This window comes from Dysgonomonas sp. 37-18 (assembly GCF_001899125.1).
Lineage (GTDB): Bacteria > Bacteroidota > Bacteroidia > Bacteroidales > Dysgonomonadaceae > Dysgonomonas.
Map to the genome: position 1 here is coordinate 1 of NZ_MKVC01000033.1, position 57671 is coordinate 57671.

The 57671-nt window shown below is 35.7% G+C and carries 46 protein-coding genes, 2 pseudogenes and 2 riboswitches (1 of these 50 running past the window's edge); of the genes and pseudogenes, 13 read left to right on the forward strand and 35 right to left on the reverse strand.

The annotated features are described in order from the left end of the window. Positions 1–77: 77 nt before the first annotated feature. Positions 78–683, reverse strand: a complete 606-nt coding sequence (locus BGO84_RS13060; RefSeq protein ID WP_291029776.1) for a phage integrase SAM-like domain-containing protein — start codon at positions 681–683, stop codon at positions 78–80. An 806-nt stretch (positions 684–1489) separates the two neighbouring features. After that, positions 1490–1697: riboswitch (cobalamin riboswitch) on the forward strand. A 133-nt stretch (positions 1698–1830) separates the two neighbouring features. Here BGO84_RS13060 and BGO84_RS13065 point away from each other — a divergent pair. The 5 genes from BGO84_RS13065 (at position 1831) to BGO84_RS13085 (ending at position 11116) form a co-directional block, all read left to right on the forward strand. After that, on the forward strand, positions 1831–3873 hold the full coding sequence (locus tag BGO84_RS13065; RefSeq protein ID WP_291029778.1) for a TonB-dependent receptor plug domain-containing protein: 2043 nt from the start codon (positions 1831–1833) through the stop codon (positions 3871–3873). Positions 3874–3880: 7 nt separating this feature from the next. Next, a complete protein-coding gene (locus BGO84_RS13070; protein ID WP_291029780.1) occupies positions 3881–5074 on the forward strand; it encodes a DUF5074 domain-containing protein in 1194 nt (397 codons plus the stop codon). Positions 5075–5085: 11 nt separating this feature from the next. Then, entirely contained in the window at positions 5086–6777 is a 1692-nt protein-coding gene (locus BGO84_RS13075; protein WP_291029781.1) for a PKD-like domain-containing protein, read from the forward strand. Between the two features lie 15 nt (positions 6778–6792). Beyond that, on the forward strand, positions 6793–8916 hold the full coding sequence (locus BGO84_RS13080) for a hypothetical protein (RefSeq protein WP_291029783.1): 2124 nt from the start codon (positions 6793–6795) through the stop codon (positions 8914–8916). Between the two features lie 67 nt (positions 8917–8983). Further along, positions 8984–11116: a hypothetical protein gene (locus tag BGO84_RS13085; RefSeq protein ID WP_291029785.1), complete on the forward strand. Its 2133-nt coding sequence runs from the start codon at positions 8984–8986 to the stop codon at positions 11114–11116. A 253-nt stretch (positions 11117–11369) separates the two neighbouring features. Here BGO84_RS13085 and BGO84_RS13090 read toward each other — a convergent pair whose 3' ends face one another. Both BGO84_RS13090 and BGO84_RS13095 read right to left on the reverse strand, forming a co-directional pair. Next, positions 11370–12452 (reverse strand): sirohydrochlorin cobaltochelatase, encoded by a 1083-nt coding sequence (locus BGO84_RS13090; protein ID WP_291029787.1) that lies wholly within the window; start codon positions 12450–12452, stop codon positions 11370–11372. Positions 12453–12472: 20 nt separating this feature from the next. Then, on the reverse strand, positions 12473–14533 hold the full coding sequence (locus BGO84_RS13095; protein ID WP_291029789.1) for a TonB-dependent receptor: 2061 nt from the start codon (positions 14531–14533) through the stop codon (positions 12473–12475). A 116-nt stretch (positions 14534–14649) separates the two neighbouring features. After that, positions 14650–14850: riboswitch (cobalamin riboswitch) on the reverse strand. A gap of 242 nt (positions 14851–15092) precedes the next feature. On the opposite strand from BGO84_RS13095, the gene BGO84_RS13100 reads away from it, so the two are divergent. Further along, positions 15093–16499 carry a PLP-dependent aminotransferase family protein gene (locus BGO84_RS13100; RefSeq protein ID WP_291029791.1) on the forward strand — a complete coding sequence of 469 codons (1407 nt, stop codon included), beginning with the start codon at positions 15093–15095 and terminating at the stop codon, positions 16497–16499. A 51-nt stretch (positions 16500–16550) separates the two neighbouring features. Here the strand turns inward: BGO84_RS13100 and BGO84_RS13105 are convergent, their stop codons facing one another. From BGO84_RS13105 to glyA, 5 genes are read right to left on the reverse strand one after another with little or no spacing between them, the layout of a single operon-like run. Then, positions 16551–17234, reverse strand: a complete 684-nt coding sequence (locus tag BGO84_RS13105; protein WP_291029793.1) for a phosphatidylserine decarboxylase family protein — start codon at positions 17232–17234, stop codon at positions 16551–16553. Between the two features lie 4 nt (positions 17235–17238). Further along, positions 17239–17670 (reverse strand): HAD family phosphatase, encoded by a 432-nt coding sequence (locus BGO84_RS13110; RefSeq protein ID WP_291029795.1) that lies wholly within the window; start codon positions 17668–17670, stop codon positions 17239–17241. A 31-nt stretch (positions 17671–17701) separates the two neighbouring features. Then, a complete protein-coding gene (locus BGO84_RS13115; protein WP_291029797.1) occupies positions 17702–17887 on the reverse strand; it encodes an HAD hydrolase-like protein in 186 nt (61 codons plus the stop codon). Positions 17888–17904: 17 nt separating this feature from the next. Beyond that, positions 17905–18639 (reverse strand): YggS family pyridoxal phosphate-dependent enzyme, encoded by a 735-nt coding sequence (locus tag BGO84_RS13120; protein WP_135107531.1) that lies wholly within the window; start codon positions 18637–18639, stop codon positions 17905–17907. A 3-nt stretch (positions 18640–18642) separates the two neighbouring features. Further along, positions 18643–19923 carry a serine hydroxymethyltransferase gene (gene glyA, locus BGO84_RS13125; protein ID WP_291029799.1) on the reverse strand — a complete coding sequence of 427 codons (1281 nt, stop codon included), beginning with the start codon at positions 19921–19923 and terminating at the stop codon, positions 18643–18645. A 636-nt stretch (positions 19924–20559) separates the two neighbouring features. Here glyA and BGO84_RS13130 point away from each other — a divergent pair. After that, positions 20560–20754, forward strand: a complete 195-nt coding sequence (locus BGO84_RS13130; protein ID WP_135107527.1) for a hypothetical protein — start codon at positions 20560–20562, stop codon at positions 20752–20754. A gap of 120 nt (positions 20755–20874) precedes the next feature. Further along, a pseudogene (locus BGO84_RS13135) lies at positions 20875–21222 on the forward strand (L-serine ammonia-lyase, iron-sulfur-dependent, subunit alpha); the annotation flags it as partial. A 63-nt stretch (positions 21223–21285) separates the two neighbouring features. Here the strand turns inward: BGO84_RS13135 and BGO84_RS13140 are convergent. The 13 genes and pseudogenes from BGO84_RS13140 to BGO84_RS13200 form a co-directional block, all read right to left on the reverse strand. Then, entirely contained in the window at positions 21286–22275 is a 990-nt protein-coding gene (locus tag BGO84_RS13140; protein ID WP_135107430.1) for a metallophosphoesterase, read from the reverse strand. 249 nt (positions 22276–22524) lie between these two features. Then, on the reverse strand, positions 22525–23619 hold the full coding sequence (locus BGO84_RS13145) for a DUF4972 domain-containing protein (RefSeq protein ID WP_135107428.1): 1095 nt from the start codon (positions 23617–23619) through the stop codon (positions 22525–22527). A gap of 44 nt (positions 23620–23663) precedes the next feature. Next, complete coding sequence (locus BGO84_RS13150; RefSeq protein WP_291029801.1) at positions 23664–25580, reverse strand: LamG-like jellyroll fold domain-containing protein; 1917 nt, start codon at positions 25578–25580, stop codon at positions 23664–23666. 41 nt (positions 25581–25621) lie between these two features. Beyond that, positions 25622–26785, reverse strand: a complete 1164-nt coding sequence (locus BGO84_RS13155; protein ID WP_291029803.1) for a glycoside hydrolase family 99 protein — start codon at positions 26783–26785, stop codon at positions 25622–25624. Between the two features lie 111 nt (positions 26786–26896). Next, positions 26897–29149 carry a GH92 family glycosyl hydrolase gene (locus BGO84_RS13160; protein ID WP_291029805.1) on the reverse strand — a complete coding sequence of 751 codons (2253 nt, stop codon included), beginning with the start codon at positions 29147–29149 and terminating at the stop codon, positions 26897–26899. A 31-nt stretch (positions 29150–29180) separates the two neighbouring features. After that, a complete protein-coding gene (locus BGO84_RS13165; RefSeq protein WP_135107422.1) occupies positions 29181–29870 on the reverse strand; it encodes a DUF3823 domain-containing protein in 690 nt (229 codons plus the stop codon). A gap of 25 nt (positions 29871–29895) precedes the next feature. After that, positions 29896–31866, reverse strand: coding sequence for a RagB/SusD family nutrient uptake outer membrane protein (locus BGO84_RS13170; protein ID WP_135107420.1), 1971 nt, complete (start codon positions 31864–31866; stop codon positions 29896–29898). A gap of 11 nt (positions 31867–31877) precedes the next feature. Then, positions 31878–35009: a TonB-dependent receptor gene (locus BGO84_RS13175; RefSeq protein ID WP_135107418.1), complete on the reverse strand. Its 3132-nt coding sequence runs from the start codon at positions 35007–35009 to the stop codon at positions 31878–31880. Positions 35010–35296: 287 nt separating this feature from the next. Beyond that, entirely contained in the window at positions 35297–37900 is a 2604-nt protein-coding gene (locus tag BGO84_RS13180) for a hypothetical protein (RefSeq protein ID WP_291029807.1), read from the reverse strand. Between the two features lie 366 nt (positions 37901–38266). After that, positions 38267–39116, reverse strand: a pseudogene (locus tag BGO84_RS13185) (ATP-binding cassette domain-containing protein); the annotation flags it as partial. A gap of 510 nt (positions 39117–39626) precedes the next feature. Beyond that, a complete protein-coding gene (locus tag BGO84_RS13190) occupies positions 39627–39776 on the reverse strand; it encodes a hypothetical protein (RefSeq protein WP_291029809.1) in 150 nt (49 codons plus the stop codon). 116 nt (positions 39777–39892) lie between these two features. Further along, complete coding sequence (locus BGO84_RS13195) at positions 39893–40567, reverse strand: relaxase/mobilization nuclease domain-containing protein (RefSeq protein ID WP_291029811.1); 675 nt, start codon at positions 40565–40567, stop codon at positions 39893–39895. Continuing rightward, a complete protein-coding gene (locus BGO84_RS13200) occupies positions 40533–40925 on the reverse strand; it encodes a plasmid mobilization relaxosome protein MobC (RefSeq protein ID WP_291029813.1) in 393 nt (130 codons plus the stop codon). The genes BGO84_RS13195 and BGO84_RS13200 overlap by 35 nt, the downstream gene beginning before the upstream one ends. 134 nt (positions 40926–41059) lie before the next feature. Between BGO84_RS13200 and BGO84_RS13205 the strand changes: the two genes are divergently transcribed. After that, the gene (locus BGO84_RS13205; RefSeq protein ID WP_291029814.1) at positions 41060–41578 is read left to right on the forward strand and encodes a carboxypeptidase-like regulatory domain-containing protein; all 519 of its coding nucleotides are present in this window, start codon (positions 41060–41062) and stop codon (positions 41576–41578) included. A gap of 142 nt (positions 41579–41720) precedes the next feature. On the opposite strand, the gene BGO84_RS13210 is transcribed toward BGO84_RS13205, so the two are convergent. Then, complete coding sequence (locus tag BGO84_RS13210) at positions 41721–41963, reverse strand: hypothetical protein (protein ID WP_135107486.1); 243 nt, start codon at positions 41961–41963, stop codon at positions 41721–41723. 137 nt (positions 41964–42100) lie between these two features. Between BGO84_RS13210 and BGO84_RS13215 the strand changes: the two genes are divergently transcribed. From BGO84_RS13215 to BGO84_RS13225, 3 genes are all read left to right on the forward strand, one after another. Next, the gene (locus BGO84_RS13215) at positions 42101–42760 is read left to right on the forward strand and encodes a helix-turn-helix transcriptional regulator (RefSeq protein ID WP_291029816.1); all 660 of its coding nucleotides are present in this window, start codon (positions 42101–42103) and stop codon (positions 42758–42760) included. A 166-nt stretch (positions 42761–42926) separates the two neighbouring features. After that, the gene (locus BGO84_RS13220; RefSeq protein ID WP_291029818.1) at positions 42927–43664 is read left to right on the forward strand and encodes an RHS repeat-associated core domain-containing protein; all 738 of its coding nucleotides are present in this window, start codon (positions 42927–42929) and stop codon (positions 43662–43664) included. Between the two features lie 6 nt (positions 43665–43670). Next, on the forward strand, positions 43671–44129 hold the full coding sequence (locus BGO84_RS13225; RefSeq protein WP_291029820.1) for a hypothetical protein: 459 nt from the start codon (positions 43671–43673) through the stop codon (positions 44127–44129). 496 nt (positions 44130–44625) lie between these two features. On the opposite strand, the gene BGO84_RS13230 is transcribed toward BGO84_RS13225, so the two are convergent. From BGO84_RS13230 to BGO84_RS13245, 4 genes are all read right to left on the reverse strand, one after another. After that, complete coding sequence (locus tag BGO84_RS13230) at positions 44626–44973, reverse strand: LytTR family DNA-binding domain-containing protein (RefSeq protein WP_291029822.1); 348 nt, start codon at positions 44971–44973, stop codon at positions 44626–44628. Positions 44974–45477: 504 nt separating this feature from the next. Next, a complete protein-coding gene (locus tag BGO84_RS13235) occupies positions 45478–46551 on the reverse strand; it encodes a hypothetical protein (RefSeq protein ID WP_291029824.1) in 1074 nt (357 codons plus the stop codon). A 64-nt stretch (positions 46552–46615) separates the two neighbouring features. Then, positions 46616–47908, reverse strand: a complete 1293-nt coding sequence (locus BGO84_RS13240; protein WP_291029826.1) for a M6 family metalloprotease domain-containing protein — start codon at positions 47906–47908, stop codon at positions 46616–46618. A gap of 89 nt (positions 47909–47997) precedes the next feature. Further along, positions 47998–48792: a hypothetical protein gene (locus tag BGO84_RS13245; protein WP_291029828.1), complete on the reverse strand. Its 795-nt coding sequence runs from the start codon at positions 48790–48792 to the stop codon at positions 47998–48000. 492 nt (positions 48793–49284) lie between these two features. On the opposite strand from BGO84_RS13245, the gene BGO84_RS13250 reads away from it, so the two are divergent. Continuing rightward, complete coding sequence (locus BGO84_RS13250) at positions 49285–49941, forward strand: carbonic anhydrase (protein WP_135107174.1); 657 nt, start codon at positions 49285–49287, stop codon at positions 49939–49941. 167 nt (positions 49942–50108) lie between these two features. Here the strand turns inward: BGO84_RS13250 and BGO84_RS13255 are convergent, their stop codons facing one another. From BGO84_RS13255 to BGO84_RS13295, 9 genes are all read right to left on the reverse strand, one after another. Further along, positions 50109–50570: a DUF4293 domain-containing protein gene (locus BGO84_RS13255; protein WP_291029830.1), complete on the reverse strand. Its 462-nt coding sequence runs from the start codon at positions 50568–50570 to the stop codon at positions 50109–50111. Positions 50571–50576: 6 nt separating this feature from the next. Then, positions 50577–50909: a DNA-directed RNA polymerase subunit omega gene (locus BGO84_RS13260; protein ID WP_006844092.1), complete on the reverse strand. Its 333-nt coding sequence runs from the start codon at positions 50907–50909 to the stop codon at positions 50577–50579. Positions 50910–50949: 40 nt separating this feature from the next. Continuing rightward, positions 50950–51804, reverse strand: a complete 855-nt coding sequence (gene bamD, locus BGO84_RS13265) for an outer membrane protein assembly factor BamD (RefSeq protein ID WP_135107178.1) — start codon at positions 51802–51804, stop codon at positions 50950–50952. A gap of 93 nt (positions 51805–51897) precedes the next feature. Beyond that, on the reverse strand, positions 51898–53112 hold the full coding sequence (locus BGO84_RS13270) for a cysteine desulfurase (protein WP_291029832.1): 1215 nt from the start codon (positions 53110–53112) through the stop codon (positions 51898–51900). 70 nt (positions 53113–53182) lie between these two features. Further along, positions 53183–54523 carry a Fe-S cluster assembly protein SufD gene (gene sufD, locus BGO84_RS13275; RefSeq protein WP_291029834.1) on the reverse strand — a complete coding sequence of 447 codons (1341 nt, stop codon included), beginning with the start codon at positions 54521–54523 and terminating at the stop codon, positions 53183–53185. Then, positions 54520–55281: a Fe-S cluster assembly ATPase SufC gene (gene sufC / locus BGO84_RS13280; protein WP_135107189.1), complete on the reverse strand. Its 762-nt coding sequence runs from the start codon at positions 55279–55281 to the stop codon at positions 54520–54522. The genes sufD and sufC overlap by 4 nt, the downstream gene beginning before the upstream one ends. A gap of 241 nt (positions 55282–55522) precedes the next feature. Next, positions 55523–56287, reverse strand: coding sequence for an exodeoxyribonuclease III (locus BGO84_RS13285; protein WP_291029837.1), 765 nt, complete (start codon positions 56285–56287; stop codon positions 55523–55525). Between the two features lie 14 nt (positions 56288–56301). Further along, positions 56302–57075 carry an ATP-binding cassette domain-containing protein gene (locus BGO84_RS13290; protein WP_135107193.1) on the reverse strand — a complete coding sequence of 258 codons (774 nt, stop codon included), beginning with the start codon at positions 57073–57075 and terminating at the stop codon, positions 56302–56304. After that, positions 57072–57671, reverse strand: the 3' portion of a protein-coding gene (locus BGO84_RS13295; RefSeq protein WP_135107195.1) for an ABC transporter permease. 150 nt of this gene lie beyond the right edge of the window; only the last 600 of its 750 coding nucleotides appear in the window; its start codon lies beyond the right edge, outside the window; its stop codon occupies positions 57072–57074. Before BGO84_RS13295 ends, BGO84_RS13290 begins: the two co-directional genes overlap by 4 nt.

Genomic DNA, 57671 nt, shown 5'->3' on the forward strand with positions numbered 1-57671 from the left:
AGCTACGCTCAGAGGAGTAAAGCATATACCCTATTTTTTATTTAGATTAACGAATATTTATGCCTAGTCCACAACTTTTAGGGAAGAGCCGGTACAGTCAGACGAATCGATTGTCCGGTTTTATTTCGGCAATATTCAATTTGCCAGAAATTATTAATCATATCCCACCTGAGGTTATATATGTCATGAAAAACCATACCTCTACAATATAGACTAACTAACAATATATCTAAAGATTCTTTTTGACTAACGGATAAGGATGAATTTAATTCTGGATTTAGCAGTTTAGACAACATTTTTACAGAAAGTGCCCTTTTAGAAGTTGTTCCTTTTTTTACATATACTCCAATAAAGGGGCTTGCTATATTAAGATTTGAATATTCCTTTATTTTCATTGTTGTATTAAATAATGCACGAAGACCTCTAAAATAGAAATCGACAGTTTGAGGTTTATCTGGGTGTTTTTCATGTAGCCATTCAATATATGATTCAACCCACTCCTTGTTTAACTCTTGCAAAGTAAAGGATTCGCTTTGTTCCCCAAGATAAACACTTAATTTATTTACAAAACTTACATAGTTAGCAACCGTATGATATCGACCGCCTTCTTTATTGTTTTCGACGATTTCTCGAAAAACAAATAACACAGACTCCTTTTTTGCAGGAATTTTCTTTTTTTTCATATGAATAATATTTTACAATTTTAAACATACAAAGATTATTAATTATCATATTTTCCAAACAAATATTTGGTTCAAATTATAGAGTAGATCCTATATTTAAGTGATACTCGTTCTTTGTTAAATCAAAAAGAAGGAAGTGATAATATATTTGTGGTAATCTTGGAACAAATAAAACATGCTTATCTATATGAGAAAGTATTATTTTATAATTATAATATGTATATTTTTCTTTTGTACCGTTCCTAAATAATTGGGGGTAATTAATCTTGACAGATTATTACAGTCAAGGAATAACCAAGCATATTGATTTCGCTCGATAACTTTCAGTTCATATCTTCAGTATTAACTCAATATTATAATCAGGTTGGTTGTAAAGTTGGAGGCAGCAGACTAATATAAAAAGACAAAGATTTATCCGACTATAAACAAGGTTTTAAATGACACGTTGAAATATCCTAAAGTGTCTAGTTTCGCAGAATATAATAAGTTAAATCTATAGTATACATTTTTTAAACAATCGATTTTGCCTAATATTTTTTATGTATCGCAATATTTTTCTTTGAACGTTATTTAGCCTAAACTCGATAGAGAAAAACTATTTTGATCATATAATTCATAATAATTATATTTTCATAGGATTAAATAATTGTTATACCCTATCAGAAAAAATAGTCGAAAATAATTACATTTTATGTTCATACAAACTAAAAAGCTGAAACAACCCTCAAAAAGCTAAGAGTGGAACAAAAGCTCTCCTTGTTTTAATAATCTTTATAATAAGTTTTCTTTTTTAAATATTTAAAGATACCTTTGTTTTCGATTTTGGTGTCATAATTCCAATAACTTACGGAAAAGTGATGAAAAGGGAATCAGGTGTAAATCCTGAACAGACCCGCTGCTGTAAGCTCTACTAAAATCTTTGAACAATACTCAAGCCACTGTTCAACAATGAATGGGAAGGACGATTCAAAGATGGAGTAAGTCAGAAGACCTGCCAAGATTATTATAATTTAAGGCTTTCGGGAAATAAAGCTGAAGAAGATGAAAAGCAGAATTCTGACCATCATCATTATGGTTGCTCTTTTTAATTTAATCGTTTATATTTTCCTGTTAAGTTATTTGATAATCCTTTAATCAGGTGGCTTAGATGTCGTCATTACGTGGGTTTAACCGAGTTGGGTTAATGTTTTCTTTTATATACTGTTGTTCCATAACGGGCTTCGCGCAAAGTAAACTAGATAGTATACAACATCTAAATGAGATAGTAGTCTCGGCTCGTAAAACTAGAGTAGATGTTATCCCTGTACAAGTACTATCGGGAGAATTATTACAAAATTTAAGTGCCCATTCTGTAGCTGATGCTTTGCGTTATTTTTCGGGTGTACAATTGAAAGACTATGGTGGTATTGGTGGTCTTAAGACTATAAATGTACGTAGTATGGGTAGCCAGCATGTAGGTGTATTCTATGATGGGATTGAAATAGCGAATCCTCAGAATGGAGTTGTAGACCTTGGACGATATTCACTTGATAATATTCAAGCTATCTCTTTACATAACGGACAAAAAAGCTCCATTTTTCAGCCGGCAAAAGATTACAGTTCTGCAAGTTCTATCTACATAGAAGCTAAAACTCCTCAGTTTGGATGCAACAAAAAATATAATCTGAAATTTACTTTCAAAACAGGAGCATTCGGACTGATTAATCCTTCTTTGTATTGGGAACAAAAGCTATCTGAGAAATTAAATTCATCGTTTAATATTGATTACACTAACTCGACAGGTAAATATAAGTTTCGATACAAAGTTCAAAATACTGTTGACAATAGAGGGGGATACGATACTACCGCTGTTCGAAAGAATGGAGACATTCAGATATTTAGAATTGAGCAAGCCTTCTTCGGAAAGTTAAAAGGAGGTGATTGGAAAAGTCGTATTTATTTCTATACTTCAGAACGGGGATACCCTGGAGCGATTGTGAAAGAAGAACCCGGAAGATTTAAGCACGAAGATAGACAAAAGGATCGGAATTTCTTTGTTCAATCAGCTTTGAATAAGAGATTTTCAGACGTTTATGCAATAAAGATATCAGGGAAATATGCGTACGATTATTTGTATTATGAATCTGATACTTTAATTCAAAAGTTGAAAAATAAATATATGCTCCATGATGTTTATATTTCTTCAGCCAATCTATTTAATATCCTTCCTTCGTGGACAGCCAACATTTCTGCCGACTTTCAGTGGAATAAAATGAATGCCAATTTGGTGGAATTTATCTATCCGCAACGTTATTCTACTTGGGTAGCTGTAGCGACTTCTCTCGATCTAGATAGAGTAAAAATACAGGGTAGTTTACTCGGTACTTTTGTCCATGAATCTACCAAAGAAGATAAAAAAGACATTCAACGTGATTGGGATAAAATCACACCCACCTTGATGGCCTCATGGCAACCATGGAGTAGAGAGAACCTATTTTTAAGAGCCTTTTATAAAAATATATTTCGAATGCCGACCTTCACCGAGATGCATATGGCATATATGGGGACATTGTCTTCTTACCTCAAACCCGAATTTACCAAACAATATAATTTAGGGTTCGTATATTCAAAAAATATAAATTCATCATTTTTTCTAGAAGGACAAGTCGATGCCTATTACAACGAAGTTACAGACAAATTATTAGCTATCCCGGGCGGTGTAAATTTTCGTTGGACAATGAAAAATATTGGTCTTGTAAAGATAAAAGGAGTAGATGTTGCTTTAACATCTACTAACAAGATAGGAAAAGATCTAACTTTAGATACTCGGATAAATTATACTTACCAAAAAGCACAGGACTATACTCCGATGGTAGTAGAGAGTGATACCATTACCTATAAAGGACAAATAGCATATATTCCGACCCACAGTGCATCGGCCATATTAGGCGTCAATTATAAATCATGGAATTTATCATACAGTTTTATTTATACAGCTACTAGGTATACAGGTAGTGCCAATATTCCCCGTAATAGACTTGAGCCTTGGTACACTCACGATATGGCTATCGGTAAGTCTTTTGTGTGGAGGAAAAATAAATACAAAGCTACCATGGAAATTAATAATCTATTTAATCAGGCTTACGATGTAGTCTTGAATTACCCTATGCCAGGAACAAATTTCAAATTTATACTCAATATAACTATTTAAGAAAATTATGAAAAGAAGATTATTCAAATTAGGATTTCTAATTCTAATTGTAGGATTAACTCTTCTCTATTCATGTAGAGGAGATGATGAGGAACTGATTCCTCCCACAATAACACCGGTAGCTCCTGTTGATGAAACAACTGTTGTAGAAGGAGAAGAAGGTAATATAAAAGGATTTTATCTGTTGAATGAAGCCAATATGGGAAGTAATAAATCTTCCATTGATTACTTCGATCGTAAAACCGGTAAATATTGTCAAAATATTTATCCTTATCTAAATCCTAACATTGCCCATGAACTGGGAGATGTAGGTAACGATATCCAGATTTATGGGAATAAACTATATGCCGTAATCAATGTTTCAGGTTATGTGGAGGTGTTGGATGTAAATACTGCATGCCATATAGGTTCTCTCACTATACCCAACTGCCGTTACATCGTTTTCGACAAAGGTTATGCGTATATAAGTTCTTACAATGGACCTGTTAAGATAGAACCGGATACCCCACTAGGTTGTATCGTAAAGATAGACACTACCAACTTTAAGGAAGTTGGACGGGTTTCTGTAGGCTATCAACCCGAAGAAATGGTGATAAGAGATAATAAATTGTATGTCGCTAACTCGGGAGGTTACCGAGTTCCGAATTACGATAATACAGTGTCTGTTATTGATTTAGGTAAGTTCGAAGAAATAAAGAAGATAACAGTAGGGATTAATTTACATCGGTTGGAATTGGATAGTGATAATAATATCTATGTAAGCTCGCGAGGCGATTATAAATCTACGGCATCAAATACATATATCATCGGGAAAAACGATATGGTAAGCAAAACTTTAAACTTACCATGCTCTAATATGACCGCGATGGGCGATTCTATTTATATGTATAGTGTAGAATGGAGTCATATAACTCAAAAAAACACAATTACTTATGCTATTGTAAATACCAAAAGCCAAACAGTTGTATCTCGGAACTTCATTAAAGATGGAACTGAAAAGCAAATCGTAATTCCGTATGGTTTAGCTATTCATCCTGAAACCAAAGACATATATGTGACTGACGCTAAAGATTATATTAGTCCGGGAACGTTGTTCTGCTTTGACAAAATGGGTAACCGAAAATGGTCTGTGGTTACAGGAGAGATTCCGGCTCATATTGTGTTTACAAAACATAGGTTGAAAAGTTTAATTTTAGATTAATAAAAAAGTAAATGATGAAAAATAAAATTTTATTTCTTTTTTTACTATTGAGTGGTTATTACCTCTCATCATGTTCTGGTGATGATGATATAGTTCAAAACGATATAACTATTACATTCTCACAAAATGAGTATAAAGTTAGAAAAGGGAAAACATTAGAGATTGTACCGCAAGTAACCAATGCAACCAACCCTATTTATTCGTGGAAATTGAATGGGAAAATTATTTCGAATGATTTACAGTTAAATTTCAGTGACTATAGCGTTGGCGAATATTTTATCATATTTAGGGTTGACGATGAAATTGGATATAAAGAGTCGCAGATTAAAGTTACTGTAGCAGATAAAATATCACCCGAAATAGAAATGGTCTCCAGCTATATTGCATATGTGGGGCAACCAATAGAGCTGAAAGCAACAGCCAACTATGCAGAAAACGCAGAATATGTATGGAGAAAAAATGGTGAAATAGTATCGGAAGAACAAGTGTACTCTTTTGTAGAAGAAAATTTAGGTTCATTTGCCTTGACTGTTAAAGTAACTACCGAAGAGGGTGTTGACATCAAAGCCCTAACAGTAGTCGTATTACCTGTACCCGAAGCTGAACTTTATTTCGATGATGGTCTATACCGAACCATAACCAATAAAAATAATCTACGCAAGATGACAGTCCCTCTTGGCAGAACTTTGGTGTTAGCTCCTGTTATTTGCCATATAGATAAACCTGCCGGCTTTAAGTGGACTGTTGATGGAGTTGCACAAAGTTCGACTACCGAGTTTTTAAAATTTACACCTACCGAGAAGAAAGCTTATTTGATAGAAGTAACAGAAACAGGAACATCGGTAAAGGCGCAAGTAGAGGTTACTTGTACAGAGCCTGAAAGTACTTATTTCAGAGCAATACAGACAAACAGTAAAGCTGTTGCTACTAAAGCTTTCAATTACATTCCAGCTCCGGGACAGTTTATTGATTTCCAATCTCCATATCAAACAATAACTCAGGTGTTACAAAAATTCCAAACATCCGTAGATGCTAATTCTAATATGTTTCATATAGGGGCTTACGGAGGTTATTTTGTAATAGGATTCGATCATAGTGTGAAAAATGTGGCAAATAAAGCTGACTTGAGCATCAATGGTAATTCTTTTGCAGGTTGGAGTGAACCGGGAGTAGTTTGGGTTATGCAAGATTCGAATGGCAACGGATTACCCGATGATACATGGTACGAACTGAAAGGCAGTGAGTATGGAAAGAAAGACAACATACAACGCTATGCTGTTACTTATTACAAACCTACAGAAAAAAGAACTGATGTAATGTGGACAGACAATTTTGGAAATACAGGTTCGGTAGATATTAATGGATATCACTCTCAAGACTATTTCTTCCCAATGTTTATAAAAGAAAGTGCTTATACCTTGACTGGTACACGTGTGCCACCGACATTCTATATTGCCGAAGGTACAGGTTATGAATCGTCCAGAGACTTAGGATGGGGGTATGTGGACAATCACAATACAGACCCAACGAGACCCATTGGGGAGTTTTGGATAGAAGATGCTATTCATGCTGATGGAAGTCCTGCTAACCTCACTCATATAGATTTTGTAAAAGTACATACGGCTTCTGTAGGTAAAGGCTCTTTAGTTGGTGAAGTATCAACTGAGCCGGGTAATCCTGTTGATCTGAATTTTAATAACTAAAAGACTAATTAGATAATGAAAAGAATATACCATTATATCTGTCTGCTGATATTGTCTGTCATTTTATTACCTGCTTGTAGTGACGACAACAAAGAATTTGAAGGAAAAGACAATTATATAACTTCTTTCTCTCTGAGACTAGAGAATGAAACAGAATTGAATGGATTAATTGAAGGTAATAAGATTACCATTAATGCTTCTTCCAGTCAGTCTCTAGAGCGAGCTAAGGCTACTGTAAAACTCAGTGAGAATGCTAAAATATTTCCTAATCCCGAGGAGATAACCAACTGGGAAGAAGATATAGTATTTGCTGTAACTTCTTACAATGGTACTCGTTCTCAGTATAAATATACTGTAAACAGAACTGAGCAGGAACAAGCCGGTACTATTATACTCGCTACTCAGGCCGATGTAGATGCTTTTGGACAGAAAGGCATTACTTCGATTGCCGGAAATCTGATTCTGGGGCAAATCTCAGGTAAAGATTCCATCAAATCATTAAGTCCGTTGGCTGGTCTTACACAGATAGGCTATTCTCTAATTGTTTATCCTACTGTCGATATGACTAATTTTGAAGGCTTAGAAAATCTGACTAAAGTAGGAGATCTTATTCAAATAGAATCTTCTCCAAGAGTGCAAAGCGTTTTATTCCCTGCTTTAGAAATGGCAGGAGGAGTAGCTTTGAAAAACGATTCATTAATAACCATTAGTTTTCCTAAGCTAAAGAATGTGTCTAAGTCTTTTGTTATTAACTCGGGGATGGGGCAGGTAATTCTTCCTAGTTTGGAAAGAGTGGGAGAAACATTCCGGTTAACAAATACTTTTTCCAATGTAAAAGCATTGATGCCTTCGGTTATATTACCGTATTTGAAAGAAGTAGGAAGCATCGAACTTTCTCGTCTGGAAAATGTAAAAAAAGTGGATTTTTCAGAATTGAAGACCATTGCTGATTTGAATCTTTACCCATTAGAAAAATTGATATATATAAATGCGCCTAAGTTGCAGATTATAACAGGTAAATTAACTACTTCAGCTACTAGTAAACTGAGCGAATTTAGCCTGCCGGAGTTGGAGGAGGTTAACGATATGATTGTAGAAGGAAAACAGATTACGACGGTTAATCTTCCTAAACTAAAGCGAGTAAAAGGAAAACTAAGTCTTAATTATGCCAAAATAAATGGACTGGCTAAAGGTTTTGAATCATTGGAAACGGTTGAAGGAGAACTTTATATGCTAGATCTAGCTATGAAAGACTTAATATTTCCTTCTTCGATAAAAAAGATTAATAGATTATCAATCTACAACTATCTTTCTGCACCTCTTACCAAAATAAACATCAAAGGTATGAATATAAAGGAATTGGCAGTAATGGCTTCGGCTGTTGATGGTGTTGAAATTATCGGAGATGATGTATTTAACGGAACATTAAGTATTCTGCCGGATAATGCTAAATCTTACACTCTTAAATTCCCAAAGCTACAAGGATTTTCCGAAGTAGATTCTCTGAGCCTCGGATCTTATATTTCTAATATAGATGTATTAAATATAAAAGGAATAAAAAAAATAAAGAAAGGACTTACTATTCCTAATAATAATTTACAGGATTTTTCTATATCAGATCTGGAAGAAGTTGGAGGAAACTTCACCATAAATCACCTGAATAATATTGTAGACCCTTCTGTAATTCAGATTAACATATCGGATCTTAAAAATGTTGGAGGAAATTTTAACGTAACCATCGATTCAAGGTCTGTCCGAACATTGAATGTTCCTAAGTTAGAATCAGTAGGAAGAGACTTCACCATTGGCACAGGCTACATGTCTACTTCATCATGGAGTCCTAGCTGCCATCTGAGATATCTGCTATTTCCTAAATTAACTAGTATAGAAGGAAAGATGAGTCTGGTGCCATACAAGGATGATGCTAGTAAGGTAAACGAGGAGCTAACAGATTTGAATGGTTTCTCAGCATTGAAAAAAGTAAGTGGTATAGAAATTAAAGCTCAAGCAGCTTTAGTCTCATATGCTGGCTTGAAGAATGCACTATCTGCACTTACTGCAGGACAATGGATTGTCGAGAGAAATGGCTACAATCCAACATACGACCAACTTAAATCTGGTGCTTGGACAAAACTATAAACTATAAGATGGAATATTTAAGTAAGTGTTCTTTAAACTTAGTTTTAGAATTATAAACAAAAAAACAATGAAAATAAATAATCTAATATTTATATTACTCCTATTCGCTTTGGTGACAGCCGGATGTAGCGACGACAGAGACTTCAATGGAGGTGATAATTATATAACATCTTTTCGGTTGGAAAAAGATGGAATCTCTTTCAATGGGTCAATATCGACTATAAACAATGAAATAGTTGTTACAGTTCCTGAAAATATATTGCTTAATAATGCTACTGTAAATATTACAATTAGTGAAAATGCAACAATTAGTCCCGATCCTTCTTCTATAAAAGATTGGACAGCTGAGCAAACATTCGTCGTTAAAGGATACAACGGAACAGAAAGAAGCTATAAGTATAAATTAGAGCGTGGTGTCGTTTCACGCAACGGCGATATAACATTGCTTACTCAGGAAGATGTGAATGCTTTTGCAGACATGGGGCTGACAGAGATAAATGGTAATATAACTATCGGTGCTGCTAGTGGCTCAGACTCAATACATACATTGGCTCCATTCTCTAAATTAACAAGCATCAAGTTTGGATTAACGATCAATCCGACTTATGCAGGGAAGAATCTGGATGATTTGAAAAATCTAAAAAAACTTGGCTCTCTGAAAGTTGTAGAGTTGAATAATACTTTAGAGGAAATAAATTTACCTCAATTAGAATACATCGTTACGGGGATCAATATTGATTTGCCAAAAAGATTACAAAAAATACTATTACCTGAATTAAAGCATGTGGATAGAGGTATATATATCAGCAAGGCAGAGGTCTTGAAAATGCTTGATTTAGGAAAACTAGAAACTGTCATAGAAGATTTTACTTTAGATGGCGGATGGGGTACAAATGTATTGGATGAGTTTAAAATTGGATCATTGAAGAGTGTGGGTGGTTCTTTTAAGGTATCAAATTGGCAAGAACTAAAATCTTTATCTATGCCTAATTTGGAAAATATTTACAAATTAGAATTGAGTAGCTTAAAAAAAGTAGAAAAAATAGATTTATCATATTTAAAAACTATAAAATCAGACTTTCAGATATCTAATAACGACCTGCTTACCAATCTTAATGTGTCTTCTTTGGCTACTATCGGTGGCGACTTTAATCTCAACTATCTTCCGTCGATTCCATCTTTCGACGGATTTAAATCTCTATCCTCAGTAGATGGTAAATTTACCCTTTCTAATCTGGATAAATTGAAAGATACTAAAGGTTTTAAAAGTTTGAAATCAGTCGGAAAACAATTTGATATATCTTATATGGCTGCTGTAGAAGATAATCTAGATGGTTTTTCTTCTCTAAGCAGTGTGGGAGTAGGAGGAGTTTCTATTAACGATGTATCGTTTAAGACTTTCTCCGGATTTAATCTTAAAAATGTAGAGAGAATTGGTATTTATGCTCAGAATATAACCTCTATACGCGAGATTGATTTAACGAGGCTGAATATAGAAAAATCTATAATTCTGAATAATATAATGTCAGAATACACCTTAAAAGGAGCTAATGTCTTTGATGGAGAATTAAGCTTCGAAGGTTGTGCTCCGAAAGTAGTAGAGGGTTATAGCGAATTGGGGACTCTTAAATTTTCTCTTTCCAGTAATAAATACCCAAATTATTCTTTCCCTACTACAAAAGTAAAAAAAGACCTCAGTATTTCAATGTACAATTTTGAAGGTTTTAAAATGCCTAATTTGATAGAAGCAGGAGGTATAGTCACTATTTTTATTATGTCAGAAACTTTGGCACTTGACTTGCCAAAAATCAAAAGCATGGGTTCTCTTGAAATTGGTTCTCCTGTTATGAGAAAACTTTCTCTACCCGCATTAGAAACTATAAATGGCGACTGTAGAATAATAACAGCCAATTATATGGGCGAGTTTGAAGAATTTAATATTCCTAAGCTAAAAACTATAAATGGGACTCTTGATTTTTCGGGAGAATATTATACAAATAACAAGCTGACTAATCTTGATTTTTTTGCTACATTGAATAGCTTGAAAGCTGTAACTATTAGATACAATAAGGTATTAGTTGATTTCTCTGGCTTAAAAAATGCCTTAAGTTCCATATCAGAAAAAGGATGGATCGTTACTGATAATGCTTACAATCCGACTTATACGGATGCTAAAGCTGGGAAATTGATCAAACCATGATATAGGATTATATCTATTAAAATTTATTCTGATGAATGGAAAAGAAGGTCTCTCAAAATTGAGTTACCTTCTTTTTTGATTGATATTTATAATAATAGACTTAAATATGGAAACCCCTAACGTTAGACACCTAAAACAAAAAACCGATGAATCAAAATTCATCGGTTCATATGATATTCTAGCATAAATCCTGTCAACCTATATTAAGGACGGGACACAATATTATGGATACTGTCAAAATATTCAATAATACTTATTCGCCTAAATGCTCATTCCATGATGTTGCATTTTTGACAGCATGTTTCATATGATCAAGCCAGATTGTACGTATCGCACTATGATCTCCCAAACCAACGACATTGAAATGTTTCGGGTCTATGTTAGTTCCATCGGCACCAATTGTAAATCCAAGTTTTTCTAATTTTAATTTCCAGCTATACTCAGCTTCGTGATCCGGTTCTTCCGGATTAATCTTATCCCAACTCTGACCGTCTTCCAGACCTCCCAACAAGTCATTTTGGGCATGATCCCCGGCAATTGACATCAGGGGAGCCAAGCTAACTGTAATCTTCTTATAGTTTTCTTTGGTTATACCTTTTCTAGTGGCAAAAGCCTCAATTTCAGTACGTATGTATGAAAACATTTTAGATCCCCAATCTACTGTTCCTACAAAGATATTTTTCTCTCCGCTCAAATTTTGCAATGCGGTTTCAAGTTGGGCATACCTCTCATTTGCATGCGTGTATTCAGTATCAGGATTACCATGCCCCATCAAAGCAACAACCTCTCCTGCATCTAATCGGTTTTTATAATATTTGTAAAGGATTTGAGCAACAGCATCGACATCTTCCTCTGTTTCGAGCAAGCAAGAACTTTTAGCTACTTTAACGTTAGGAAAAGGAATCATAAAGTTTTTCTTCACATCCGTATTCATTAGGCTAAGGTATTCTTCTCCTGGAATAATATGTAGTGATTGTATATATACATTTTTATAACCTGCTTTACCGATTGCGCTTAGCCATAGATCGGGTTGAGAATAAGCTTTACCAATCTGCGCATACACACGAGAAATTATAGTACGAGATGTAAATGACATATAGATGTCTGTATTCGGAAAGGCTGCCTGATAATCTTTTATAATTTGATCATAAGTAGCTTGAGGCTGTTCGTAAGTACTACCGAAAGAGCAAAGGAGTAAGGCTGTTTCGTTCTTTTTATTGATTACAACAGCATTTCTATCGTCTTTCTCATCCTCGTTATCATTTGAACAAGCGCTGAAAAATCCTATAGAAAGGATCATGGAAAATGTTAGAAGATTCTTTAAGAATTTGTTCATAATAAATAGTTTTAAAATAATTATTTGTTTTGATTTTGAAATTTTACGATAATAGAAGTGTAGAAATTCCGACCGGGGGACGTTGTCCCTCTATTATGTCCGAAAGGACTCCGATCGACATAATTGAATATGTTATCTACTCCGATATTGATATCCAATTTTATTTTTTTAGAATCAAGAAAAGAATGCGATGTATTGACTCTCCAAATCTGATAGCCCCTTGTATCACCGTCTGTTGTATAATAGCGTTTTGATTGGTAACGTCCATTCAGACTAAGTCCTAATTTATATTTCTGCCACGGTTTAAGCCATAAAATACGAATGTTTGCATTATGCCGTGAAGTGCCGTTTATATATACGTATTTCATATAATCATTTGCTGTTTCATCATCTGTACGTTGCCCTTTAGCATCCAGATAACTATACCCCCCTCCTATTTTTATATTCATTAGCAATTCGGCGTCAAAAGTGAAATCCATACCATAAGTCCGCCCTTTTGCCAGATTAACGTATTTCATGGTTTCCTCCACCAACTGTAGTTTGTCTTCATAAGAAGTTTCTATTGTCTGAAGAGAAATCATATTCCTTATATTATTATGATAGGCGGTTACACTTGCATTAAAACGAGGTAAATGATATTCGATATTTAATGCATAATAATCCGATTTTTGAGCTTTTAGATTGATATTTCCATAATAAGCTTTGTATTTACTCATTATGGTAGCATAATAGTGATAATACAACTCCTTTATAGAGGGAGCCTTAAACCCATTAGAATATGTTCCTCGAAAATTAAAGTTATGGAACTTGTACAAAGCCGAAACTTTAGGTGTGAATGTTTGGCCAAATTCCCGGTGTTGTCCGAATCGGATTCCTGCTGTTATATTAAATCGATCTGTCACATTCCATTCATCCTGAGCATATGCCGATGCAGAGTAAGCTGTAGCTTTATCTCCTTCAAGACGATAAGGTGATATCAGCTGATCCCAAATATATTCGATTCCTGTGTTTAATGTATTTTGTTCATCTAGGTAAAAGACACCTTTCAAATTACCCAATACACGCCGTTGGGATGTTTGAAGGATGCGATCTTCTGCATAGTAAACAATACGGTCTCCGTTCTCATCAAAATAGTCTGTGTATTCACGACTTGTATAGTCATAAAAATAATCGTATTTGTCAAATGATAAGTCAAATGTAAGGTAATCTTTATTTTGCATATTGTATTTTCCTCCTGTACTATAGGACTGATTCCTATAATAAAAGTCATACAACCGCCACTGAGGAATACCCATAGGACGATAAGTCCATTTTTCATAAAAAGAAGCACTCGTATTTAATGTGAGTTTATCAGATACCTGATACGATAAATCTTGTGAAATAGTATAATCGGTAGAGCGATTTACTGTTTTTGTAACACTGTTTTCATAGAGTTTGCCTCTATACCATTCTTGAGTTGTATTCTGCCAACCATCAGTATGACTCAAAGAAAATGAAGTATTCGAACTCCACCTTTTATGCTTTAATGCAAAAATATTACTTTGATCTAGATCTCCATATTTGCCTATGCGGGAAGTATTAGAAATACTGAGTTTATCTTTGTTCTTTTTAGTTATGAAATTTATAACACCACCGATTGCATCTGAACCATATAATGAAGAAACTGCTCCTTTTACAATCTCGATCCTCTCAATATTGTTCATATTGATACGGCTTAAATCGTTTTGCCCGCCAATGTCTCCATTTAGCCTTTTTCCGTCTATAAGAATAAGTATGTAATCATTCTTCAGACCATTGAGTTGAATATTACTCCCCATGTCACTCCGGTTAAAAGTAATAGAAGAAGACAAGCCTCCCAATACATCCTCAATATCACGCCCCGCATATTCCTTTAAAGCTCTTCCTGAAATCACTTCAGTTTGTACAGGCGCATCTTTAATGTAATGTTCAGTACCAGTACCGGTAACAACAACTTCTTTTAGAGAAACAGATTTTACAACATGCCGAGTCGTATCGGCAATTTGTGCAATTAGCAATTGACAGCAAAGAAATACTGCTGCCAATAATAAATAATACCTCATATCTTATTTTATAATTCTTTAAAAATTAATAAAATAAAACATCGAGTTTCCTGAAAATTAATAAAATAGCAATGTATACATAAAGTATCCACAACCACTCCTATCCCTGGAAGCTTGGTGTTTATTTGTCTTTTGGCAGGTCTTCTGGCTCTCCTCCGGTTAAAAGCCTTCCCATTCTAGGATAAAGAACAGTGGCATAGAATATTTAACCGATATAACACGAGGAATTACAGCTGCAGGTACAGCCCCGGATTTTCACCGAGTTCCCTTTCATCAGGATATGAAATATACTGATTACCAAATCTGGCACAAATGTAAATAAATGTTTTTAAATGAAAAAAGAAAATAATGATTGTATTTTATTCTCGGTTTAGAAATTTTAATGCTTCAAAATAACGGTTATTGAATTATTTGCTTCATTTGGGTTATATTTTCCTTTTCCAATATTAACAAATGGAATCTTTTAATTCTTTTATTTTTATATAATTTCTGCTTAAAATATAAATTGATTGGACTATATTTACCTTTCGAATTAGAAGAAGATGAATAGTCCAAAAAGATGAACTTAAAACTATTACATACCAAATTAAACAGATCTGGCGATAAGGCCATTTATATACAGATAGCTGATTTGATAATAGAATCGATTAAGAGTGGCGTACTGAAGGCTGGAGAAACAATGCCCAGTACACGGCATATGGCTACTGAATTATCAGTTAATCGCAATACAGTTGTTCTGGCATTTGATATCCTTATTAATGAGGGTTGGATTATCTCAGAGGAAAGAAAGAAAACTTATGTATCAAATAAAATACAGATATCTCAAGTTTCAAAAAAGAAGAAATCTCAAATTCAACCAAGTGAGATATTCAGAAACGATTTAATATTTTTCGATGACGGACTTCCGGATGCAGTATATACTCCGATGAAAGAATTGGCGAGAGCATATCGACGTATCTTTAGCCGCAAAGCCCATTGGCAAATCATGAATATTGCCAGCGAATTTGGTGATAATAAATTTCGTGAAACAATATCCACTATGCTTAATCAAAATAGAGGTATGCAAACATCGGTTGCTGATGTGTGCATTACACGTGGAAGTCAAATGGCATTATTTCTTACAGCTCATTGTTTACTCGAAAAAGGAGATGTTGTGTTAGTTGAAAATCCGGGATACAGACCTGCCTGGAATACATTCGAACATGTAGGAGCAAGATTAATACCCGTGAATGTAGATGACGATGGGATCAATGTAGACCAGATTGAAGATATAGTAAAAAAGAAACGAGTAAAAGCCATTTTTCTGACACCACATCATCAATATCCGACTACTGTGACATTAAGTTTGGCCAGAAGATTTCAACTTATCGAGCTATCTAACAGGTATGGATTTACCATTATTGAAGATGACTATGACAATGAATATCATTTCAATCAACGTCCTATTATGCCGATTTCTTCATTTGAGGGAATTCGTAATTATGTATATATCGGAACACTAAGTAAATTAATTGCGCCCGCTGTAAGGGTGGGCTATATTGTGAGTAATCCGAATTTTATACTTCAAATAGGGAGATTGCGTAAAATGGTAGATCTTCAAGGCGATGCAATCATGGAGCAGTCTATCCTAGATTTGATTATTTCTGGTGATATTCGAAGACATCAAAAACGTATGTTAACTCATTACCAAGCTAAACGAGATTTCTTTGCGAATCTGTTAGATCAATATATGAAAGATAAAGTTCTTTATAAGAAACCTTATGGAGGGCTCGCTTTTTGGCTGAAACCAATCAAGAATATCGACTTATATCAATTGAAGGAAAAAGTAAATTTCGAACTGGTCAGCTTTTATACTCCTGATAGATTTAGTTATGATCGTGTAATATCTGGGATAAGAATCGGATACGCATCTCTTTCTGAGGCCAATTTGGAAAAAGGTGTACGTATCCTTAGTAAATATCTTTAAGAATAAAGCCTTTCTCCTTTGACTATATTTATCTCAGACAGAGGAAATACATCAAATAGCTTCATTATTTTTTATATTATTTACTGCTATTAAAGTTTTACAGCCGATAACTTTTTGTCCTATCTCAACCTTGATCTCTGTTCCAAGAGGTAGATACATGTCTACTCTTGAACCCAGTTTAATAAATCCAAAATGATCGTTTAGTTTTCCAATACCACCTGTTTCGGGATAAGTGACTATTCTTCTGGCCATCGCTCCTGCAATTTGTCGGACTAGTATCTGCTGCCCATCTTCTCGTTCTAAAACGATTGTAGATCGCTCATTTTCTGTACTCGACTTAGGTAAATATGCTGCTCTGAATCTTCCTCTATGATGTTTTTTGTATATAACATGTACATTGTCTACAGGGTACCAATTTGCATGTACATTAAACACAGACATAAAAACTGAGACCAATAATCTTTCATCTTTAAAGAACTCGGGTTCATATACTTCTTCGATAGAAACAATCTTACCATCAGCAGGTGAAACAATAGAATTTTCAATGTCACCATCGAAGACACGTTTGGGACTTCTGTAAAAATTTAGAGTGAAACACCATATAATAATCGATACTACAATCAATATACTAACAGCAAATGCATCATTGATGAAATAAATTCCGGCAGTATTTATCAGAACTAGAACTAAAGTCACATTTATTAGAGATATACGACCCGCTTGATGGATATTCATAGTTTTATATATTTGATATAATTGTCTTTAACCAATTCACTGTAATCTGCCGAAAGTCCGAAATTACTATTATGCATTTGTCCATCAATATTTCTTCTGTATGAGTCGTAGCCAGTCCAATTACAGACATTCCGGCAGCATTCCCAGCCGTAATGCCAGCTAAAGAATCTTCAAACACAATACAATTTCTAGTTTCACAAGACAGCCTTTTTACTCCTAACAAAAAACAATCCGAAGCGGGCCTCCCATTTTGTATATCTTTTGGGGATATTATTACATCGAAGAGTGTATCAAACTGCATCTGTTGGCAAGCGCGGTTTAGTTTTAATTCTGTTACACTAGTCACTAAGCCCACCCTGATATTATGGAGCTTGAGTTCTTTTACAAAATCAATAGCACCGAGAACATCAGAGAATTGAACAGATTCTTCAAACAACCTAAAATCCCGAAGAATTTGTTCTACTTCTTTATCTGATAATTAATTTATTAAAGTAATAACTAAAAATATGAGGAATAGTCATTCCTTTTATCTTATTCTCAAAATCTTCAACATGAATATTATATTGCTTTGTAATTTTATTCCAAAAAATGGTATATTGTGGTTCTGTGTCGATAATAACCCCATCCATATCAAATAATCCGCATATATTCATTTCTATATTTTTTAGTTTCAATTAAGTTTTCCCAATTCATTCCAATAGTAGCTATTCGGATAAATTCGCTCTCCGAAAATAGCAGTACCAACACGAACAATAGTTGCTCCTTCTTCAATGGCAACTTCTAAGTCTCCGCTCATCCCCATCGATAGTTCAGTCATATTTACATTCAATATATTCTCTTCAATAACTTGTTGTTGGATATCTTTTAGTAACCTGAAGCATCTTCTTACCTTTTCTTCTTCAGCACTGAATAAACCTATTGTCATCAAGCCTTTGATTTTCAATGTATCATATTTTGCGACCTCTTTTATAAATGAAATAACATTTATTGGATCTAAGCCGAATTTACTCTCCTCATAGGATGTGTTTACCTGCACCAGTATGTCTATACTTTTGCCTTCAAACTGTAGCCGTTGATCTAACTTTTGTACTAGATCAAGTCTATCTATAGACTCTATACAAGACACATATTTTAGGACTTCTTTAACTTTATTCGTTTGTAAATGACCGATATAATGTTTTTCACAATTATAATGAGTCAGTTTCTCTTCTTTTTCTTTTAATTCTTGTACTTTATTTTCCCCTATTAAAGTTTCTCCACATTCTAATGCAAATCCTATCCTCTCAGCCGGAACCGTTTTTGTTGCTAATAATAATCTTACATCATTAGCATCACGGTTTGCTCTATCACAAGCTACTTTTATTCTTTGATGAATTACAAAAAGATTATTTTTCACTGTATCCATAATCTAACAATTTGAATAAATCGGAAATTCTGATATAAATTCTCGAACTCTTTCTCTTAATCTATTCAGTGTTATTATACACATTTTGTTTGTTAATACAGAATCTATAAGATTTGCAACATCATCCATGTTTTCCTCTTTTAGTCCTCGTGAGGTAAGGGCTGCTGTTCCAAATCTAATTCCCGAAGTAATAAAAGGTGACTTTTCATCATAAGGTATCATGTTCTTATTAGCTGTAATACCAACAGAATCTAAAAGCTCTTGTGCAGACCTCCCATCAATTGATTTGTTAGATAAATCTATTAGCATTAAATGATTGTCTGTTCCATCCGAAATAATTTTGTAGCCTTTATCCATCAATGAACTTGCAAGCTTTTTTGCATTCTTTACAACCTGAGTAGCATAGCTATAGTAATCTTCACTTAGCGCTTCTTTAAATGCAATAGCTTTTGCAGCTATAATATGCTCTAGCGGACCTCCTTGAGTTCCCGGAAAAACAGCGGAATCTAAAAATAAGGACATCATCTTATAATTTCCTTTATTATCTTTTTCTCCAATAGTATTTTCAAAATCTTTTCCGATCATAATCATACCACCTCTAGGACCTCTTAGTGTTTTATGGGTAGTGGTAGTTATTATATGGCAATGAGGTAGTGGATCGTTTAACAAACCTTTTGCTATTAGTCCTGCCGGATGAGCAATATCAGCCAGCACTATTGCACCAATTTTATCAGCTATTTGCCTGATTCGTTTGTAGTCCCAATCCCTTGAATAGGCAGATGCACCCGCTATTATCATTTCTGGTTTTATAGCCAAAGCTTTTTGCTCCAGTTCCTGATAGTCTATAAGTCCGGTTTCTCTTTTTACTCCATAGAAATAAGCATCATACATCCTACCCGAAAAATTCACCTGTGAACCATGAGTTAAATGACCGCCATGATTTAAACTAAAGCCCAATATCTTATCTTTTGGCTTTAATAAAGCATGAAAAACTGCAATATTAGCTTGCGAACCCGAATGCGGCTGGACATTTACCCATTCTGCACCAAATAGTTTTTTTGCTCGCTCTATAGCGAGTGTCTCTATCCCATCAATATATTGACATCCTCCATAATATCTTTTGTAAGGTAACCCTTCTGCATACTTGTTGGTTAGTACCGATCCGGCAGCTCTCATTACAGACTTACTCACAATATTCTCTGATGCTATCAGTTCTATTGATGTCTGTTGTCTTTCTAATTCTTGTTCAATAAGATTAAATACTTCGTAATCTGAATTTATCATAATCAAATATTCTTTACCCGAGGTTAATATTTTTCAAATAGCAAAAGTATAGCGTATTTGGACCAGATACATGGTCCAGTATTTAGATTAAATGCCAGTCCAATTCAAAGCGTATATATAATAACTGGACTGTATATTTATATTAAAACTGCACCACTATGACAATCCTCATATGTAATACTTTTGTATTGCAAGAGCTAAGAGATACTTTCTATGATAACGGAAAGTAATTATTTTATTAAAAACTAAGTAAATCTGAAAAAGGCAATTTTTCACCATGCAGATTGTCCTGTTTGTATAAGTGCAGAAGAAGATATTTTAAATCTTATCCCTAAAGGTCAGGTTGAAGTAATACATCTGGGTACAAATAAAGCAAATGTAAAAGTAGCTGAGAATACAGTTGTAAAATCTGTTCCAGCATTGGTGTTAACTAACGGAAATGTTTTGCATATCAACTTTGGAGCTTCAGTAGAGGATTTAAAGTAATCATAAAGAGAAGTCCAAAAGCTTTTCCTTTCGGACTTATAGATTATTTAATTAAAGTAAAAGAATACAATGGTCGGGTGGTTAGGCAAAGATCGCAATACCTTTTAGATAGGTTCGAATCCTCTTCCGACCTCAATACCCTTAAAGAGAATGATTGGCGGCAAGGTTATCGTAATACACAGTATGGTTTCTACAGGATATATATACAATAATACGATATCATCAGTTCTAAAAATGGGTAGTGTTACCGTGTCGCCGTCAGAAACGCGCACTACCCTACCCTTTAGTCTTTTGCTGAAGAAGTATTTGAAAAAGAAAGTAGTACTAAAACCGATTTTCTCATAATGATACAAAGATAGAATTTATTCCAAACACCCTTTCAAAGTTTCGATAGCCTCTTTTACCGATCGGACAACAGGATACGATTTGGGTATGAATACATGGGGAGGATTCGGAGAATATATTGCTCTATGCGGATGTGTAATTGCAGCCACCGGTTCTGGTTGCGGCATTGTACATCTGATGGGTGGTAAATATGAGCAAGTATCTTACGCTGTAAAAAATATGATTGCTAATCTGACAGGAATGATATGTGACGGGGCAAAACCCAGTTGTTCCATGAAGTTAGCCAGTGGCGTTTCAACAGCCTTGCTGTCTGCAACACTGGCAATGGAACAAAAAGTAGTGACATCTATAGAAGGTATCATAGAAGATGACGTTGATCAATGTATATTAAATCTTGTTCGTATAGGAGCACAAGGTATGCAAGAAGCTGACAGATTGATACTTGATATAATGACAAACAAGAGGTAATTTCTGCCTTTATCGGTAAATTATCTTTATAGATTTACAACAAGATTACGTGATTAAAAACTGTTATTTTAAAGGAATAATTTTGATATTATAATAATTACCTGAAGCATTTTCTTTTACTACAAACAAAGGTAATCCATCTACAACATCTAAACTTTGTTTATGTATATGTCCGGCAAAAACACCCAGAAGATTAGAGGTTTTCAGTACCTCTTCCCGAAATTGCATCGTGGTCTTTGTATGTCCTTCTTCTCGCCATGGCTCTCTTCTTTCCAGTTCGTATAATTTATCATTCTCTTTCTTCCAGTCCGGATGAGCACAACCATAATTAACCGGGCGTCCCGGCATATATAGAGGAATATGCATTACCAGAATAAGAGGTAGACCAGAAGCTGCTTCTTGTTGAAAAAAGGTAAGTTGTTCGGACGATATTTCATATGTAGAATTGTCTATTGCAATGAGCTTAACACCCTTTATCGTAACAGAAAAGAACAAAGGATTACGTTCTTGATATAAAGAGATAAGTCTGTTATTTATCCAGGTTTGTCTCAGCTTTTGAGAGGTTCCTTGCATCCCTTCATAATGCCAGTCATGATTTCCTGTTGTGTAGACATATTTCAATTTAGACTCGATAAGGACGGAGTCAACCCATTCTACAGCCCGTTCCGAAGGATAACTGAATATATCACCTGCAAGTACCAATAGATCAATATTTTTCTTTTTGCCTATTTCAATTGTTTCAACGAATGCCTGTTGAGGATTGGTTTCTTCTCCTGTTTGATAATGTCTGGTTATCGCATATGCTCCGGACATACGTTTACTATATTCTTCATAGGGTTTCTCCCGATCATCTTTCATCGACAAATGAGTATCTGATAATAGAATTATATCTATAGTATCTACAATACTTGCCGAATATATGTTTATAGAATTCCCATCCAAGGAAAAAGAACTTCTATAGCCAGTGTCTTTAATACTCTGATTCGTTTTACAGCCTATCAAATAAATCAGGAATACACTAATTATAAAGCACTTATTCGATTGCTCTTTCATACGTCAATAATTTTATTTTATTCAGGAATAATTCTTACAAAAGGTATTAATCAAAAGAATCAGTTACAATATACGAATTTTAATCCTTCAAAAAGCTAACAAGTAAGTATACGAATCTTCATACAAAGATAAAGTACACTTACTTGCTTATAAGTAATACGAATCCGTAGTTAAAAAAATTAACAGAATTTACTCATTTCTTTTATTAGAAAGATGAATCCGAATTTCAACTACTGATTGCGGTAAATATCAGTCAACAGTAATCCATTGATACTCGCCAACCAACTTCGCAGAATATTTTCCGGTCAGGTCTTTTATATCTTCATTATTCTCTACAGTAGATGTAAATTTCCATCCACAAACCAGATCTGATTCGGAACCGGTAACAATAATTTCTTTATCCATTATTTTCCTTACTTCCTCTTCTGTTTTCGCAGATTTCCAGATATGGAAGTCTTTGATATATCCAGACAGTCTCCAGGCATCCGTCATTCCGCCTACTCCTGCAGGCTGGCCAAATGCAACCATCGAGGTTTCAAGATAATTCGACAGATAATTTTTCCCGACTTGTGCTGTAGCCTGATCCTTCAATTCTCCATTCAGATAAACTTTAATAACTGCCGATTCCCCATTGATACCATTCTCATCTATAACGGCTGCAAAGTGAGCCCATTCTCCGGTAGTTCCAAAATTCACTCCGGGTTCCATCAAACCCCAGTTCTCAAGCCCGATGGTCATACGCACTCTTGAATTATCAAAATTGTTGATAACCCAGCCTTTACGAGTCTGAGTTTCACCATCTTCATTAAAGCATGAAACTATACTACCAAAGCCTTCCGTATATTTTAACTTAAACCACAGTTCTACTGTAAAAGCCTGTTTACCCGACTCACCAAAATTAGAATAATCAGAGCTATATCCAAAGTCAATATATCCACCATTTTTGCCATTAACATATAATTCAGCATCTTTAAATTCAGGGGGTAAATCTTCGGTCCGCTGTGTTGCCTTAAAGTCAGCAATCGCTTTATTCGCAGCGGCAATAGCCTCATCCGTCTTATTCTGGGTAGGATCTGTTTCTGTTCCATTCTTAAAATAACGGATCGTTTTTTCTATCTGTATCACAGCATCGTCTAATATATATTTGCTCTCCTGCGGATACATATCTTTCTTATCGCCATATTGGACATTATCTCTTAACTGTACCATTTCATCGCGGACACCTTCCATTTGTGTAACAAATTTACTCACATCTACTGCTGAATTATCGTTATCATCGGAACAAGCCGAAAATACAAGTAAAGAGAAGGCTAATAAGGTCAAAAAATTAAAAATGTGTTTCATAATGTAAGAATAATTAGATTCTATAAAAAGTTTTAAAATATGGTCTATTGAAGTGATATCCACTGGTAATCACCGACTAATCGTGCTGAATATCTACCTGTCATATCTTTTATATCCTGATTATTTACCGGAACAGAATTGAATCTCCATCCGCATACCAGATCAGGTTCAAAGCCTGTAACATCGATATCTTTATTCATAATTTTTCTGATAGTACCTTCCGATTTTGCACTCTTCCAGATATGAAAATCTTTTATATAACCGGAAAGCCTCCAATCGCTGGTCATTCCTCCTACACCCGCAGGCTGGCCAAAAGCAATCATTGGTGTCTGTAAATAATTTGACAAATAATTTCCTCCATCAAAGGATGTACTCTGGTCTTTCAGTATTCCATTCTGATAAACTTTTAAAACCACAGGCTTTCCATTAATTTGTTCTTCGTTTATACCATTCTCATCCACTACAGCAGCAAAATGTACCCATTGCCCGGTCGTAGAGAAATCAAAGCCCGGTTCCAATAACCCCCAATTTTCCAAGCCGAGTGTCATCCTAAGCCTCGAATTATGAAAACTATTGATTACCCATCCTTTACGAGTCTGGGTCTGACTGTCCTCATTAAAGCATGATACTACACTACCAAAAGCTTCTGTATATTTCAATTTAAGCCACAATTCCACCGTAAATGCTTGTTTCCCATTTTCTCCAAAATTTGAATATTCAGGGCTATGACCAAAATCAATATATCCTCCATCTCGGCCATTAATATATAGTTCTGCTCTAGCTTGTTGCTTATTTTTAACAAACTCACTGACCCAATAAGCAGTCCTATCCAAATAATAGTCGGGAGAAAGACTGCCATAGTCTGAGTAAGTAAAGGAAGAACTACTGAATGGTACAGCCGGTTCTATTTGTGACCCTTCATGCCATTCATTAAAAGAAGTGATAGAAATATATTCAGTACCCGTGTCTATTGCTTTTCGGTACATATTGTCATAATACTGACCATTGTTACGATTGCGGGTAGTAGCATCGTTCCAAGGACGAACTCGGGTATCTATATACCCGGGACCAACACTTGGAATGAACAGCTTATTATTTTGTTTTGCCCAAGTTTGCATTGAAGCCCAATTAGATGATGTGGAACCAAAAGTGAAGCCATCAGATGCAAAATAGGTATAGAATCCATCAAAATTAGCACCTAAAATAACGGATGGCTGCGAACTCATATTATTCAACCATAATCCGATAACATGAGAATCATACGGAGTATTCCTTATCGTTCTGCTACCTCCGGGACTTAATAGAGTAGCCCAGTCGGAAGCCGAAGTAAGATAAGAATCGTAAATAAAGAAAACAGGTTTGCCCTTCAGCCTGTAAAAAGCCGGATGTCCTCCATAGGTATCAATTAAGTGAGTAATACTTTCTTTCATAGATGCTGCATTTCGGCCTGAATAAGGTTCTATATGAAAACATACTTTAAGACCGTATTCATTAGCTATATTAAGAAGCGAAGATATTTTTTCCGGTTCGGAGGTACCCGATTCATTCCACCATGACAAGGCTACAACACCGACTCGCGAACGGACAAACATCTCCATGTGCATTCTTATTAAGACCGGATCTTTACTGCTATAGGTCCCTAACTGAGGATAAAAGTTAGCAGCAATATCACCATTCGTCCCCGGTATATAACCAGGACTGGTACTTTGCCCCGGCCCCGGAAGTATATCGTGTCCCCAATGGAAATATCCGTTATCGAATTCTGCATTACCATACCAGTTATAGTAAAATCCAAAAGTATTATAATCTAAATTCTCTGTAGATAATGCCGTGTTCTTTAGTACAGAGGTGCTTGTATTATCCTCTGTTTTTTCGTTCAGATCTAAATTATTGTTACAGCTGAATAAGAAGACAGATACAAACAATAAAATCTGAATAGTCAACATGTTTTTCTTTTTCATTGTTTCCGGTTTTAGATATTGATTAAGTATGTGAAGTGAGTTTAATTTCTGCTCTTTCGAAACTCCTTGATCCAATGAGCGGTTCTTGTTAAATAATAATCCGGAGCTAAACTCTCATAATCCAGATAAGTAAATGCTGAGCCAGTGTATGGTGTAGCCGGTTCTATCTGTGATCCTTCATGCCATTCATTAAATGATGTTATGGATATGAAAGATGCTTTCGACTCTATTGCTTTTCCGTACATGACATCATAATATCTACCATTATTCCGGTTACGGGTGGCAGGCGTATTCCATGGACGGATACGCGTATCTATATATCCCGGGCCAACACTTGGAATAAAGATCTTGTTGTTATTTTCCGCCCATTTTTGCATCGTATTCCAATTTGTAGGAGTAGAACCATAGTTGAATCCGAGAGAAGAAAAGTAGGTGTAAAATCCATCGAAGTGAGAATTAAGGATTACAGGGCCCTGTTTATCTACGTTGTCAAGCCACAAACCAATCACATAAGAATCATAGGCGGTATTCCTTATTGTAATTGCACCATTTGGACTTAACAGTTTTGCCCATTCTTCTGCCTCAATATTATATGAATCATAGATAAAGAACATCGGCTTACCATCAACTTTATAAAAAGCCGGATGATTACCATATTTATCAATAAGCTTCTTCATATTTTCTTTCAGATTCTCCGGATTACGCCCGGAGTATGGTTCAAGATGGAAGCAAACCTTTACTCCTACCTTTTGTGCCTCATCCAATAAGAGTTGGTTTTTATCAGCCTCTGCAGCCGTTTTCTCATTCCACCAACTAACAGCAGCAACACCGATTCGTGCTTTCTTGAACATTTCCATGTGCTTTTTTACAATCTCGGGATCACGATTACTATATCTTCCTAACTCCGGATAAAAATTAGACGCGATGTTGCCCTCGGTGCCTGGAATAGTCCCCGGACTACTTCCTCCATTTGGATTGGGTGCTATCGCATGAGCCCAATGTGACATTCCTCCATCAAACTCTTCATTTCCATACCAGTCATAGTAGAAACATATAGTATTATAGTCCAAGGCCTCATTATCTCCGTCCTCCGGTGATTCAGGAGTTACAATATCTTCTCCATTATCGCTACTGCATCCCGTATAAGAGATCAGCATAAATAATGCAAGTAAAGAACAACCGATTATTAATAATTTTTCTTTCATATTTTATAGTTAATTAGTTTTTAGATATAACTTTAGCCGGATAGTATAAAAACTACCTGATATTAATCAAATCAGTAATCTCAACAACAATGATTATGTGAATATCTGTTTTTAATCTCCGTTCATTTCAAAGGATGGAGGAATAGAAGCCTTATCCGAAGCCCACTGCTTATTGGGTCTGTTTCCCATTACAAACTCCAGTTTTCCACCTTTTATTAGGTCTTCATGAGCAAACCAGGATTTATTCCAATCGACACCGTTCAGCTTTGCGGATTGTATATATTTATTCTCTGGTGAATAATTACTACATATAATATCGAATGTCTTACCCTCTCCCAATTTTATACTTGCCTTTTCGAAGGTCGGACTTCCTATGACATACATTGGTAAGCCGGGAGTTACCGGATAAAATCCGAGTTGGGAGAATACAACAAAAGATGTCATTCCGCCTCCGTCTTCATCTCCGGGAACACCCATAAGATCGTTTCTGAACCACTGATCCAACAGATTCCTGATTCTTTTCTGGGTTCTCCAGGGCTGTCCTGCATAATTATATAGATATGGGATATGAAGGCTAGGTTCATTAGCCATCGAAAATTGACCCACGTTCCCCGTATGATCGGGTAGCTGTGCATAAAATTCAAATTTGCTTTTGCCCAATGGCGTATCGTACATCTTCTCCAGTTCTTCAACAAATAGAGCATCTCCCCCCATTAAGTTAATCAGATCAGCAATATTATGAGGCACGTCCCACCGATATACCCATCCATTGTTTTCTCCATAATAATCACGGGCACCTTGCCCTCCCGAATACCTATAATCGAACGGTTCAATATAGCTTCCATTCATATCTTTGGGATGGAAGAATTTAGTATCCGGATTAAACAACTTATGATAGTTCAGACTTCTTTTCAGAAAATGAGAATAGTCATCCTTTTTGCCTATATGTTTTGCAATCTGGGAAAGGCACCATTCGTCATACACTGTACCTAAAGTGACTGCGACAGGTTGCCTTTTTTCAAAATTATTCACATTGGCAACCGATTCTATCTCACCGTCTCTTAAGGCCGGAAAATAACCGTTCTTTTTATAGAAATCATCTAACACTCCGGCCTTATCTCCTGACCATGGAATAAGTGTTTTTTCAGTAATACCCCTCTTGCATGCATCATAAGCCAATTCGAGATTAAATCCTTTAAGCCCTTTTACATAAGCATCGATAACTGTTGCCACTCCGTGATTTGAATTCATTCTGCGACTATCACCAGTAATTTCAGGAAAAGTTGGCATCCAAAAATTATCCATCTGTTCAGCCATACGGACAAATGAATTAATCATCTGAACTTCCTTTTCGGGTTCTATGATAACTCTCAGAGGATGTGTGGCACGGTATGTATCCCAAATCCAGTCATCAGTATAAAATGGTATGCCATTATCGCCATGCACCTTATCATCAAACGAACTATAATACATCCCATCTTCAGAGATACAGATCATTCGTTCATAAGTGCGGTAAAGAGATGTATAAAACACTGCTTTAGCATCTTCACAGTTCCCTTCGACTTTTATTTTACTCAGTGTCTCATTCCATATAGCCCGCCCTTGTTCTCTGACTTCATCAAAGCTGGCATTTTTCACTTCCCGGTAAAGATTCTTTTTAGCCTGCTCTTCGCTTATAAAGGATATACCATAACGAATATGTATTTGTCGTAAATTCTCTGTAAATCTCATTACAAGACAAGAACTATCCTCCGTTTTATCATCAAAGGGATCTATCCGTTCAGGATCAATATCCGTTTCGAGATACAGATAGACTTTTGTTGGAAAATCTCCTATTTGCTGATAACCAGATACTGAACGTCCATTCGCTTTCAATATACCATTCTTACTATTTATCACAAAGGACGGAGCACCCTCACTAAACTGAAATTTATATATTGCAGACTGATATGATGGTACATATTCCACATCGATATTATCCTCATTCAGAAATACCCGATAGAAATATGGCTTAATCACTTCATTATCGTATTCCAGCGGAATAACCGAAGATAATTGCTTGTCCCCGGCAAGCGGACTTATGGAAAATGCCGAATTTCCTCTATGACTTGTAACTATCACTGGCAAGCCTTTTATTTTATTTCCGGTATAATCTTCCCTTTCCGGATATACCCTTAGCATACTGTTCGGAAGATGGATGGTAGGATAAGCAGGAATTAACAGATGACTTATATTTCCTATATACGGATTCACATAATCAACCGGTTCTTTACTTATAACCTCTTTATCTGAACAACTTACTACAATCCCCAGAATGAAAGAAAGGGATATAATCCGAAAAATATTTTGAGATATTTTTTTCATGTTTTATTTATTAGCTTGCACTCTGCAAAGATTACAAATCAACATTCACCGCAGGAGCATAATTATATTTAGCCTCCGACGCACCACTTAATGCACCTATACGGAAATAATAGCTATTGCCCGTGGATATTTTATTATAATTATTTATATCCATAACAATCTCATATTCTACATCTTCCGCAATCGTATTTAATTCGTATGTTACACTCGCCGTTTGTATACGATATCCCACAGATATATCCGGATGGGCAAATAAGGAAATCGCCTTAACAGGCTCCGATGTAGTCTGTTGCATTTTGAATTTCGCGACAATCTTCCCATCTCTAAATTTAATATCAGTATCAGTAATTCTTATATACGGTATAACTTCGAATGTATGGGTATTCGCCCCTTTTTTCATTTGATATCTTATTGTATCCTGCGGAATATAGTTCCCTTTATTCATTATAATCTTATAATCACCCGAGAACATAAGATTATTCTGAAAAGTCCCGTCATTTTTGAATACCATCGATTGCACCGGAGGATTATTCCAGCCCAGTTCAATAAAATAAATTTTCGCGCCTTCCAGAATATCCTGCTGCACTAATTCTCCGGTTTCAAGGTCTCTGATTTCTCCTGAAAAGGATGCATCCGGGGCGTAATCGAGATTATCTTTTTCACAGGAAGAAAAGATTCCGAAAAGCACCAGCATGGCAATTATTGTCAAATTCTTTTTCATAATATTCTATATTAAAGAGTGTTTTTTATGGATTCTGTACAAGTCCGTTACTTCCTATGCCCGGTATTTGTCGGTAATACCGTGAGTAGTTATATGTCTGATTATTATATCCCGGAGGATTCATTCTTACGAATATATATTTAGGAGTAGCTTCTCTCAGGTCGAGAAATGGTACTAAAGAGTGTTTCATCCTGTTTTCAAACAACTTATGGTAAGTTCTCCATCGAGTCAGATCCCATCTGCGTTTGTTTTCAAAAGCAAATTCAATAAATCTTTCTTTACGGACATTATCTACAGTCAATACTATTTCATCTTTATGAGCAGCTCTCTTACGGATATCATTTAATGCTTTTTTGCCTTTTGTCTGCTCCTCCAATGTAGGAGAAGAGTGTTCAGCAACAGCCTCTGCATAATTAAGAAGGACTTCTGCATAGCGGAACTCTATCCAGTCGTTAGAACCCTTATTCCACTCAGGAGTAACATCTTCTTTTTCCTGAAGGAACTTTCTTAATAAGAATCCCGATCTGGTATAATTTCCACCAACCGGACTAAATCCGGAATATTGATTTGCATTATCGGACCCATAAGTATAATATGTCTTACCATCAAGTCCTTTTACACTCGCATCGGTACGGAAAATGAACGAACCATCGGGTTTTACAATACCTCCTTGTATGATAATAGTCTTGTTTTTCCATTCAGTACCCGGAAGTATCATGGTTGCCCATAGCCGGGCATCTTTATTTTCAAAGATTTCGTATGGCTTATCTATAGGAAAAGAATAGTAGCTCGCACTTCTATCAAAACCGCCATAAGTGCTTTCATTACCATCCACCCGTGTTTTTATCAGACTACTCAAACCTTGCCCGTCATCAGTATAATCTTCATATGCATCTACCAAATCGAGAGTCGGATTCATTCTTCCGGGATGAGGCCATCCGCTAGCTGTCTGGTTAGGACGGTACCAGATATCATAATTATGGGCTAATACAGTACCTGATGTATAACCTTTGATAAACATAGGTTCTTTTATTCCTGATAAAACATTGTTAGGATTCTCAAACATCTGTTGGTAGGAATTTATAGCATTCTCTTTTGTCGACGGATTCGCTCCGTACAATTCATAATTACCACTTTTCATTATTTCATCAGAAGCATTAATACACTCTTTGTAATATCTGTCAGCTTCAGATGAATCAATCCCTGCTAACTTCTGTTCTACTGCTGGGCCCGAAATACTGACATAGGGAGCATGGGTAAATTTAGCAACCGAAGCAGCATGGAGTGCAGCTCTTGATTTTAAAGCCAAAGCAACCCACTTATTCGCCCGGCGGGTATCGAAAGGAGAGTCTGTCAACTTCGCTGCAGCCATATCACATTCACTCAGGATAAAGTCCCATGTATCTTTTTCTGTGCTACGGGGAACTTTCAGTGCCTCAACATCACCATCATATACCTGTACTTCTTTAATCAGAGGTACTCCACCATAGCGTTTAGCTAAAGCATAATAAGTAAATGCCCGCAGAAATGCTGCCTCACCCTCTAACGTTCTCTTTTTATCTTCCGAAACTTTGGTCAGAGCCGGAATTGTCTCAATCAAGCTGTTAATATCCCGTATTAATGTATAAATTCCTCTCCATGATTTGTATGTACCTTTATCATCTATATATCCTTCCCAAAAATCGAAACCTTCGTCTACATCATCATTAAATTCGGAGTGCATGGCTTCGTCGCAGGCATGAGCAGCCGAACGGCCTCCATTGTTGGGATCTGTATTGCCTATACCCAGGCTAAAACCTTTGTCGATAGCATATGAAAAGTCTTCGATAGGCAGACGTCCATATAAATTAGCCATATGCATAGCTATACCTTCCTCCGAATCCAGCACTTTATCTGCAGGGACTTTATTATTTGGTTCCACATCCAGAATGTCTGTACAAGCCGTAATCCAAAAGATCAGGCTTAAAAATAATATTGATTTATATATCTGTTTCATAGTTATTATATTTAGAAGTTAGCAGTAAAGCCGAAATTGAAACTTTTCATTAACGGATAGTTCATCCCTGCATTATAAGAGCCCTCTATCCTTTCCGGATCGAAAGGTTTAACGAACGAGTCAGCGAACGTAAACAGATTATATCCATTCACATAAAGACGGACATTATCAATTCCAATTTTTTTCATCACAGAGCTTGGTAAAGTATATCCCAGTTCCAAAGTTTTTAATCTCAGATATGATGCATTTCTACGCCATATATCACTGTTGTCTTTATACAAAGCCCCTACATCCTGTATCAGACGGGATGCCGGCCATTCTCCTGCAATCCAGCGACTATCCGAATCGTAAGGATCTTCTTTGTGCCATCTGTCATAAAAATACGCCGGAGTATTGGCTCCTTTCGACCATAGAATCTCAGCATATACTTCACTAAACTGGACTGTATACATGCCCGCACCCTGAAATAGTGCATAGATATCGAAGTTTTTCCATGACGCTTCTAACGTGAGGCCGTAATGAATGAGAGGAGTCCCTGACCAGAAAGCCGGCATTTTATCATTATCGTCTATAATACCATCTCCATTCACATCCCTAAAGATATAATCACCTGGCAGTTCTTTGCTATTTCCCATTTCTCCAGATTGAACCACTCCATAATTCCTTATTTGCTCAGAATTGGTAAATTGACCAATAGTTTCATACCCCCAGACGAAATCATTCCAACGGTTAGAAGTCTGGTTCCGCCAACGGTCCCAACTACTTACGAATGGCCCTCTTTCTACATAATTCATTTTTGTACGGGCAAGGTTCATATTTCCTTTTATACTATAAGAGAAATCTCCGATTTTATTACGATGTCCCAACGTAAAGTCTATCCCTTGAGTGATATCACTATTCAAGTTCTCCTGAGGTAAACTTGCACCATAAGTATTCGGAAGCGACACTGTACGCGTGGCCAACAGCCCGGTTCTATCTCGTCGGTATAAGTCTAACTCCATTGAGAACAAGCCATTGAACAGAGATAGATCTAAACCGATATCAAATAGTTTTGCCCTGTACCATGTAAGATTCGGGTTGGTTATAGATGGTGAGCCGATTCCTGATAGGGCTGTACCGTCAGTAAATTCATATATACCTACATTCAGATTGTATCCTGGTATATATTGGAAAGCATCTCCGGCATCCTGTCCCGATTTTCCATAAGAAGCCCTGAATTTAAGATTATCTACAAAGTCGAACTTGTCTTTTATAAATTTCTCTTCCGAAGCACGCCATCCTATAGATCCCATTGGAAAAAATGCCCATCGGCTATCCGGTGCATATCTGTAAGAGCCATCATACCTGAATGCCAGTTCAAGAAGATATTTACCCATAAAATCATAGTTGAAGCGTCCGACATAAGAAATGAATGCGGATTCGTTTGACATACCACTCGACAGTTGATCTTTTATTCCTGCATAATCAATTTCGTCATATGTATAAAGATCATATTTACGTTCTATATTAGACCAGTCATTTTTCTCCTGTTTTCTTTCATACACAAGAGTCCCACTTACATTATGTATAGTATTAAACGTACGGGCATAATTTATTTGCGCCTGTAAATCCAACCGGTTTGCTTCGTTATTTCCTACTTGTATCAATGATGGATTATTATATACATTTTCCATGTATTCATCATTATCTGCAGAATAAGTATATGTAGAGTATTTCTTTCTTATACCTTTATGTTTTTGTTGATTATAGTCATATCCTAATTGTCCTTTTATAGATAATCCTTGTACGAAAGGAAGATCATATTTCAGAGAAAATGTGGATTGAAAATTCTTATTATGATAAGTGTGGTATCCTGTTAGATCGGAATCAGCCAATGCTATCGGATTAAAGCCCATTTCCTGGGTAGCCAGATAATCCGGATTATTATTGGCATAAGCCGGATATGTAGGCACATTTATACGGGTTTGCTTAAATATTTCGAAGAATGAGTTCCATGGCTGACTGGTTTTATCCCATCTTCCCGAAAGATTTATTCCTGCCACCAGTCCGTTAGTTATCTTTATATCCGCATTGGAACGAAATGTATATTTGTCATAATTCAGGTCTTTCGATTTCAATAAACTTTCGTCACGGGCATATCCGAGACTTCCAAAATACGATACATTATCAGATCCGCCTTGCATTGAAATAGTATGCTGATGCTGCACAGAGTATTTTCTGAAAACATCATCATATAAGTTGGCACTTTCATATCCGGGAGCTCCCTGTTTCCACAAGGCAAGTTCTTCTTTGGTCACCAGGGGATTACCCTCACCTAATATTGCAGCATCATTTCTCATTTCCATATATTGTGCGGCATTTGTCATTTTGGGAATATCGGTAGGCTTTGATATTCCTATATTTGACGATAATGTTATTTTTGTTTTTCCTTTTGCTCCTCTTTTTGTTGTCACTATAATAGCTCCATTCGCCGAGTTCATACCATATATAGCCGCTGTACCATCTTTTAGGAAAGAGATACTTTCAATATCTTCAGGATTTAATCGCTGAAAAGCGTCCGCACCATCGCGAACAATTCCGTCAATTATAAATAATGGTGTTCCTAATCCCCTGACATTGATATCAGATCTGAATTGTCCCGGTTCGCCATCTTGCTGCCTTATTCTAAGGCCGGATACTTTGCCTTGTATAGATTGAGCCAGACTCGGAGATTTAGTTTTAATTATTTCATCCGATTTAATGTTCGAAATAGCTCCGGTGAGACTTTCTTTCTTTTGAACTCCATAGCCGACAACAACAATATCATCTAACTTTACATTATCTTCTTCTAATCTTATATCTAAATAATTAGCATCACTCACCTTTATCTTATAAGATTTAAAGCCAAGATAAGTAACTTCAATTTCTGTCCCGATAGGTATATCAAGTGAAAATGTACCGTCAACATCGGTCATTGTACTCTTTATAGGGGATGTCACCGATGCCCCTATTATAGGTTCTCCTTTATCGTCTGTTACTTTTCCCGATACGGCGGGCCTGGTCTGCGCCATAACCAAGCTAATAGAAAGAGTAATACCTATCAATAAAGAAAGAAATCTCAAAATTGTTTTTTGGGATTTTTTTACACGCTTCCTTGTTTTCATAGTTGTAGTATTAATTAAAAAAGTCTTTTATTTTTTCAGGTTCAGATTTCCATAACTATGCTCAATATTCAATCTCCCGGGTATGAATTATTCAGCAATAGGGGGACTATACATTCCTGCATCAAATATAAAATGGATGGAGTTAATCCTGCGTTAATCGAGCATTAACACATGGTAAGCATTTTTTGTCAACATTTCATAAACAGCTAATAGCCAACGAAAAAAAAATAATTAAAAATGTATCGATTCTTTGATTAGACAATAAGAGAAACACCATTAATCTCTCATTAATTCTTCGTTAAACTGCTTATAATATCTTCATAAGAGAAGTCCGGTTTTGTATTCAGCAAGCGTACATAGTCTTCACAGAATTTATCATAGCTTTGCTTCGATAATCCTTTTTGTTTCATCTGGTACAGGACTTTACATTTAATGCGGATAGCATCTTCATCTATATTATCATGGATAAGTATAACATCTGATATTTTAAGTAACAATTTAGGATTATCTGCCATCTCATGCCCATTAATTACTTCGAGTAATGCATTTACCAATTTAGTAGAGAATTCTGATTTAAAATCATCTGCCCATTCTGTATTTATATTAGGTAGTAAAGGTCCGGAAGATGCAATGTCTACAATTTGGCTAATTATACCCTTATCAAAAGGATTCTTCTGTAACTGATCCAGAAGCAGAGAAATTTCACTATAATCACAAGTTGTATTATCTCCTATGCTCAGATACCAATAACTATTTTTATTAATTATCTCAATATTACCAATGTCCTGCAACAACAGTCTGAGCTTCCTTATATTTACACGTCTATTATTCGACGCACTATCTTTATCCATACCAAACCAAAAGGTTTCATCCAATCTCTGAGAAGTGGTACCTTTGTCATTCTTAATGGAATTTAAAAGAAGATAAACCATTATTTGCTTGATAGTAGGTGAAAATTCACCGGTAATATTCTCGCCATTTCTATCATATATGCGGAAGCCGCCCAAGAGATAAACAGCTGATTTTTGAAACATTACACTTGATCTCTCTTTTCTCGGTCTATGTTGATAGTCTATATCCTCTTCTGGTACCGCCACCTCTCCCATTCTCTTTTTTCTATAATAAAATATGACTATAAATAAAACAGAAATAATAGCAATAACTATAACAAGCGAAAAGACTGGAGAATTACTACCTTTTTTAGACGCTTCATAAGTATGAATATAGTCTTTGGATAAAGGAGGAAATGCCAATGAATATATTTCTATAACAGTAGATTCTCCTGATGCAAGTTCCTGTTGCACTAATGCATAGAGTGAAGACGTCTTTCTATATAAGAATAAATCACAATAAGACTTAATATCCAGAAAATTATATTTGATAGAATCACTCAGTACCTGCATCGACGGATTTTCTGTATTTATATCAAAAGCAGATAAATACAGAGCCGAATAATATCTGTCATTATTATATGTCAGAGCATATATTTTGTTTGCGTCAATGTCGGCGACCATAGAATTACTAAACGTGTAATGATTCTTATCGTTAAGAAAAGACCACAGGCGAATATATTCTTTTGTGTTGATGTTTATTTTATAGAGATCGTAATAATTCCTCGGGGATTCTTCTTGCTTTCCAGATACGCTTCCATATCCACCTAAAACCAGGAAGTTCTTCTCGTCAAGGTTACATAGAGCACTCAGATAGCGGGGCTGGACAACAGAATCAAGGGATTCTATATGCCATTTTGCAGTATCATTAATCCCTATCATGGATAATTGTGCATTGTATCGATGAATTCCATATCCTCCGAAAACAACCAACCGATCATTCTTACAATCTATAAATCTATTGTGATGCTGCCGGGTATCTATCTCTACAATAGATTGTTCGCTCCACTCATTTTTTTCGAAATCATAAAAATTCAGTTTTGGTAAATCCGGGTTATAAGAAATGAGTTTATTATGTTTACTATCAAACACCAATTGACTCGAAGAACCTACTCTGAAATAAGGATATCCTCTTTGAGGTTTTATAGTATCTGTCTGCTTATTATCTATATGATATGTATATATTCTGTCTCGTGTAACAATAAAAACTCTTCCCAGGATCGAATCATAAGCTAGCTGAGGAAGAGGATTAACATTTGTGCCGTTGGTATTTAAGGTAAAAGATGCAACTTTACTCCATTGGGTATGTTTATCTATTTCCCAAATGGGGTTATCAGCAATTGCCTGCTCTTTCGTTATTTCATCATATACTTCATTTCTATTATGTGTAGAGAGTTCCCATTTGTGTTTTACTACATTCTTACTATCTCTGATTACAATATTCCGGATCGTCATAGGAGGTACATCATTCGTATAAAAATGAGTATCCTTATTTGCCCCGAAATATATTTTTATATCGGCAAAATTAATTAACGGTTGTTCTATAGTTTGTTCATTATTATCAATCAGAATTTTAATATTCTCCTTGTTAAAAGATAACTTTACCTTAAGCCACTTATCTTTAACTATTCCGATAGAGTCACGGATAGATGACGTTTCAATGACCTTATCTGCTTTTGTCAGTAAAAATCTCAGATTTGACTCCAACAAGTGAGAGATAATATCAAAACTTTCCGAATTATTTGAGACAATACGACAAACATAGCCATAAGTATGAAGTTCTTCTCTCAACTTCAAGTCAAATTCTAAAGAGAACCCTTCTTCCGAATATTTCATAGCTCTCTTTGTCGTCAGATTTAACCCTGTACGTTCATCCTGATTTTTAGTGTGGGCAATAAATGTCAGGCCCGAATAATGAGATTGATCATTTATCTGAGCAAACACATTTATTTTCGACAAGAATAGAGATAGTATTAGTGCTAGTAGAAGTATCTTTCGCATTTATGAACCATTAAATTCAAAAATAAGAGTAAAGATAATAATTTGAATATATAATTATATAAGTCTCCAAAAGATTAACTTTAATTTCTTGTGTAGGTAAGGATGGACTAGAGAAAAACATTCACGAATCAAAATCATGAATCAAATTTCTCTCCGGAATTAGCTTAGCATCAAAAAAACGAGTTTTTCAAACTTAATTGAAAAGACATTTGAAAAATCGAACACAAGCTGGATTTCAATAAGCAAAAAGCAATATATAATATAAACGAAACAAATACATATAAGTGGTACCTGGAAAGATAGTGTAATGGCATTCAAAGACAACCCTCTCATAACAATATATTTTCAGAGAAAAAATATTTCCAGCTACAATTTCCACCCTAGTGTTTTTTCCTGTATTGTCCATAGCTTGTAATAGAGACCATTCTTAGAGATCAGTTCCTCATGTGAGCTGTTCCACAATACGACCTTCTTCCATTACAATTATAGTATCAGCACTTTTGATGGTTTTCAGACGATGGGCAATTACAATAACTGTACGTCCTGCAATCAGGCTGTTAATAGCTTTCTGTACGTCTATCTCATTTTCAGGATCGAGCGAAGCCGTAGCCTCATCGAGCAATACTACCGGTGCATTTTTCAGGATAGCCCGCACAATGGAAACACGCTGCTTCTCACCTCCCGATAAAGTGCACCTTCCTTCTCCCACTATCGTATCATATCCTTTGGGCAGGCGCATAATAAAATCGTGGCAACAAGCTTTCTTTGCTGCCAGAACAATCTCCTCTTCTGTAGCACCCGATTTGCCAAAACCAATATTGTTTTTAATCGTATCTTCAAATAGATACACATTCTGAAATACCATTGAGATATGTTTCATTAAAGCTTCCGGATCTATTCAGCCCATATCTGCTCCATTGAAAAAAGCCTTCCCTCTCTATGGATTATAAAAGCGTGCACAAATTTTCATCAGGCTACTTTTCCCACTTCCTGACGGGCCTACCAACGCCGTTAAAGAACCTTGTTTCATAGGAACCGATATGTCGCGTAAGACTTCTTTATACCCATATCCGAACGAAACATGTTCCAATCTGATATCACCACTCTCCGGAGCAGCCTCCGAGCCTTGCATCTCTGACTCTTTCATCAGGTCAAGAATCCGTCCTCCCGCAATAGAGAAATAACGGAATTCGGCAAAATTTGTAAGAGCTCCAGAGAATTTGTCAACCATTAGAAAAATAGCACTACAAATAATTGCAGTGCAAAATGATAAAATTAGTTTAAAGAAAAGACAACTCAAAGCTGCTCTCAATAATCAATACCTTATACAACTACTAAAGTTTTGATGCGTTTGCCCTAAATAAATAGATAACGGTCCCCCCACAAGTTGAATATTTTTTTTATCTTTGACTGATAATTTAGTTGCTCTTTGTATGTAAAATAAAGTAGAATATAGAAGATTGCTCGTTTCTAAATCGTTACCTATTCCAAAACGAGGTCTATATACTCTACTTATTAATAGTCGATAAAAGTTTTCTCTGTGTCTCCCGGAATGGTAGATCATCGGCTCTTTTACATCTGCCATAACCCGTAAACCTTTCATATTGGCTTTTATTCGGAGAGCTTTTCCAATTTCTTATCGACCTCTGAAAGTTTCTCCCAAAGTGCATCGTTTGATACTGACTGTGCCATATTTTTCTATTTTTAAGTTGTTAATAATTTATTTTTAAAGTCTTGGTCTCTTGATTCTCCTCTTTTTCTTTTTCCGCAACAAGGCTTCTGCTTCGTTCATATCGTAATTAGACGGCTGAATCTCGAATAAACCGCCTATACCCGATGCAATATCAACTACTCCTGATACAGCATTCTCTATCAAGCTAGCTCCTGCCTCTTTCGGCGGGGTTACTTGCTGTTGTTCATATTGTTGCTGTTCCTGAGAATGGTTATTCTCAGTTAGCTGTGCATCCAGTTTTGAATGGCTAAACTTCCTGTCTATCTCTGAACCCTTGAACGAATGCTCTCTTTTTTTGAATGAAATCCCCTGTACCTCATTAGTCTGTCCTTTACGTTTATACTCGATGGATATTCCCTGTTTTTTGGTACCTGTTCAAACTCTTGCCAGTTCTTGGCTTTAGGAAGTACATCTTTAATCGTATGGTAAATTTCGTATTTGGTTTGCTCCGCTCCCTTTAGTTTCTGTACGTTGACATTCTCTTTGCCCTTGCCGTACGTGAGGCTGTATTTATCCTTTAGCTGCTTGCAGACCTTTTCATTTCGGTATTGGTCGTTCTTATCCGAAATGGTTTTACCATCGTTATCCACCCGATTGAACACTATATGGCAATGCGGATGGGAGGTATTTCTATGGTGAGCTATGATATATTGCGTATTCTCTATGCCCATCAACTTCATATACTCCTTTGCCAATCGTTCCATAAACTGGTCTGCCATCCGCTCTTTGTCATCGGGAGAAAATGCCAAGGGGATATGCCCGACACATTTAGATAGCTTCGGATTGAGCAGGCTCTGCATATAAAAGCTGTTAATAATGGATTTGGTATCAGTTTCCAATACACCTTCACTCGCCAAAATCTTAGCATCCTTATTGCCTAAAACATACGAGATGCAACCCTTAAAACTTCGTCCTTTTACTATTTTTCCAATCATCCGACAGCTTGTTTATGATATTTTGGATCGACTCCAGTAATGGAACAGCCATCTTTTCGAGCCGCTTTACAGTTAAAAATTTGATGGTTTTCACTAACTGGTTCAGGTTATTCGCCATTCCCGAGAGTTTTCGTATCAGATCCAGATCTTCAAGCGTATATCGTAATTTTACACTTCCCTTTAGTACCATCTCCCGTGCATATTGTGTCGCTTTCATTCCTAACCTTTCCGCTTTCTCTTTCACGGAATTAAAATCCTTTTCGCTCAGCTTGAGGTTAATCGAACAGGAAAGTTTCTTTTTTTTCTTCCTGGGTCTCCCACGAAGAACCTTTGCTTCCAATTTATCTTTATTTTCCATAGCTTTTATATCAGGATTATTAGGTAGAAGCAACGTATAAAATACCAATATATAGGTATTTCGATAAAGTAGATGTACTTGTAATTTTGCATCTTCCTACATAAAGATCGCTCATTTTAAATTAATTTAAGAATATGATAAAATATATATGTTTTGTTCTCTTTGTCATATTGGCAAGCTCTTCTTTGATCGCACAAGGAAGTAAAAGTGGGGCAAGCTATAAGATAACAGGTAAGATTTATGAGAAAAGCTCAGATGGAAAAATTTCATTACAAGCAGCCACAGTTGCTATTCCTGATTATGCAGTAGGTACGGTTACGGATAAGGACGGACTCTTTGTCTTAACGAATATTCCGTCAGGAAAAGTGAAAATGACAGTTCGTTATCTGGGAATGGTAACAATTGAAGAGACAATTGATGTAAATAAAGATTTAGATCTATCGTACGTTATGCAACCTGAGAATTTTAAATTAGTAACAGTTACTGTTGTTGCTGAAAATACAAATGCACAGCAATCTACTGCATCTAAAGTGTCGCGGAATGCTATCGATCATATACAGGCAACAAGTTTGCAGGATATTATGTCATTGCTTCCAGGTGGAATTTCTTCTAATCCGGGTTTGAATTATGTATCGGTAAGTTTACACACTTGACTAAGTCGATTAAACGAGCCGAGCTTAAAAAATAACGCCACCCGACTCGGATGGCGTGTTACGGGTACTTTCCCATGTGGTGGATGAAAAAGGACTTCATAGATTCCAACTATTTGTTGTATCTATCTTAATCTTGGATGCTCTACTTATTGTTATACTCCCTGAGAGAGCTTTCATATACCCTCCTGTCGGGTGTGCATTTTAAAATACCCCCTGCTACCAGATCCGATATTTTCTTATGAGAACGTTTCAGCATCTTGGCTACTTGGTTAATGCTGAATGTTCTTTCTACTTCCGATTCAGCAGATTTGGGTATTTTCTGGTCAAAAACTCTTTCAATAATCTTTTCAAGGGACGATTCCGTTGTGACGATAACTGTATCCATAAGCGATAAAAAATAAATAGTTAAAAATAGAATAACTGTATATACTAAATTATATTTCGTACATTTGAAGCACTAAATTACGAATAAAAACACAGCACTAAACAAATAGTTTAGCTTTTATAAATAATTAAACTATTATGGTCTATTTGTTTAAAATACGTGAATTGTGCGAAAAAAAAGGTGTGAGCATGAAGCAGGCAGCATCAGACTTGGGAATGACCGAGCAAAGCCTTCATAAGCTTATCAAAGCCAATTCTACTAAAATAGATACCTTGCTCACCATAGCGGACTATTTCAAGGTAGAACCCGCTTATTTTTTTGATTCCCATTCGGGAGATACCAACCAATATGTAAGGATCAAAAAAGAAGAATTTTCTGGGCTGATAAAAAAAGTATTGGCATACTCTATACACGGCTTCGGGCTTATCAAATTGGAATGGAATAATAACGAACAAAAGTTCAATACTTATTTTGACATATTGGATAAACAATATGTTCCCACAGGCGAAGATTTGGAGTATATATCGGCTATCCTTGAAAGAAAAATAGAACTGACGAACAATACAAACCCAAAAGATATATCCAAGCTGTTAATGACTAAAGACGAGTTCAATTTTACTTCGGCTTATTATTACAGCATCAAAAAAGGACAGGCACAGGAAGAACTGCAAAAGCTTTCTTCTTTCATAGATAAACATAACATTCCTGTAACAGAATCTATAAAAAGGGACATACGGGAATTAAATGATAAGATAAAACACTACGAATCCAAAAGTATAATAGGTACTAATAAATAAATTTAATTTTAATTTATAGTTGTACAATTGTTAGACTAAAGAAAACGAAAACATTGAGTATTCCTTTTATCTTCAGCTATTTACTAAACAGTTAAAAGCTCCGCCAGGAACCTCAAGAAAAACTCCGAAGTCGTTTATTTATAACACTTTCGGAGTTTTTTATTTTTTGGAGGTACGGAGAGAGAATCTGTATGACTACTCGGCAAGATATTATGAAAGTGCAGTAGGTAGATTTACGAGTGTGGATCCGTTGGCGGAGAAGTATTATAATATTAGTCCGTATACGTATGTGGCGAATAATCCTTTGAAATATGTGAATCCTACAGGAAAGGAATTGGAAGACCCTATTGTTTGGTTTCTTCCATCAGAGAAAAATGCAAAGAGTATGCCTCCTAAGCATATTGAATATAAAAGAGGAGATAATCGATTTTATGTGTTTGGGCATGGAACACCGACTTCGATTTATAATAAAGGTACAAGATTGGGAAATCCTAAAAGTATTAATGAAGCTTTAAGTAAAGAAAGCCCAGCATGGAAAAAAGCCATGGAAAAAGGAGAACCAGTGACCTTATATTTATATACATGCAATTCAGCAACAGAAGGAGATTTTGTTTCAGGTAGCGGAGAAAATGTCCATATAAGAAAGGGTACGAATAATCCCATAGCGAAACAAATATCAAAAGAGTATCCAAATGTTATTGTTGTTGGCTTTGATGGACAATATGTATATGAAGTGGAATCTGGAGAAACAACAGGAGTTTTAAATGAGAATGAAGATGGAGGTATTGTCATTTATAAGAATGGAAAAGAAATAGCGAAAATACCATATCCTGAAAATTTTACAAAAGTAGAAAAAGAAAAAATAGAAGAAGAAAGAAAGAAGAAGAAAGAAAAATCAAAATAAAAGTCTATGAAATTGTATTTTATTATTATAACATTATCATTTTTATTAGTTTCATGTAATGAAAAGGAAAAAATATCAGCTTCTGATTTTCCAAAAATGAGTGATAAAGATCATATTGACTTGATAGATAAAGCTATAAATTTAAATGATACAAATGCATATTTAAAGCTGACGCAATATCATGGAATATATGGGAACATGGATGAAATTCTATTTGTTGCTTTAGAAATGGCAAATAAGAACCGTTATTCACAAGCGTATTATGATGTCTACTGGATTTTGACTCACTTTGAGGGTTATAATTGGATTGAAAAATTAGATAATAAGACTAAATGTTTAGCTTTATACTATTTATTAAAATCAAAAGAATTAGGTTCTGAAATCGGAAAATATGATATAGAAAATATATTTTCAGATAGTATTCCTAATTCAACTTATTATTTGGAAGAAATGTCAAAAGAATGATCTATCGCCCCTTCGGATTTGTAATCCGAAGACTTATAATTAAGGATTTATAATTCCCTATAAAATTCTTATCGTCTCTTCGGATTTAAATTCCGAAGATTAATAACGTAATACAAATAAATCCTACCAATGATAATTCTGGCAGGATTATTTATTCTAAAGTCCGTATTTCAAACTCAATATACTCCGTTCCTTTTTTCACAATCTCTGTTTCAACAATAGCCTTTCTATAAGCTTATCGTTAAAACCGTATTTCTTGCTTAAAATATCTTGAGTCGGTTTTACCGGGTTGTCCCAATCGGAAAGGGAATTACTAAAGCCGAATCTGAAATGTATCTCAGAGGGAGGTTCGGGTATCTTTATTCTAGGAAGAAGCCAAAGTACGGTGTTCTAGTATTGCTTATATTTTTCTGTCTTGCACCGTTTTCCTTACCATATTTCGTTAACAGATAGATATTTAACATCAATATGTGCCATTTTATATCTAATGAAGCGCCTATATAATGATAAAACTCTCCAGAACGTACCTGTAACTTCTGCCAATAGGAATTATTTCTTTACCTACCTTTATAGCATTGCCGACCAAACCTGTTACTTGCTTAAGATTAACCATATACGAACGGTGAACCCTTGGAATAAAAGGACATTTCATTTTTTGTTCTATCTGTCCTAATGTTAGGGAGGATAAGTGTTCTTTAGTTTGATTGCAAAAAACAACGGTTGTGTAACTGCCTTCGGCTTTCAGATAAAGAATCTGATCGAAAGGTATATACTTCACAGTTTTACCAGTACGTACAAACAAAGCAGGAATAATATATAAAACTTCATTGTCAATATTTCTCATAATCAGTATTAGTTATATTAAGAAATAGAGCGATATTGACCATTTAAAAAGGATCTCAAAAAAGATCCTTACAAATGATTATCCCATAATCAGCCAATTAGAACACTGTTTCATTATATAGAAACACTCTCTGATTACTATATTCTAAACATCTAAACCAGATGAAAAATCATTTTTGACTGTATTAACATGGATGGATACTTACGCAAATCTGGATAGAATCGAAACAAAATATAATTATTAGAACAATTTTTTTTGGTAATTTGTTAATTAAAAGGATAAAGAAATATAAATTTCTCAAAAAACAGTCTATAAGAAAAGAAAGTTAAGAAATGTACAGTGATAATTCTATAGATAAATAGATAAACACCGGTTGTATTTGAAGTAAGAGTCAATAATTTGACATGAGGGGCTACTTCTATTACAACCGATGCCCACATGTTCACATTACATTATTATTAGTCTCAAACAAATTACGCCCTTAAGGCTCTAATTATAAAAATATTACCGTAATGTATTAATGATTTTTGTTGTAAATTTATCAGGAAAAGTCAAAGCTTCGAGATAAAGCTGAGATAGCGTTTCCTCATTAAAAGGGTCCCCACCTAGCCCATGATCTTCAACATTTCTGAAAATTTGCAAATTTGGATTAGAGTTCATTCTTTCCCCAAGAGCTTTATATCCCCGAAAGAAGTATGTGGAAATTTTCCTACGCCATCTTACTCGCATATCATCATTCAGATCTACATCCTGAGGAAAATTCCAAAAGTCACCTCGTCCCAAATGAGTAGCTGTGGCCGGCATTCCATTTGCACTCATAAAGATACTACATGGTATACATGAAGCCACCTTTGTTGTTCCCGGTCCCAGAGAATACTCGATATGAGCTTGTTCATTTTCAAGATTTGGATATGATAGCATTGCTTGTATCATACCATGAACACAACCAAAAAGATGATCTCTCTGCATCCCTCCCTGAGGTGTTAGTTCGCTCGGAACATAAATAATATTAGCTGGCTGCGCTCTTTGTGCTCTAGCAACGCTGTTCGAAGCATTCATAACTTCTACTGCTATTCCATCATATTCTTGATAAACATCATCGGTGACATTCATTCTGTATGAAGGCATATAAATTGAGAGCCTAGAAGGTCCTATTATATTAAAGCCTCCCGTACGTATAAATCCGCCGATGTATGCACCACGAGGTTTAGTTATATTTGCATCTGCCTCCATTGCATCCCAAAATGCTTCTGTTTGATCATATGCATTGATAATGGTCGTATCATGTATTTGATCCTGATTAAGTGGTTTTGCTAAAATATAAGGTTGATAACGAGCCGGAACCGTTGGAATGAATTTTACATTGACTCCAGCATCTCTTAATATTAACTGACGGAATTCTTCATGTTCTCGAATAACCTCCTGTTGCTGCTGTTGATTTCCGCTCAATTCGTATTCGAAATCTGTACATAAACCATCATCTACATTTCCAATTTGTGCTTGATCTTCAATGAAGCCTATTGTAATTATTGTACATAAGGCATCAGCTGTCGTTTTAGTTAATGGACGAATTGACATAAGCTTAATTTTTAATGATTAATAATTCTTTAATATTACTTGGCTTTTCTGATTCTTATATATCTTACTTCTTCCAAAGAAGGTTCAACTCTATACAGTTTTCTTCTTCTTTAATATCTTGTAATTCAAAACCTGCGGTTCTCCCATCCCATATAAGGGGAGGCAAAAACATCGTCTTATTATCTTGTCCTGGAAAAGGAATATATCGGTAATCTATCATAGAATAGAAGCCTGAACGTATCAGTTGATAATAGGGATGGGAAGACTTCGTATTAACCATATTCATATCCCACGCTTCTTCATCGGACATATCTACATGATAAATCAATAGTCCTGTTCCAGGTAAATATCGATCCCATCCTTCAGCCTGACGATTCTCAAAATAAAAATATTCTTTCGTATCAGGTATTACGATCTTAAAAGCACATAATATGGGTGTTGCGGACGAGTAAGAGCTTACCGGATTTAAATTTATAGAAACAATCGTATCAATCGGTTCAAGAACAGGAATATTCATCCATTGAGCATATTCTTTTTCAAAAGCCGAATATCCCGCAGGACAACGCCCCTTATCGAGATAGTTACCTCTGTCCATAATACTCATACTTCCTAAAGTAAGACCACTACCAGACGATGTGTTATAAAAATCGGGTAGTCCAAGTACATGGCTAAATTCATGACAAAAAGTACCAATAGTGGCCATTAGAGGATCTGGATCATGATCCTTTCCGATGTACTCGGATGAACATGCATAGCGTCCTATAGTCTTATTGGATATGGTCAAACATGAATCTATAATATTTCCGGCATGTGCCCATATATATTCCCTCTTGTTTGGATTTTCATTCTCACAATACGAAGCAAAAAATATATATACCATATCTACCAACATATCATTATTACTGTCGTATTTAGAAAAATCAATCTCGGTTGAAGCTTGTAAACAAGCTTCAATTACCATCTCTGCCGCATGAATTTCTTCTTGGTTATCACCGTTTTGACCATAATATGCCATCGGTTTTGGTAACCGAATAGGTCCTATAACATTAAAATTGGGAAAAAACAGGCTGTCAGAATTTGTAATAAAATAATCTCTTACACTCCCTTTAGCTCCCTGATAATTATAACCTTCAGCATTTAACAGAGAGCTAAAGCTATCCTTAGGTGCGGGTATAGTAAAATGAGTATCAGAAAATTCGACAAGTATAACTAATCCGTGAAATTCGCCTATTGAATTTATCTTCTGTGCTTTCAGAGATGTTACAGGATATATACTATCATCATAACCGACTGGTATTTCATGAGCCAATCCAATGGACATCAATAAAGCAATGAAAAGACTGTAAATTTTAACCATAATAGAATTGTTTTTATAAATCCTCTTCTATCTTTTTCTTTCTATAAAAAAGATAAAAGAGGATTCGCTGATTTATTCCTTCTTTGAGGTTAATTGGTTGGTCTATTATCCTCAAATTTGATTGGGATATCTTCAGCCTTGGTTGGTTTACCTAATGTTTGCAAATAAGCTTCCTTATCGTCCTCAGGCGTATTTGCCCTTTGTTGGCTGAGAGTTCCTTTTTTCACAGAGCGTTCTACAAACGTATTGTAAACATCAGCGGCAGCTTCGATTGCCGCTGATAATTCTTTCATCGTCATTTTACTGGCATCAAATTGTCCTTGGTACAGATAAAGGAAAGTTCCTAGATCGATGCGATTAACATCAATTACCGATTTAGTAGCTACTACGGCAACTACACGTTCCATTTTTGTTGTAATGGATTTAGCTGTTACGCTTTGGTACCAAGCCTTCATATCCACTCTAACCGGTGATAATCCATCAGTAGCTACATAATACATTTCGATCGTATCAGACGACGCTTCTCCCTCTCCTAAAAAAATATTAAGAGCACTGCTGGCTAGATTGCCAATTCCATTGATTATATTCTGCTTATCACCACTCAGAAATGCGGTGAGGCTGGAAGTAACTACATTGCCTATATTTCCGGCTTCACTCGACGAAAACGCACGAACTTCTTTTTTACTACCTACCATATATGTGATAGGAACCGTCTTGTTACTTTTTTCTTCACCGGCAGTAAGAAGGCTTTTCTCAATATCCCGAATAAAAATATCGGCTTTCGCACTTCCTAACTGTTCCAGGGCTTTTACAGCTTCTTTTTGCTCTTCGAATTTTGCATCCGCGGAGTCAAAACTTTTGATTGCATCTTTGATTATTGACATAATTCTTCAGATTTAAATTAATAATAAATAGGGACTTATAAATATACCGAAGCATATCATTGTTTTAGTTTCTAATCATCAGTTCTTTATACTATAATCTCCTATCCTATTAAGGATTAAATTTGTCAGTATCTATATTTATTATACCACAAACGTATAGTAGCTTTTATCCAAATGAAAAATAATATTGATGAATAACGGATTTACCTAATAAACGGATAGATAATAGGCATGAATAAAAAATGAGTTATACTGTAGAACGCTCCAACAATGTTTAGATTTAAAAGTTTCGGAATTTATGAAATTTACATAGATTAAACTCTATCGACTTTGGCTATGCGAATCATACCGAAGTATAATTAAAGGGTATTATAAACATTCCCTGCTCTGTAGTTCTTCGAATATCTTTGAATAATCTCAAGGTCAGCTACCTCAAAAATAAGAATAAAAAATAATAAATATTATCTTTGGATACAAACTAAAAACGAATACATGTCTGATCAAGAAAAATATAATCGAATATTTGAGGCTAATAATAAATGGATAGAGAAAAATAAGATAGACAACCCCGGACTATTTAAGTTATTAGCAGCAGACCAACATCCAGATTTTCTATATATCGGATGTTCGGATAGCAGAGTGCATCCCAATCAGGTTATGGGATTAAAGCCAGGAGAGGTTTTTATCCATCGTAATATTGCAAACATGGTTATAGCCACTGACCTAAGTGCTCTTTCCGTTATCAACTACGGAGTTGAATACCTAAAAGTTAAATTTATTATTGTTTGTGGTCACTATGGATGTGGAGGAATAGAAGCGGCGATGAAAAAGTCAGACTATGGGATACTTAACCCTTGGCTGCGAAGTATACGAGATGTTTACCATCTACATAAAGAGGAACTGGCTGCTATTGATGATATCGGAGCCAGACATAGGCGCCTTGTAGAACTTAACACATATGAACAATGCCGTAACATAATTAAAATGGGAGAAGTACAAAAGTCTTATTACGAAAAAGGATATCCTAAAGTTGCGGGATGGGTATTTGATATCAAGGATGCTCAACTTCATGATCTTTTCTTCGATATGGACGGCGAACTTGATAAGATTAAAGAGATTTATGATATTACAGGCAATACTGAAGATTGAAGAATTCCACTGCATTTATAATATCATTACACCCTTTTTCCTATTTAGATACCCCGCTTAAGGGGCTTTAGGAAAAAGGGTGTAAATGTAAAACTCTTATATTACTTATATCCGTAATTGATATCAAAAAACGAATATGTATGCTTACTTCAAATAAATGTCGCAGCTTATCGTATGCGGTCTAAAGATTTTACAAGCTTTTCGTCTTTCTTTATACGTGAAACAGCAAGTAAATCAAAGATCAGAGCTAATACAGGGAAAATAATTCCAAGTTGAATATTTAAGGAATATCCTGGAGTAATCTTATCCAAGAATGCATTTACATAAAACGCGGCAGTCACATAATATATAGCTATCAACAAAGCCGTAAATAATCCCAATTTTATTTGTAACTTTCTTTTTTTATATAAAAATATATTTAGAAAAGCTACGATAGCAGATAGAGCACAAAAGATAGCCGCTCCCCAAGCATGATAAGATATTGAGTTATCAAATATTCCCAAAGAATTAAACAATATACTTGAAAATTTAAGACCTTCACTCGTTATTTCAAGTGATGGAATCACAAAAGTAGCCCCCATCAATATCGTTGTAAGAAGGAGAAAAATCGACTGTATACGCTGTATCATTCTATATTAGAAATTATCTTTATCCTTACTAGGATTTCTGTAATAAAGTTTTCCTTCTGTATACTCTTGAGCAGCGATAAGCGTTGGCTTAGGAAGTTTTTCGTAGTAACGAGAGATTTCTATTTGTTCTCTATTTTCGAAAACTTCTTCCAGATTATCGTTATATGAAGCAAATTCCTGTAGTTTCTTATCCAAATCCTGTTTCATTTCAACAGAAATCTGGTTAGAACGCTTAGCGATAATTCTAACAGTTTCGTATACATTACCGGTGTCTTCTGACAAAGACATCATATCTCTGGTAATAGTATTGCTTGCTGCATTTGTTTTTCTATAATCCATAATGATTTTAAAATATAATTATATTGTTTTTTTCGATTATTTATTTCTTCAATTCTTGTTGAACAGCTTCGTTTGTTGCATCATCTACTTCCTGACCTAATGCTTTTAAGGCTGCACGATAGTAACGTTCACTTTCTTTGGTGTACTTACCATTAGGGAACATATTCTTATAATTGAAGTGTTCGTCCATCAAATCTCTGTAACGTACAGGCTTCTTTTCTTCAACACTATAAACGGCTTGTTCAAATCTAGCTCTAACAATCAAAATCTGGAATTCCTCGGTAAATTCAGAAAAAGGATAAGATTTTAAAGCCTCACGAGCAGTTACTACGCAAGATTCGTAATAGTTCTCTCTATTATAAAGCCCCAAGTTGTAATATAAGCGTGCGGCCAGAAATTCTTTGTATGCTAACTTCTCTTGAAGTTTAAACATCAAATCCTGAGCTTCGGGAGCCTTTTCGCTTTGAGGAAAATATTCCAAAAAGTTCTGAAATTCCTGAATCCCTTTAAAGGTGCTTGTTTGGTCTAACCTCGCATCCGGAGAGTCGAGATACAATCCGTAAGCAGAATTGAATCGTGCCAACTCGGTAAATTCTCCCTTCGGAAACTTATTATAATATCTCGTATAGTACTGGGTAGCTGTTGTATAATCTTTATCATAGAAATAGGCCTGAGCCAACAGATACAATATTTCCTGCTCTTTGGAAGACCCTGTATATGCAGATAAAATCTCATCTAACAAGGTGATTGTTCTTCCATATTTCTTTTGATCGAAGTATTTCTTAGCATATTCATACTTTAACTCGGCATCACGGCTTTTCAATATTTTATTATATTCGCCGCATGATGCAAGCAGCATTGCTAATAATAAGGTACACAGGATTCGTATCTTCATTCTACTCAAAAATTAGTTTGCAAATTTACACAAAGCTTTTATAATTTAAAAATAAACTTTTACAATTATATTTTTTTGAGATTCACGATCAGTTTAGCGAAACATCGAAGCAACCTTTTTTACCCCTATTACCAACTGATCAATCTCTTCTTTTGTATTGTAGAATGCCAATGAAGCTCTCACTGTACCATCCACACCCAACTCACCCATAAGAGGTTGAGCGCAGTGATGACCTGTACGAACGGCTATTCCCATTTTATCTAAAAGCATTCCCATATCGTAATGATGAATATTATCTACCAAAAACGAGATTACGCTGCTTTTCTTATCCGAAGTTCCATATATTCGTAAACCTTCTATTTTCAGTAATTCATCAGTACAATATCTTAATAACTCATCTTCGTATGCTTTTATTGAGTCAAGCCCAATATTTTTTATGTATTTCAATGCTGTGGCCAACGCTATCACTCCCGGATAATCAGGGGTTCCGGCCTCAAACTTGAATGGTAACTCGTTGAATGTAGTCTCTTTAAAGGAAACCGTTTTTATCATTTCACCCCCACCCTGATAAGGCGGCATCTGATTCAGCCATTTTTCTTTACCATACAAAACACCTACTCCATTCGGGCCATAAACCTTATGTCCTGAGAAAACAAGAAAATCACAGTCCAGCTTTTGTACATCCAGCGTCATATGCTGAACCGATTGAGCCGCATCTATAAGCACAGGAATATTATGTTTGTGAGCAATTTCTGTTATTTGATCAACAGGATTTACAGTACCCAATACATTAGAGACATGTGTAACTGATATCAGACGTGTTTTTGGCGAAATAAGTTTCTCCATTTCGTCCAACATCAATTCCCCCTTATCGTTGATAGGAATTACTTTAAGCTTGATTCCTCGTATTGGCTCTTGCAATTGCCACGATACAATATTAGCATGATGTTCCATTGCCGAAATAATAATTTCGTCACCCTCATTGCAAAATTGGCGGCAAAAACTATGAGCAACAAGATTTATCGACTCTGTAGTGCCTCTTGTAAAAATGATCTCGTGGCTATGTTTAGCGTTGATGAATTGTTGCACCACCACTCTCGATTCTTCAGCCAGATCTGTAGCTTGCTGGCTTAAATAATGTACACCACGATGCACATTAGCGTTCGTGGTGTAATATATTTTCATCATTTCCTCTACCACACATTTTGGTTTTTCGGTAGTAGCCCCATTATCCAGATAAATAAGAGGTTTACCATAAACCGTAGTAGATAGAATAGGAAAATCTGATCTTATTTCTTCTATATTCATTTTTTCACTGTCAATAGTCAGCAGTTGGCAGCATAATGATATTCTGCAACCGAAAACTATGTTTCATTTATCATTTACATACTGCACAATTTCCGCAACGAGCAGATTCTCCCTTGAAACGTTTTTCGACCAAATCCAGTAGTCTTTCTTTCAGGCGGTCGATACGAACATGTTCTAGTACTCCCGCAGCAAAAGCTTGCATTAGCATCAAACGTGCAGATTCCTTAGAGAGACCACGTGAGCGAAGATAAAACAGAGCCTCTTCATCTAACTGTCCTGTAGTTAACCCGTGCGAACATTTTACATCATCGGCATAAATCTCCAATTGTGGCTTGGAATACATATGAGCATTTGGAGAAATACATAAGTTATTATTCGACTGATATGCCAATGTTTTCTGTGCATCTTTTTCAACTCGTATACGTCCACAGAAAGCACCTGTAGCTTCGTCTTGCAACACATATTTGAACAACTGCGTACTCGTACAGTGTGGCACAAGATGATCCAGAAAAGCAAAATTGTCTACATACTGATGCTTATCCGCTATAACCATACCACACACATAAGCTTCGGCATGCTGTCCGGATAGTTTTACATTATAGTTATTACGGCTAACGCCCGTATTGAAAGTCATATTATTGATCAATACATTTGATGCTTCGAGCTGATGAACAAATGTATTTGTCAAACGGGTTACTTTATCTGAGTTTTCTTCCAAGTCGTAATAATCCACAAGAGCATTACGTCCGGCAAAAATTTCGGTAACCTGCGTTGCTAAAAACTGAGATTCATCTACAGTATGATCACAAATAAGTAATTTCACCTGAGCATCATCCTCGGCTATAATCAGAATACGGCGATTGACAAGACTATTAAATTCACTCTTCAATATATTGATCAGCTGAATAGGCTCTTCTACAACAACACCCTTAGGTACATAAATAATAAAACCATCTTGAGCAAACATTGTATTGAATGCGACAATTCCGTTTTTATCCATCTCTGCTATCTGCCCATAATATTTAGAAAACACCTCGGGCTTTTCTTCTGCAAAATGTTTGAAACTACCAACAAATACCCCGCTCGGATAATTTACCTTTGGCTTATGTTCTTCATGAAATATATCATTGAGAACAAAGTAAAGATTTGTAGTCAAATTAGGAATTTCACACCTAAAAGCAACATATGGGTTCCCTGTGAATGGCAACCTGTTAATATTGAGAGCAAAGTCAGGTAAAAATTCCGCTGCAACGTCCAGATAGAGATAATCCTCCATCTTCTTGGTGGGGAATCCCTGTTCTTTAAAAATATTTAGTGCTTTATCTCGAAGACTATTCATCCCGGATAAAGACTTTGCATCAATCTTATCTCTATACTGGGTAAATATGTCTATATATTGATTTTCTATCATTCTTCAAAATCTTTAATAATCCAATCGTATCCTCTTTCTTCCAATTCCAGAGCCAATTCAGCTCCTGCGCTTTTTACTATACGTCCTTTGTATAATACGTGAACATAGTCAGGCTTAATATAGTCTAGTAAACGTTGATAGTGGGTAATAACAACTGTAGCATTATCCTTGCTCCTCAACTTGTTTACACCGGCTGCAACAATACGCAAGGCATCGATATCAAGCCCTGAATCTGTCTCATCAAGTATTGCCAACTTCGGCTCTAACATAGCCATTTGGAAAATCTCGTTACGTTTTTTCTCTCCTCCCGAGAAACCTTCGTTCACCGAACGTCCCGCAAGGTCTTTGTCTAGCTCAACTAATTGACGCTTTTCACGCATCATTTTCAAAAAGTCTGAAGCTGAGATAGGCTCCTCACCTTTATGCTTACGAATTTCGTTTAAAGAAGCACGCATAAAGTTTGTCATACTTACCCCCGGTATTTCTACAGGGTATTGAAAACTGAGGAACAACCCTTCACGAGCTCTATCTTCAGGATCCATTTCCAAAAGATCATGTTCTCTGAAAGTTACTTCGCCCTCTGTTACCTCAAAATTGGGATTACCGACCAAAACCGAAGCAAGGGTACTTTTTCCGGCACCATTAGGCCCCATTATTGCATGAATTTCTCCCTCATTTACAACAAGATCTAATCCCCTTAATATTTCTTTGCCTTCAACATTGGCATGTAAGTTCTTTATGTTTAATAAATTTGCCATTATTATTATATGTTGTTTAAAATAAAAATCTTAGTTACAGCTATCCATTTAACACTAAGATCTGATATATGTTCAAGCCACCATGGCTTTCGAATGCAAAAATAGTAAATAAAACACAAAAATAGCCCGTTTTTAACAGGCTATTAGTTATTTATTAAATCTATAATGTTTCTTTTCTAATAAATTAAACTATTTAACAAACTAATAGTTCCCATATTTCAAATGAGTAGGGTTTTTATTCCTAGAAACTCATTTCTACTACAACTGGACAATGGTCAGAAAAGTTTATTTCGCTCAGAATTGCTGCATTATTAAGTCGTGGACGAGCTTCTTCCGTAATAACATGATAGTCTATACGCCACCCTAAATTTTTACCTCTGGCTCCTGCCCTATAACTCCACCAACTATACTTTTCGGGACTTTGATCATACACTCGAAAAGTATCAATAAGTCCTGTATCTATAAACTCATCAAACCACTGACGCTCTTCAGGTAAAAATCCCGAGCTTTTGGTATGTCGTTCAGGGTGATTAATATCGATAGGTTTATGACAGATATTGTAATCTCCGCAGATAATGAGTTCGGGTCTTTCTTTACGTAAATCGTTTATAAAATGTGTAAAATCGGCCAGAAATTTCATTTTTATATCCTGACGAATATCCCCCATTGTACCGGAGGGTATATAAACACAAATCACAGTGACATCTCCATAGTCGGCACGTAACACACGCCCTTCTCTATCATAGTCAGGAATCCCCATTCCTATTTTCACCAAATCAGGCATACGTTTGGTCAAGATACCAACTCCGCTATATCCTTTTTTTTCGGCAGGATGAAAATAGTAATTATACCCCAATGATTGGATAGTCAATACATCGATCTGATCTTCCGTAGCCTTTATTTCCTGTAAGCATAAAATATCAGGAGACTCTTGTTCAAGCCATTGATAAAGACCTTTATTTACAGCAGCACGTATGCCGTTTACATTATATGATATTACTTTCATTTAATTAAAATGTGTTAAGTCAACTTAATACCTTCATTTTCGGCAGCTTTAACTTTCTTAAATAAGTCGGAGGCAAAAACAAAATCATTAAAATCTTCATTTGTAGAAGATATGACGTCTTTGCTCGAACCTTGCCACTCGAGTTCACCCTCTTTGATAAAATTGATCCGTTCACCAATACCCATTACCGAGTTCATATCGTGAGTGTTGATAACGGTCGTAATATCATACTCTTTTGTGATATCATGTATCAAATCATCTATAACGAGAGATGTTTGAGGGTCAAGTCCGGAGTTTGGCTCGTCGCAAAACAAATATTTTGGATTGAGGGCTATGGCACGAGCTATGGCTGAACGCTTCATCATACCTCCACTAATCTCTGATGGATATAGGTGACCTGCATCTCCAAGATTTACCCTTTCCAGACAGAATTTAGTTCGTTTCTCCTGCTCTATTTTGGTCATTGAGGAGAACATCATTAAGGGGAAATTGACATTTTCGAAAACAGTCATGGAGTCAAACAAGGCCGATCCTTGAAAAATCATCCCCATCTCTTGACGCAAATCTTTCATCTCTCCGAGGCTCATTTTTGTAAGATCACGTCCGTCGTATAATATTTGCCCACTTGAAGGGCGCATTAAGCCTACGAGATTTTTAAGAAGAACCGTTTTTCCCGAACCACTTCGTCCAATTATAAGATTGGTTTTCCCTGCTTCGAAAAGAATATTTATATCCTTCAGAACGTCTCGTTCATCAAATGATTTATATAAGTTCTTTACTTCTATCATGACATCATCAATTGAGTGATCAGCAAGTCTGAAACAAGAATAAGAATACTACCCATAACTACCGAATCGGTACTAGCTTTGCCCACATCCAACGATCCGCCCCGTGCTGAGTAGCCATAATAAGAGGCCACAGTTGACATAATGAAAGCGAATATTATAGTTTTAACAATAGCATACCATACATAAAATTCTTTGAAATAGAATTGAAGTCCATACTGAAAGGTATCAGCAGGCATCACTTGCCCTATTATACAGACTGCATATCCGCCTATTACACCAAAAAACATACTAAGAACTACAAGTACCGGAATGAAAGTCATCAAAGCGATTACTTTAGGCAAAATGATATAATTGGCAGAATTCACACCCATTATTTCCAATGCATCTATTTGTTCTGTAACTTGCATCGTACCTATTTCGGACGCGATATTAGACCCGACCTTTCCTGCCAAGATAAGACACATAATCGTCGATGAGAATTCCAAGATTAGTATCTCTCTGGATACATAACCGACCGTATAACGTGGCATGAACGGAGAATCAATATTCAACTTTATCTGAACCACAATAACAGCACCGATGAAAAAGGAGATTAT

Coding starts and splice junctions, on each gene's coding strand:
- BGO84_RS13065 (WP_291029778.1), top strand. CDS start 1,831: ATGTCGTCATTACGTGGGTTTAACCGAGTTGGGTTAATGTTTTCTTTT.
- BGO84_RS13225 (WP_291029820.1), top strand. CDS start 43,671: ATGAAATTGTATTTTATTATTATAACATTATCATTTTTATTAGTTTCA.
- BGO84_RS13270 (WP_291029832.1), bottom strand. CDS start 53,112: ATGAATATAGAAGAAATAAGATCAGATTTTCCTATTCTATCTACTACG.
- BGO84_RS13170 (WP_135107420.1), bottom strand. CDS start 31,866: ATGAAACAGATATATAAATCAATATTATTTTTAAGCCTGATCTTTTGG.
- BGO84_RS13120 (WP_135107531.1), bottom strand. CDS start 18,639: ATGGATACAGTGAAAAATAATCTTTTTGTAATTCATCAAAGAATAAAA.
- BGO84_RS13160 (WP_291029805.1), bottom strand. CDS start 29,149: ATGAAAAAAATATCTCAAAATATTTTTCGGATTATATCCCTTTCTTTC.
- BGO84_RS13100 (WP_291029791.1), top strand. CDS start 15,093: ATGAACTTAAAACTATTACATACCAAATTAAACAGATCTGGCGATAAG.
- BGO84_RS13240 (WP_291029826.1), bottom strand. CDS start 47,908: ATGGTTAAAATTTACAGTCTTTTCATTGCTTTATTGATGTCCATTGGA.
- BGO84_RS13095 (WP_291029789.1), bottom strand. CDS start 14,533: ATGAGGTATTATTTATTATTGGCAGCAGTATTTCTTTGCTGTCAATTG.
- BGO84_RS13205 (WP_291029814.1), top strand. CDS start 41,060: ATGATAAAATATATATGTTTTGTTCTCTTTGTCATATTGGCAAGCTCT.
- BGO84_RS13085 (WP_291029785.1), top strand. CDS start 8,984: ATGAAAATAAATAATCTAATATTTATATTACTCCTATTCGCTTTGGTG.
- BGO84_RS13090 (WP_291029787.1), bottom strand. CDS start 12,452: ATGAACAAATTCTTAAAGAATCTTCTAACATTTTCCATGATCCTTTCT.
- BGO84_RS13230 (WP_291029822.1), bottom strand. CDS start 44,973: ATGAGAAATATTGACAATGAAGTTTTATATATTATTCCTGCTTTGTTT.
- BGO84_RS13200 (WP_291029813.1), bottom strand. CDS start 40,925: ATGGAAAATAAAGATAAATTGGAAGCAAAGGTTCTTCGTGGGAGACCC.
- BGO84_RS13290 (WP_135107193.1), bottom strand. CDS start 57,075: ATGATAGAAGTAAAGAACTTATATAAATCATTTGATGAACGAGACGTT.
- BGO84_RS13075 (WP_291029781.1), top strand. CDS start 5,086: ATGATGAAAAATAAAATTTTATTTCTTTTTTTACTATTGAGTGGTTAT.
- BGO84_RS13215 (WP_291029816.1), top strand. CDS start 42,101: ATGGTCTATTTGTTTAAAATACGTGAATTGTGCGAAAAAAAAGGTGTG.
- BGO84_RS13105 (WP_291029793.1), bottom strand. CDS start 17,234: ATGAATATCCATCAAGCGGGTCGTATATCTCTAATAAATGTGACTTTA.
- BGO84_RS13180 (WP_291029807.1), bottom strand. CDS start 37,900: ATGCGAAAGATACTTCTACTAGCACTAATACTATCTCTATTCTTGTCG.
- BGO84_RS13150 (WP_291029801.1), bottom strand. CDS start 25,580: ATGAAAAAGAAAAACATGTTGACTATTCAGATTTTATTGTTTGTATCT.
- BGO84_RS13285 (WP_291029837.1), bottom strand. CDS start 56,287: ATGAAAGTAATATCATATAATGTAAACGGCATACGTGCTGCTGTAAAT.
- BGO84_RS13195 (WP_291029811.1), bottom strand. CDS start 40,567: ATGATTGGAAAAATAGTAAAAGGACGAAGTTTTAAGGGTTGCATCTCG.
- BGO84_RS13210 (WP_135107486.1), bottom strand. CDS start 41,963: ATGGATACAGTTATCGTCACAACGGAATCGTCCCTTGAAAAGATTATT.
- BGO84_RS13235 (WP_291029824.1), bottom strand. CDS start 46,551: ATGTCAATTCGTCCATTAACTAAAACGACAGCTGATGCCTTATGTACA.
- BGO84_RS13245 (WP_291029828.1), bottom strand. CDS start 48,792: ATGTCAATAATCAAAGATGCAATCAAAAGTTTTGACTCCGCGGATGCA.
- BGO84_RS13175 (WP_135107418.1), bottom strand. CDS start 35,009: ATGAAAACAAGGAAGCGTGTAAAAAAATCCCAAAAAACAATTTTGAGA.
- BGO84_RS13250 (WP_135107174.1), top strand. CDS start 49,285: ATGTCTGATCAAGAAAAATATAATCGAATATTTGAGGCTAATAATAAA.
- BGO84_RS13070 (WP_291029780.1), top strand. CDS start 3,881: ATGAAAAGAAGATTATTCAAATTAGGATTTCTAATTCTAATTGTAGGA.
- BGO84_RS13130 (WP_135107527.1), top strand. CDS start 20,560: ATGATTGGCGGCAAGGTTATCGTAATACACAGTATGGTTTCTACAGGA.
- BGO84_RS13060 (WP_291029776.1), bottom strand. CDS start 683: ATGAAAAAAAAGAAAATTCCTGCAAAAAAGGAGTCTGTGTTATTTGTT.
- sufD (WP_291029834.1), bottom strand. CDS start 54,523: ATGATAGAAAATCAATATATAGACATATTTACCCAGTATAGAGATAAG.
- BGO84_RS13145 (WP_135107428.1), bottom strand. CDS start 23,619: ATGAAACACATTTTTAATTTTTTGACCTTATTAGCCTTCTCTTTACTT.
- BGO84_RS13260 (WP_006844092.1), bottom strand. CDS start 50,909: ATGGATTATAGAAAAACAAATGCAGCAAGCAATACTATTACCAGAGAT.
- BGO84_RS13115 (WP_291029797.1), bottom strand. CDS start 17,887: ATGAATATATGCGGATTATTTGATATGGATGGGGTTATTATCGACACA.
- sufC (WP_135107189.1), bottom strand. CDS start 55,281: ATGGCAAATTTATTAAACATAAAGAACTTACATGCCAATGTTGAAGGC.
- BGO84_RS13080 (WP_291029783.1), top strand. CDS start 6,793: ATGAAAAGAATATACCATTATATCTGTCTGCTGATATTGTCTGTCATT.
- BGO84_RS13155 (WP_291029803.1), bottom strand. CDS start 26,785: ATGAAAGAAAAATTATTAATAATCGGTTGTTCTTTACTTGCATTATTT.
- glyA (WP_291029799.1), bottom strand. CDS start 19,923: ATGATAAATTCAGATTACGAAGTATTTAATCTTATTGAACAAGAATTA.
- bamD (WP_135107178.1), bottom strand. CDS start 51,804: ATGAAGATACGAATCCTGTGTACCTTATTATTAGCAATGCTGCTTGCA.
- BGO84_RS13165 (WP_135107422.1), bottom strand. CDS start 29,870: ATGAAAAAGAATTTGACAATAATTGCCATGCTGGTGCTTTTCGGAATC.
- BGO84_RS13140 (WP_135107430.1), bottom strand. CDS start 22,275: ATGAAAGAGCAATCGAATAAGTGCTTTATAATTAGTGTATTCCTGATT.
- BGO84_RS13255 (WP_291029830.1), bottom strand. CDS start 50,570: ATGATACAGCGTATACAGTCGATTTTTCTCCTTCTTACAACGATATTG.